The sequence below is a fragment of the Sphingobacterium composti genome (assembly GCF_009829075.1).
GTDB lineage: Bacteria > Bacteroidota > Bacteroidia > Sphingobacteriales > Sphingobacteriaceae > Sphingobacterium > Sphingobacterium composti.
This window is the reverse complement of the sequence record NZ_WUQZ01000001.1, coordinates 115,343-173,013: the sequence shown is the minus strand read 5'-3', so window position 1 is coordinate 173,013 and position 57,671 is coordinate 115,343. Positions and strand designations below refer to the sequence as shown.

Annotated in this window: 40 protein-coding genes (1 of these 40 cut by a window edge); 22 read left to right on the top strand and 18 right to left on the bottom strand. The window is 37.1% G+C overall.

The window, feature by feature from the left end; all coding sequences use genetic code 11:
* Positions 1-54: 54 nt before the first annotated feature.
* From GOQ17_RS00745 to GOQ17_RS00665, 17 genes are all read right to left on the bottom strand, one after another.
* A complete protein-coding gene (locus tag GOQ17_RS00745) occupies positions 55-2,835 on the bottom strand; it encodes a family 78 glycoside hydrolase catalytic domain (protein WP_159633348.1) in 2,781 nt (926 codons plus the stop codon).
* 129 nt (positions 2,836-2,964) lie between these two features.
* Positions 2,965-4,704, bottom strand: coding sequence for a hypothetical protein (locus GOQ17_RS00740; RefSeq protein WP_159633345.1), 1,740 nt, complete (start codon positions 4,702-4,704; stop codon positions 2,965-2,967).
* A gap of 236 nt (positions 4,705-4,940) precedes the next feature.
* Positions 4,941-6,755: a hypothetical protein gene (locus GOQ17_RS00735; RefSeq protein WP_201288476.1), complete on the bottom strand. Its 1,815-nt coding sequence runs from the start codon at positions 6,753-6,755 to the stop codon at positions 4,941-4,943.
* 5 nt (positions 6,756-6,760) lie between these two features.
* The gene (locus GOQ17_RS00730) at positions 6,761-8,164 is read right to left on the bottom strand and encodes a glycoside hydrolase family protein (protein WP_159633342.1); all 1,404 of its coding nucleotides are present in this window, start codon (positions 8,162-8,164) and stop codon (positions 6,761-6,763) included.
* A 110-nt stretch (positions 8,165-8,274) separates the two neighbouring features.
* On the bottom strand, positions 8,275-9,756 hold the full coding sequence (locus GOQ17_RS00725) for a hypothetical protein (protein ID WP_159633339.1): 1,482 nt from the start codon (positions 9,754-9,756) through the stop codon (positions 8,275-8,277).
* Positions 9,757-9,824: 68 nt separating this feature from the next.
* On the bottom strand, positions 9,825-12,104 hold the full coding sequence (locus GOQ17_RS00720) for a RagB/SusD family nutrient uptake outer membrane protein (RefSeq protein ID WP_159633336.1): 2,280 nt from the start codon (positions 12,102-12,104) through the stop codon (positions 9,825-9,827).
* A gap of 11 nt (positions 12,105-12,115) precedes the next feature.
* A complete protein-coding gene (locus tag GOQ17_RS00715) occupies positions 12,116-15,187 on the bottom strand; it encodes a SusC/RagA family TonB-linked outer membrane protein (protein ID WP_159633333.1) in 3,072 nt (1,023 codons plus the stop codon).
* A 22-nt stretch (positions 15,188-15,209) separates the two neighbouring features.
* Complete coding sequence (locus tag GOQ17_RS00710; protein ID WP_159633330.1) at positions 15,210-17,033, bottom strand: RagB/SusD family nutrient uptake outer membrane protein; 1,824 nt, start codon at positions 17,031-17,033, stop codon at positions 15,210-15,212.
* Between the two features lie 18 nt (positions 17,034-17,051).
* Entirely contained in the window at positions 17,052-20,192 is a 3,141-nt protein-coding gene (locus GOQ17_RS00705; RefSeq protein ID WP_159633327.1) for a SusC/RagA family TonB-linked outer membrane protein, read from the bottom strand.
* 419 nt (positions 20,193-20,611) lie between these two features.
* Positions 20,612-22,027, bottom strand: a complete 1,416-nt coding sequence (locus tag GOQ17_RS00700; protein ID WP_159633324.1) for a sialate O-acetylesterase — start codon at positions 22,025-22,027, stop codon at positions 20,612-20,614.
* A gap of 85 nt (positions 22,028-22,112) precedes the next feature.
* Positions 22,113-23,471 (bottom strand): FGGY-family carbohydrate kinase, encoded by a 1,359-nt coding sequence (locus tag GOQ17_RS00695; protein WP_159633321.1) that lies wholly within the window; start codon positions 23,469-23,471, stop codon positions 22,113-22,115.
* 17 nt (positions 23,472-23,488) lie between these two features.
* On the bottom strand, positions 23,489-24,763 hold the full coding sequence (locus tag GOQ17_RS00690; protein ID WP_159633301.1) for a sugar isomerase: 1,275 nt from the start codon (positions 24,761-24,763) through the stop codon (positions 23,489-23,491).
* Positions 24,764-24,834: 71 nt separating this feature from the next.
* Positions 24,835-26,949, bottom strand: coding sequence for a bifunctional aldolase/short-chain dehydrogenase (locus GOQ17_RS00685; RefSeq protein ID WP_159633298.1), 2,115 nt, complete (start codon positions 26,947-26,949; stop codon positions 24,835-24,837).
* A gap of 15 nt (positions 26,950-26,964) precedes the next feature.
* Positions 26,965-28,038 (bottom strand): L-rhamnose/proton symporter RhaT, encoded by a 1,074-nt coding sequence (gene rhaT / locus GOQ17_RS00680; RefSeq protein ID WP_159633295.1) that lies wholly within the window; start codon positions 28,036-28,038, stop codon positions 26,965-26,967.
* A 143-nt stretch (positions 28,039-28,181) separates the two neighbouring features.
* The gene (locus GOQ17_RS00675) at positions 28,182-29,327 is read right to left on the bottom strand and encodes an aldose epimerase family protein (RefSeq protein ID WP_159633293.1); all 1,146 of its coding nucleotides are present in this window, start codon (positions 29,325-29,327) and stop codon (positions 28,182-28,184) included.
* Positions 29,328-29,353: 26 nt separating this feature from the next.
* Positions 29,354-31,114 (bottom strand): M14 family metallopeptidase, encoded by a 1,761-nt coding sequence (locus GOQ17_RS00670; RefSeq protein ID WP_159633290.1) that lies wholly within the window; start codon positions 31,112-31,114, stop codon positions 29,354-29,356.
* A gap of 11 nt (positions 31,115-31,125) precedes the next feature.
* The gene (locus GOQ17_RS00665; protein WP_159633287.1) at positions 31,126-32,736 is read right to left on the bottom strand and encodes a M14 family metallopeptidase; all 1,611 of its coding nucleotides are present in this window, start codon (positions 32,734-32,736) and stop codon (positions 31,126-31,128) included.
* A gap of 279 nt (positions 32,737-33,015) precedes the next feature.
* On the opposite strand from GOQ17_RS00665, the gene atpD reads away from it, so the two are divergent.
* From atpD to GOQ17_RS00570, 19 genes are all read left to right on the top strand, one after another.
* Positions 33,016-34,518 (top strand): F0F1 ATP synthase subunit beta, encoded by a 1,503-nt coding sequence (gene atpD / locus GOQ17_RS00660; protein WP_159633284.1) that lies wholly within the window; start codon positions 33,016-33,018, stop codon positions 34,516-34,518.
* Positions 34,519-34,623: 105 nt separating this feature from the next.
* A complete protein-coding gene (gene atpC, locus GOQ17_RS00655; protein WP_159633281.1) occupies positions 34,624-34,872 on the top strand; it encodes an ATP synthase F1 subunit epsilon in 249 nt (82 codons plus the stop codon).
* 361 nt (positions 34,873-35,233) lie between these two features.
* The gene (locus GOQ17_RS00650) at positions 35,234-36,124 is read left to right on the top strand and encodes a branched-chain amino acid transaminase (RefSeq protein WP_159633278.1); all 891 of its coding nucleotides are present in this window, start codon (positions 35,234-35,236) and stop codon (positions 36,122-36,124) included.
* Positions 36,108-37,808: a dihydroxy-acid dehydratase gene (gene ilvD, locus GOQ17_RS00645; RefSeq protein ID WP_159633275.1), complete on the top strand. Its 1,701-nt coding sequence runs from the start codon at positions 36,108-36,110 to the stop codon at positions 37,806-37,808. The genes GOQ17_RS00650 and ilvD overlap by 17 nt, the downstream gene beginning before the upstream one ends.
* A 141-nt stretch (positions 37,809-37,949) precedes the next feature.
* Positions 37,950-39,692 carry a biosynthetic-type acetolactate synthase large subunit gene (ilvB, locus tag GOQ17_RS00640; protein ID WP_159633272.1) on the top strand — a complete coding sequence of 581 codons (1,743 nt, stop codon included), beginning with the start codon at positions 37,950-37,952 and terminating at the stop codon, positions 39,690-39,692.
* Between the two features lie 2 nt (positions 39,693-39,694).
* Positions 39,695-40,285 (top strand): acetolactate synthase small subunit, encoded by a 591-nt coding sequence (gene ilvN, locus GOQ17_RS00635; RefSeq protein WP_159633269.1) that lies wholly within the window; start codon positions 39,695-39,697, stop codon positions 40,283-40,285.
* 4 nt (positions 40,286-40,289) lie between these two features.
* Positions 40,290-40,763: a DinB family protein gene (locus GOQ17_RS00630; RefSeq protein ID WP_159633266.1), complete on the top strand. Its 474-nt coding sequence runs from the start codon at positions 40,290-40,292 to the stop codon at positions 40,761-40,763.
* A gap of 34 nt (positions 40,764-40,797) precedes the next feature.
* Positions 40,798-42,279, top strand: a complete 1,482-nt coding sequence (gene ilvC, locus GOQ17_RS00625; RefSeq protein ID WP_159633263.1) for a ketol-acid reductoisomerase — start codon at positions 40,798-40,800, stop codon at positions 42,277-42,279.
* Positions 42,280-42,375: 96 nt separating this feature from the next.
* On the top strand, positions 42,376-43,773 hold the full coding sequence (leuC, locus tag GOQ17_RS00620; RefSeq protein WP_159633260.1) for a 3-isopropylmalate dehydratase large subunit: 1,398 nt from the start codon (positions 42,376-42,378) through the stop codon (positions 43,771-43,773).
* A 19-nt stretch (positions 43,774-43,792) separates the two neighbouring features.
* Positions 43,793-44,074, top strand: coding sequence for an antibiotic biosynthesis monooxygenase family protein (locus tag GOQ17_RS00615; RefSeq protein WP_159633257.1), 282 nt, complete (start codon positions 43,793-43,795; stop codon positions 44,072-44,074).
* A 33-nt stretch (positions 44,075-44,107) separates the two neighbouring features.
* Positions 44,108-44,929, top strand: coding sequence for a class I SAM-dependent methyltransferase (locus tag GOQ17_RS00610; RefSeq protein ID WP_159633254.1), 822 nt, complete (start codon positions 44,108-44,110; stop codon positions 44,927-44,929).
* A 123-nt stretch (positions 44,930-45,052) separates the two neighbouring features.
* A complete protein-coding gene (gene leuD / locus GOQ17_RS00605; protein ID WP_159633251.1) occupies positions 45,053-45,658 on the top strand; it encodes a 3-isopropylmalate dehydratase small subunit in 606 nt (201 codons plus the stop codon).
* Positions 45,659-45,783: 125 nt separating this feature from the next.
* Positions 45,784-47,250 (top strand): ATP-binding cassette domain-containing protein, encoded by a 1,467-nt coding sequence (locus tag GOQ17_RS00600; protein ID WP_159633249.1) that lies wholly within the window; start codon positions 45,784-45,786, stop codon positions 47,248-47,250.
* Positions 47,251-47,253: 3 nt separating this feature from the next.
* Positions 47,254-48,327, top strand: a complete 1,074-nt coding sequence (gene leuB, locus GOQ17_RS00595) for a 3-isopropylmalate dehydrogenase (protein ID WP_159633246.1) — start codon at positions 47,254-47,256, stop codon at positions 48,325-48,327.
* Between the two features lie 38 nt (positions 48,328-48,365).
* Positions 48,366-49,520, top strand: coding sequence for a 2-isopropylmalate synthase (locus tag GOQ17_RS00590; protein WP_159633243.1), 1,155 nt, complete (start codon positions 48,366-48,368; stop codon positions 49,518-49,520).
* A 200-nt stretch (positions 49,521-49,720) separates the two neighbouring features.
* Positions 49,721-50,017, top strand: a complete 297-nt coding sequence (locus GOQ17_RS00585; RefSeq protein ID WP_159633240.1) for a GIY-YIG nuclease family protein — start codon at positions 49,721-49,723, stop codon at positions 50,015-50,017.
* A 108-nt stretch (positions 50,018-50,125) separates the two neighbouring features.
* Positions 50,126-51,379: a threonine ammonia-lyase IlvA gene (gene ilvA, locus GOQ17_RS00580; RefSeq protein ID WP_159633238.1), complete on the top strand. Its 1,254-nt coding sequence runs from the start codon at positions 50,126-50,128 to the stop codon at positions 51,377-51,379.
* A 138-nt stretch (positions 51,380-51,517) separates the two neighbouring features.
* A complete protein-coding gene (locus GOQ17_RS00575) occupies positions 51,518-51,694 on the top strand; it encodes a hypothetical protein (RefSeq protein ID WP_159633236.1) in 177 nt (58 codons plus the stop codon).
* Positions 51,695-51,706: 12 nt separating this feature from the next.
* On the top strand, positions 51,707-52,234 hold the full coding sequence (locus GOQ17_RS00570; RefSeq protein WP_159633234.1) for a DUF2911 domain-containing protein: 528 nt from the start codon (positions 51,707-51,709) through the stop codon (positions 52,232-52,234).
* A 57-nt stretch (positions 52,235-52,291) separates the two neighbouring features.
* Here GOQ17_RS00570 and GOQ17_RS00565 read toward each other — a convergent pair whose 3' ends face one another.
* Positions 52,292-54,697, bottom strand: a complete 2,406-nt coding sequence (locus tag GOQ17_RS00565) for an alpha/beta hydrolase family protein (RefSeq protein WP_159633232.1) — start codon at positions 54,695-54,697, stop codon at positions 52,292-52,294.
* 461 nt (positions 54,698-55,158) lie between these two features.
* Between GOQ17_RS00565 and GOQ17_RS00560 the strand changes: the two genes are divergently transcribed.
* The 3 genes in view from GOQ17_RS00560 to nrdE are tightly spaced (at most 25 nt apart) and all read left to right on the top strand, a layout consistent with a single transcriptional unit that may run on beyond the window.
* The gene (locus GOQ17_RS00560; RefSeq protein WP_159633230.1) at positions 55,159-55,395 is read left to right on the top strand and encodes a glutaredoxin family protein; all 237 of its coding nucleotides are present in this window, start codon (positions 55,159-55,161) and stop codon (positions 55,393-55,395) included.
* A gap of 25 nt (positions 55,396-55,420) precedes the next feature.
* On the top strand, positions 55,421-55,825 hold the full coding sequence (gene nrdI / locus GOQ17_RS00555) for a class Ib ribonucleoside-diphosphate reductase assembly flavoprotein NrdI (RefSeq protein ID WP_159633227.1): 405 nt from the start codon (positions 55,421-55,423) through the stop codon (positions 55,823-55,825).
* On the top strand, positions 55,785-57,671 hold the 5' portion of the coding sequence (nrdE, locus tag GOQ17_RS00550; RefSeq protein ID WP_159633224.1) for a class 1b ribonucleoside-diphosphate reductase subunit alpha. It continues 219 nt past the right edge of the window; the window shows 1,887 of its 2,106 coding nt (coding positions 1-1,887); its start codon is at positions 55,785-55,787; the stop codon falls past the right edge of the window. The genes nrdI and nrdE overlap by 41 nt, the downstream gene beginning before the upstream one ends.

Genomic DNA, 57,671 nt, shown 5'->3' with positions numbered 1-57,671 from the left:
TAATTTAAAAAATAATATTAGGCTTACTATCCTGCACTATCCTTTCATTGTAGATTACAAGAATTCATATCTACCCGGAATAAGTTTAAATATGACCTTTTTACCTTCCATACCCACTTTTGTTACTATGTCCTTTTTCTCTTTTACAATCTGTGCGTCTTGTACATCTAACTTTAATAAACAAATACTATTAATAGGTACATTAATAGTAAGCATAAATTGTTCTCCTGCTCTATGCCATTTTGACTCAATTTGCCCAACTGGTGAATTATAAATTCCTTCAGCCCATTTCAAGTCAGTCTCCAAACGAGTTGGAGGTTCGATAATAAATTGCTTAAAACCAGGTAAATCTCTTTTTATTCCTAAAACGCCATCAATGTACCATGCGCCTGGATACAAGTATGAGCTATGAAGTAAGGAGAGACCTGGTAAATCCTTTTCCCACATTTCCCAAATTGTTGTTGCACCATTTTCTTTCATATACCCCCAACTTGGATAGGTTGATTTTGATGTCATACTGTATATTAAATCATTTCTTCTGGTATCTCTTAACAATTTAAATAACAAAGCTCCACCAGTAATGCCAGCATGAATATGACCTTTTCTATTTGTCAAGATTTCCTTTTCAAGACTTTGCATTATCTTACCACGATCAGCGAGAGGAACAACTTCTGCCAATAAAGCAGAAGCCAAATTTGCCATAGAACCGTCTGAATAAATGTTTAATTGCTTATTATAAAATCTTTTGTTTATAGCTTCACTTGATCTGTCTGCTTTTTCTTCCCATAATTCTGCCTGAGCAACATCTCCTATTACTCGAGCTATTTTTGCAGCAGTTCTTAAATTGAATACACGATACGTATTATTTAGACACAAGGTTTCATCCTTATCATTATTCATGCCTTCAGCGGTAGCATTAGGCCAAAGCCAATCCCCTAGGAAATCCCATTGCCCACCAAAACGCTTCATTAAATCATTTTCGACATGAGAATTTAAAAATGACAACCAACCTTTTATTAGGGCATAGTTGTCGGCAAGAACTCTTGTGTCTCCATATTGTTGATACATAAACCAAGGTAATGTAACGACTATTCCACCCCAAGCAGGACCTCCTCCTCCCCAATATGTAGGTGCGGTATGTGGCAAAATTCCGTTGTTAAAAATACGTCCAGATGTAACTTCTTTACGTGCATAATTCGGATCATGCATATTGCCCACCATAGGCTCTGTACCTTGTACATCTCTCCAGTCTTGCATCCATTTAGTATAGAATGATCCTAAATCGAAATTGAGCATCCCTGTTTCGCTTGTAGCATGAGCATCTCCACCATATCCCATACGTTCCCGCTGCGGACAATCCACGATAAATCCCCCTAAAGATAAATTTCTAAATGTCCACTTAATACGATCGTATATCCAATTCTGAAGCGAATCAGAACTCACAAATGAAGCAACCTCATCATAATCAGAATGGATAAGCCATCCTTGAATATCCTCTAAAGAAGGTTTATACTTCAACCCTTTGATCGTAATCCAACGCCCTGAACTGTAGTTGAATCTGTTTTTAAAAACACCCCTACCTGATTTACCTAAGATAAAAGCACTCCGCAATCCAAAAGTCATATCCTCTTGTTCACGTTCAGAATAATAAAAATCAATACGATCGCCTTCATTTCCGCACAATTTAACCTCTGTCCAACCCGCGAAATTTACCCCCATATCTACGCGAAAACTTCCATCAGCGCGTTCTTCGATTGCAATAGGTTTTATGGCTTCATATATTTTGTTTCCTTTGGTATTTTGAGCTGATATTTTCAAGTCTTGATTGTAAACTGTCGCATCATTCCACTCCTTATCATCATAAGACAGTAAATTCCAATTTTCAATCGATTGCCGATCGTCCCATATTTCTCCCCCCATACGATGAAAATACCATATACCTAATAATTTGTTTGGTGAATCCTTAATCTTCCATGACTCATCAGTAATAACTGTCTGTCTAGGTTTTGTGTCTGCAGGATCTTGATAAAAATCAACTTGTGCAGCTACCATAGGTGTTAGTGGTCTTGAATTATCCAAAACATATGCAGGAAATATAGACCACGATGTTCCCAACCAAAGCGCAATGACATTCTTTCCTTGCATCAAATATGGAGCAATATCATAGACAACATAGCGCGCTCGTTTGGTATGATCGGAAACTGCAGGTGCCATCACCTCTTCACCAATTCGCTTACCATTCACATAGATTTCATGAAAACCTATCGAAGCCACATAAATATTTGCTTGTTTAGGAACAAAGTTCAAATCAAAAGTTTTACGCAGCCAAGGATCTGAAATATTACAATCTTCTTGCTTAGGATCAAACACTTCATTACCTCCGATCCATTTAGCGTTCCAAAGGTTATCCTCTAATAATCCTGTGGTCCAATAATTAGGTTTACCCCAATCCGAAATCTTATTCTTTTCATCCTTTATCGCAACAGTCCAATAATATGTTTTATCTGAAAAAAGAGGTGCTCCATTATATTCAATTTGACTCATTTGACTAGAAGATACCCATTGCGAGTCCCAAAGATCAGATTTTCCTGCTTTAAGTAATTTTGGAGAGGACGCGACTAATATTCTATATGCATTTTGAGCGCCTCCATAATAGTTTAATCTTTTAGATTCAAGAATCCAGCTGAATCGCGGTTTCTTTACATCCAAGCCGATTGGATTAGTTAGATATTCTATTTGAAGCTGAGTCGGTAGAATTGGTGAACTAGCAAAAGAAATGGAAAGAAGATTCCAGATAAAGAGCAAAAACCAAGATGAAAGTTTTATAATTTTCATAGTCTAGAAGATCTAGTTGTAAAATAAGTATACGATAATTGAATTATAAGCTATAAATAGCTGTGTATTGTATACGCAGATATTAGACAGCACTAAAACTTAGCCTTAATAAACATATTATCAACCAATTCAATTGGATTTAACAATATAATTTAATCTTCCATTTGGTGCGACATCGCCATTTTTATACCAATCCAAGATCTCATTTCCTGTAGCATTATCTGTCCATTTAAATTCAAAATGAAGATCATTAGATTTTAACCCTATGTCTTTTAACTTAAATTGAATCACCATTTTTGAACCTTCAGATTTACGATTTACTTTTACCATATTGATCCACTCATTATTAACATATTGTTGCAAATAATCGCTGTGATTGATTCGATATTGATAGCCATTCCATCCTGTCTTTTCTGTAAGATCGGTGTTGATCCAAAGTGTCATCCAGTCATCGTGAGTTTTAGCTGTTATTGGGTTCATCGTCTCCACATAGAAGTAAATGTTTGAAGCATCTCTTGCAACTTTCATACTTTTAATATCATTGCGACCAGTCGTATTTGTATAAGAAGTCTTGGGTCTTGACAAACCACTAGGGTGATCTCTATGTACGATATCTCCCACATAGTCTTTGTATTCTGGTAGAACGGACTTCCAATCATCAAAAAATTTAATGGATTTGGGGGCGCTAAGTACCTGTAGACTATCGATCCCTTTGTACTTTCTGATGTTACTAATCATTTGCATATAATAATGATCCTCTAACCCATCGGTATAAGTCGGCTCAATATCTCTGCTGTATTCTCCATTAGCCTGATCGACAAAATGTGCCTGATTAAGGTTACCAGAAGTGCGTTTCCATTTGCCAGCAATCCATTCGTTCCAACCTGTAATAAATACATATGGTAGATCATGTTGTAGGGCATCATCCCATTGTTCTTGTATGTTATAGCCATATTTAATATCCTTTTTAGGATCTCCAGGGCTTCCATTACGATAGCTTCTACCCCAATTTCCAGTAGCGCCGTAAAAAGCTGACCCACCCATGGAAGCATCCAAATTAGGATGTTGAGAGGCCGAAACATTGATAATCTCTGCCTTTCCGTCAGAAGTATAGTGAACTTTTGCTGGTCGTGTGAAAGAAATCCATGGCCAACCATTTTCGACCTGAGGCTCATTAGGCCATTGCGACTCCCGGATGGTGAAAAATGATTCGTAATCTTTGCCTACAGCTTCTTTTGAACGACCGATAATCAATGGTTTTCCATCTAGATAATGCCAAGACTCGGGATCTCTGAGTGAACCTCCTTCTTTGTATACATTGTCATAAATAATTTGCATAGCTGATCCCGATAATGTGTTGGTATAGAATACTACTTTAGGCGCGTGGCCACGTTGAGCTCTTACGTTTTTAATTGCTTTGAGTAGTGCTTCTGCCTGTTTGGGATAGGTCAAATGATTAGTCGCATCCAATACCAAGATGTCAACTCCAGCATCGGTGAGCAATTGCATGTTTTTTAAATGGACCCAATAATCCGTACCTGCATAATATCCCCAGACTGGCTCTCCCCAGAAATAATACTTTCCCTCTCTACCAGCTCCACCACCCCAGCCTTTATGATTAAAATCTTCGAATGTCGAAGGCGAAGTTTCCCATAATTTAGACAAATCGTAGACATCCTCCGAGGTCGGTGAAGCCGCATCACCTTGCCACAAAAAATAAAAAATAGCTACGGTCTTATTCAATTTTGGTTTGCCTACTTCAGTTTGCTGCGGTATTTTGCGGCCCAAACCATCTATACCTCCAATATTTTGTGAATATCCATAAAAATAAGACCCGCAAATAATTAATAATAGTATATACTTTTTCATAGTATCAAATGTATTAGCCAAATCAAAGGCATTTATAATTTTTTTCAAGTAGGAATTATGATTTAAAATTATCCCACTAGATTATTTTAAAATAACTAAAAGATATGCAATCAGTTGACTCATGTTTGCATATTCATTTTCAAATTTTATGAGTTGAGAACTGCTTTATAATTTTAATTTAAAAAATGAGGTGCTTCACATGTTTAATAACAACAGCTCTTTTTAATTTAAACAGATTAATTGGTCGTATAAATAAAATTAAATCGTCCTCCTGGTGCTACATCTCCATTCACATAGAAATCCATAATATTGCCATTTTCTTGCATATTATCACTCCACTTAAATTCAAAATCAAGTGTTTTATTTAACAAGTTTAATGCACTACGCGAAATAGCAATTTCTAGTTTATTATTACGCACCACGAAAGGAAATTCGGCAACTATTTCCCATTCCCAACGATTTCCTACGTTACGCTCAAGAATCGCTTTGCCATTTTTAGGATTGATCCTATTGATTACATAATCGTAACCATTCCACCCAGAAGATTTACTGCGATCCGTATCCAGAAATAGGAGCATCCAATTGCGGTCGGTCGATGGACTGATGGTATTATTCGTCTCGACATAAAAATATACATTAGCATCGTCACGAGCTACTTTAGCTCCTACGAGATCGTTGCGTCCCGTGGTATTTGTGTAATGCTGATCGTACCTACCTTCATGATTTCTATGAAAAGTATTGCCTTTGTAATGTTTATAGTAAGGCGACACATGTTCCCACGCTTTGTCATTTCCAAGATTTATAGTCATCGAAGCGGATACATGCTGCGAAGACTGCATTCCTTTGAATTTCCTTACATTATCAATCAACTGCATATAATACACATCACCTTTATCTCCCCAGCCTTTATTAGGCTCGATATCTCTACTACGATCCCAGTCAAACTGGTCAACAAAGGAAAATGGATCACCTGTCCAACCATGCTTTGGCAACCATTGTCCAGCAATAAACTCATTGAATCCTGTAACGAATACTAATTCTGGATCTAGTTCAAATGCACGATCCCATTGTTCTTGAAAATTCCACCCATATAAATATCCATCGATCCTAGGATCAAAGCCATTCCTGAAACTGAAACTTCGGCCTTGCGCTCCTGGTAGATTAAAAGCTGAACAATGACCATTTGTTTCAGGACTTGCATTTTGTGCTACTCCTACAGCCACCTGCTCATACTTTCCATTCGCATCCCTTACATAACCATTCTGAGGATAATTTTCTAACCATGCCCATTGATCATGGCGCGTAGGGCCATCTACATAATCGGGCTGTCCAGGACGAAAAGTAAAAAAATCTCGAATCTCTTTATCCACAGGATCATTGGTGAGATTATCTGGATATGCCATGATACCTGGTTTACCCTTCCAATAAAACCATAAGTCTTGGTGTTTTTTGACCTTGTAAAGGTGTTTGTACAACTCTCGTAGTGATACTAAGCTGTTATCCACCGGACCAAATGGTAGCATAAATGCAATTTTTGGCACATTCACACCATCCAATTTAGCTTGCGCCCACGTTTCCAATAAAGCTTCGTAAGATTCTCGCCATAAAAAAGATCCATTGGTACAATCAAAAAAAACGACATCTACTTTGGCATCTGCTAGCATTTCAGCATGTTTTCTCAATACCCATTTATCGGTGGTTTTATAATAGCCCAACAGGGGCTGTTCCCAGAAGAAAAAACCAGGTTTTTTAGATCCCCAAGCAGAATGGTTATAATCTTTCAACGCTTCGGGATGGTTTCTTAAGATTTCTGTAACATTCTTATTTTGGTAATTTTTATCATCATTTCCTTGGTGCCAAGTCCAATAAAACATAGCAACCAATTTGTCTTTGCGCAGAGGGTGTTTGGTAGGATCTTGTAATATAGTTCGTCCCAAGGCGTCAGTTGCTGCCCAACTATCAGGATTGACATCATTATGAATTTGTGACCTAGCAGATGGCAAAATAACCATGAATAACAATAATATCGCTAATAAGCTCCTCTTTATCATAATTATTATTTCTTTACATAAATAATGTGGTGCCAACTTGTTTTCCAATTACCCCAATCCTGACCATAAGCATAGGCTACATATTGAGGTTTATTAGGATCTTGATGGCCTAATGCGTCGCCACTCCAACCACAATTGTGTAAGTAAGGCGCTGAAAACTCTTTGATATCGGCTACTTTTTGAAAATGAAGACCATCAACTGATTCCCATAACATCAGTCGGCTATTCTCTTGAAATCGTGATGCGGTATGTATTAATTGAAACTTCTTTAAGTCGGGCCTATATTTTACATCGGCATGATCAGCACTTTTGATATTAGTTTGATTTACTGCTATACCTTGATATTGGAGTGTAGCAGGCCAATTTTCCAATTTGGCATCTGCTACAGCTACACGAGTCTCGTGCTTGTCTTTGTCTCGCCATGTGTAGTAAAAAAATAAGCTGTCATTTCTCACGACCATCGATGGTTCACCTGCTCCCCAAGCGTCTTTATCTCCAGTAAACGTGACAATAGGCTGCGGATGTGTACCCCAATCTTTACCATCCCATTTTTCCCATGGACCTACAACCGATAATGACCGAGCGATGTAAGCATGATTAAAAATCATGCGGATGTCTTCGGTAGAAGTATAACCTAAGTAATAATATTTACCGATTTTCACTACAGCAGGATCACAGATAGAAAATTGATCCCGTGTACCCTCTGTAGGTTTTAATACCATTTTCTCTGGAGTCCAAGTTTTCCCTTGATCATTACTTTTTTTGTATGCTACTTGGTCCCAATAGGTTTCCGCATTACTCTGATTAAACATTAAAAAAGATTCAAAAACTTGATCAATAGATTTACCATTTACATACGATTGGACTCCAGCATAAGTGCCTTCTCGAGCCCAGACTCCCGCCGTTCCTTCTGGTGCATCCAGTACCCACAGATAGTCTCCAGCTGAAAATTTCCTATCACTATTCAAAATAACATTCTGATTATCAATATAATGATGAAATCTTTTCGTTATAATTGGTGCTGAGGAAAGGCTAGTTGCGTAGTCCTTATTCCATTTGAAGATACTCAAGCTGATGCTACTTGCATCCGAATTCCAGTTTGGACACCTAACGGCTAAACCATAAAAATCTTGATCGCTGTGAAATTGTTGAGCAACAACGGAATTACCTCGAATTGGCACTGGAACTTCTGCATGCTCTTCATTAAAATGGAGCTGATCCATTCCATGAATGCCCCCAGGTGCAGCAAACCAAGCATGGATGGTACCATCATCATCAACCATGATAGATGGTCCGTAGCGATAACCTCCCCCATCGTATATATCCCAACCTTTTTCTAATTGAAAAAGGTTGGGATACTCTACTTCTATACCGTGATCTGTAGTAGCGTTTGAGGTCTTCTTAGCCATACACGCATAGGTTAATGAAATAGATAGGAACAGTCCAATAAGCATAGGCAATCTATACATGAGCTGATTTGTTTATTATCAGATATAAAATGAATTCCATTCTGTATATGTTATTTAATAAGTTTAATATTTTTTACAATGCCTTGACCTTGTTCCAGCAATTCAATTCTCAAACTTTTCATTGCACCTTTGTAATTGGGCATGTCAGAGAGATTAATTTTATATTTTTGATTTTTACCATTGATATTAATCTTATGTGTGGATTTTAAAATAGGTGAATTAGGAAATGTCGTCGATTTGTTCTTGCGCTCTTCATCGACATTTTTATCACCCTCAGACCAATTTAACCAATCAGTAAGATCCGATTTGGCCATAGGCTGTATCTCGACAACAATCTCCATCTCTGTAGATATTCCATTGAAACTTGCCTCAAATTCTAAATATGGATTTTCTTCTGCTTCCCAAAATGTGATAGGGCTAACTAACTTTGCTCCCTTTTGAAAAGAAATATTTAATCCACCTCGAATCGGAAAACCCGTGTCCTTACATTCTCCTTCATAATACCACATATCCCTAGTTTTGTTGAAATCCCATGATGGATGCTCTTTGGTATTAGAATGATCTTTGGCATAAGAGCGAATATCATTTATATTTCCCAAAACGAAAAATGTCTTATATCTCCAGGTGATGTTATGATCCAATATCTGTGTACCAATGGGTGCTATATGACCTGTCTGTCCATCCTTCTCTCCTCCAAAACCTTTGGTCATATCATTTGGATGAAAGCCTGCATTGAATCTCATGATATTTGGTTGGATAACTCCGATACCTAAACCGCTGTCATCTAGGAGTGCTACCCAATTTTCAGGTGTATAAAAGTTAACCCAAGGCCATCCTTTTCGATCATTTTTATCGATGATGATAGTGGTCGGTTGATCTTTGAAAGGCTTATCTCCAAGATAACTAACAACTTGATACCAGGCTCCATTAGTGTATATTGCAGGCATCTCTTGCGAGCAAGCTCGATATTGCGTCGTATCACTACGATTATTGACGATGGTAGCTTCCATCGTAATCACATTATTCTCAAGGGTATAAAGTGTTTGAAACTCGCACTCACAGGCTACACCTGTTTTGTGCGGCCATTGCATAGGTATACTGCGTACGAATATTGAATTTTCGCCTCTTCGCTCGAATGATATCAATTTGGACCTATGATTTCCAGCATCTCCAGATTGAATGGGGTTCCATCCCAAGCCTTGCCATTCGGTTGTAGGTGTCTCTCCATTAGGACCAATATAAGGCCAAGGTCCAGAATAATAGGACATTTGTATCTGACGGCCCCAATCGTAACTGTTGATCATATTGGCTCCACCATTTTTTTGATCAGAAAGAAAAGTAACAGCTCCACCTAGATTCAAATCTATTCCCAACTTAATACGATCATTTTGTAAATATTGCATAGAATCTTTGATGACATCTTTACCTGCCATCACAAGGACATTATCGCTTTTAAAACTATTGTTGGCACACCCAATAACAGCTAAAACGAAAACTGTTAATGATAAAATTTTAAAATTTAATATTCTCATATAAACAAGTTAAAAAATGGGCTTCAAGAGATTTTAGGTCTTCTAAACTTCCATAATCAATACAATTGCTACCAACCTGGATTTTGCCAGTTTGTTCCTGTGAAAGCTTCCATTTTTGTCGCTTCAGACAAACTCAATGGTTGCCATAAGTATTTATCTACGTTAGTACCACGATCTTGCAATTTAAAACGTTCATAAGTATAATTATTTCCGTTCTTAGTAATACGCATACCAGTTACAAATTTGTCTGTGTCCATCAAGATTTTCCAGCGTCTAACATCAAAGAAACGATGTTCTTCAAATGCTAATTCTACTTGGCGTTCATTACGATAGCGTTTTTCAAATTCCGCTTTAGATAATCCAGTTGGCAATGCGGGCATGTCTGCACGATTTCGGATAGCATTCACAGCTTCTCTTGCACTCATAGTTTGTCCACCAGATACTTTGGATGGTACTCTTACATCAGCTCCTACTGCATTGTAAGCTGCCTCTGCAAAGTTTAAATACAACTCTCCTAAACGAAAGATTTTCATTAAACCATCCTGATCTACTGTAACACTAGATTTGTAATTATTAAATTTCCTTAAATAATACCCTGTTCTAGTATACCTAGTCTCTGTTAAATCTGATGAAATTCTTGCATTTCCTCCCACAAAAGTTTCTACAGGAATTGGTGCTGGTGGATTATTAAAAGTTTCTATTTGGAAATTACGAATCGTGATATCATAACCCGGATCTCCGCCTGCATCAAAACGCAAGAAATGATTTGCTGGTGGTTGACCTCCATTATTATTTACTCCAAATCCAAATCGTGATATTGCATCCGATAAGTCAAATTCAAAACGCTTCCATTCTGTGGATCCTTCAATTCGAATATTCTCGGGAGATGAAACACCTCCTGCTGGACCTCCTGCTACACAGTAAAAAAACTGCGCATTCGTAATGGTTTTATTACTTTTATATTCAAAGGTAATCAGACGTTTTTCTCCAGATGGTATAGTTTTCCCCAATACAGATGTAAAAATCCACGGGTCAGAACCTGTAGTTGTTAAACTTGTTTCTCCATTACTTACAGATGAAGTTATATTATTTACCGTGCTTCTGAATGTTAGTGGAATTAAAGACTTATCTACATTTCCAGTTGATAATGAACGGGGTGAATTATTATAATAAATGGAAGCATAAAATCTAGGATCTCTTCCTACGTAAGGATTCATAGCGTCATATCCAGAAGCCGGGTTTATAATCGGTTGTAAATGCTGTGCGTCTGAATAGCCTGTGATAGGCATCTCTCCTGTAGCTTGCATGCCGTAAGCATCTACCAATTCTTGCGATGGACCAGAACCTGCCTTTTCAACACCAGCTATAAACGGAGTACCTGCCCATTTCCAAACATTCGTACGAGCAGCTGTAGATTCGAAAATAGTTTCCTTGTCTATTGCTCTACTTGGATCTGAGCGATTTATGAAATAATAAGCATACGAATTTTGAGCTATATCTGCTGAAGGGGCTATATCGAATAACTCAAAACCATGAGCTAAACATTGATCTAATGCTTCCTTAGTAATTTCGGTTGCCTTTTCCCACGTATATTTGCTGCCAGGAGAAGCAAATAATGGACTAGCCGCATATAAGGCTGCCTGTGATTTTACAGCATAGGCAAATGCACGAGTTACAGAACCGCGATCGCTATCATTGATATTCCATCGAAAACCAATATTGGCATCTGAGGTCTCTGGAATGGCTAACGCAGCATCACAATCTGCCAAAATAAAATCAATACATTCTTCTATTGATGCTCTTTTGTCTTTTGAAAAATCATGATTCACTTCATAGGGAGATGTAATTAATGGAACACCTCCGTATCGTTTTACAAGTTGAAGATAAAAATAGGCACGCAGCACCAAAACCTCTCCAATCCAACCGTTTTTTTCGACTTCCTTTATCTGAGCGGTGGCAATTTTAGGATCATTAATGCTACTCAAAAACGTATTACATTTTCGAATCCCCTGAAAATAATGATTCCAACCGTATACCCCATCAACAGGATTAGTCGTCGATGATGCCCTATTATTATACCAATCATTCACATCTCCGCTTACACCATCACTCGCGTCATGAGCCTCATCACTAAAAGATGCTAATGGCGTACGTGAGCCTTGGTACATAAAGCCTACCTGAGGAATATAGGATTTACAAATTTCATAATAACCCTTTGTTCTTGGATAAGTACTGAAAAGATCATTTAATGCTAATCTACCGTCAGAAGGCAAATCAAGATCAGCACATGATTCTAAAGTCACTAAACCCAAAGCAACAACACATATTTTAAATATACTTCTTTTCATGATCTCTAATTTTAGAAGTTTGCACTTAATCCAAGATTGAATACACGATAAGGCTGGAAAGTACTTCTACTTCCAATCTCTGGATCGATATATCTTGTCTTCATTTTATGAATAGTAAATAAATTCTGTGCATTAAAAGCCACTCGAATTTTTTGAGAATTGATTTTTTGCGATATATGTTCAGGTAAAGTATAGGCTAATTCCACATTTTTCAATCTCCAGAATGACCTATCATTCAAGAAAAAATCACTCGCCACATGATTCGTCGTCGGTGAAAGCGAAAGTGCGGGAAATGAAATTACTTCTCCAGCGGCATATCGATCAGCAGTCCACGAATTCAAATGAATATCATTAAAAATACCTCTACCTTGATTCTCATAGATACCCATACCACTCAGGAAATTTGAATAATTACTAACTCCATGAATTAGAAAAGAGAATTCAAAGCTTTTATAGTGAGCCCCTCCAATAATGGAATATTCTTGTTGTGGAGAATTCGGATTACCCATCGGCGCTAAATCTTTTACATCCACTACACCATCACCTGTCAAATCTTTATATATCAAATCACCTACACGTGGCTTACCAAATGCATATGAAACACCTGCGTTTGCTAATTCTGCAGCTGAATTAAACATTCCATTACCATTACTATAATCTACTTGATAGCCCCACAATTGTCCAATGTGGTATCCTTCAGTTCTACGACTATATGCATAATCGTCACCTAATGAAGCTTCATTAATAGAGATTACTTTGTTTCTAGCATCCATAAAGTTTCCTTGTACATAAAACGATAAATTCTGATTTAAATGTTTATTAAAGCCTAAGGAAACTTCATAGCCTCGATTTTCCATTTTACCGTTGTTTAACTTAGGATAATAACCCAATGGAATGCCTTGATAATCAGGGATCTGAGAAGCGCTATTAATTAACATATTATCAACTATATTGTCAAAATATTCCGCATCTACAGTAATCATATTAAACAAACCCAGGTTTACCCCTACATTTGCCTTTTTAATTTTTTCCGCTTGCAATAATGGATTCCCTCGCTCCAATTCAGAACCATTAGCTCGTATATTATCTAAATATAGAAAACGTGCACTCCCCAATTGATCATTTGCACTCACACCGTAAGAAACTCTGAATTTCAATAATGAAATTGCATCTATGCTTAAGAAATCCTCTTTAGAAGCAATCCATGCTGCAGAAACTGCTGGAGTCATGGTGTAACGATGGTCAGGATGAAATTGTTCGGAACCCGAATAACCAAGATCACCTTTTAAGAAATAGCGATCTTTAAAACCATACAAAGCAGAAACTCCAAAATTTTGTCTCAAATAGGGAAGTACATTATTTCCTCCGCCCGCAGATTCAATTTCTTGCTTTAAATAAAAGGTATGCGCAGAGGCATCAATACTATGCTCACCAAAGCGTCTACTGTAATCCAGTTTAGCCAATAAGTTTAAGTAATAAAAGAAGGTTGATCCTTTACCATAAACTAATGGTGTGTTTTCAAAACTTTTGTAAATAGTGAAATCATCTAATTTAGAAAAATCATCTCCTCTCAATACTCTTCTAAAGTTTTGACTGGTATTGGTTGTGTTTCGAACATATGTTTGGTAAGCCATCCCTCCTGTGGCGGACAAACCTTTCGTCAAAAAGTCCATATTCAGCTTCAATCCAGCTTGAGCAATAATATTCGTTTCAATGATTGTACTATACCCTGAACGATTTAAGCGACCATAAATTGGTGTATCAAATCCATCTACAGTTATCACCTGATTACTAATATTTTCCTTTCCTTCGATGATTGGAGATAATGGGCCGTATACTGTAGACGGAATATTAAACATGCTACTGTACAAATCCCATCCCATTTGACCACCAGCTAATTTCTCACGTTTCAAATTACCTGTTAATCGCATGTAACCTGATAAATAATCATTAAACTTCACATCCATATTGGTTCTAAAGTTTCCAATATGTACATGGGGCGTAGGATCATATTTACGATCAGGTTCGTCTGCAATTTTGAAAGGTTGCTGTTGGTTTACAAAGCTTAAATTCGAATAGTATCTAAATTTATCTGTTCCTCCTGCAGCATTGACGCCTATACGTTGCCTATTAACCATTTTGCGCATAAACATATCGTACCAATCATTATTTGGATAAGCCGGATCTTCTCCAGATTTAAACATGTCTATTTCCGTTTGCGAAAATTGGGAATAATCCCCTAAACCATCGTTTTTACCTGCCAAATTTCTCAATTCAGCATACTGCCCAGAATTAATAAATAAAGGTCTATTGGTCAATTGTTGAACAGTATTGTCCAAATAACCTTCCACTTTGAGCGGACTATTATTTCCTCGCTTAGTGCTTATTACAATCATACCTGACGCACCTTGAATACCATAGGCTGCAGTTGAGGAAGCATCCTTTAGTACCGTTATCGTTTCAATTTCCTTTGGAGAAATAAACTCCAAATAGTGGGTAGGTGCTATTACTCCATCTATAATAATTGTTGGTGAGTTTCCATTTACTGAAGAGATTCCTCTAATAGTCTTAGAATAATTCCCATAACCAAAGAAAGTTAGTTCTGCAATATTATTTTTCACAGTCAAACCTGGTAATCTACCTTGATATGTATCTGAAAGCACATTACTGGGTGTTCTGTTTAACACATCTCCAGACACTACAGACACGGATCCTGTTAAAGATTCTTTTGTGAATTTTTGATAACCAAAATCCAAATATCCTCCTGTATTATGCGCATCAAAAGCTAGTTGAATTTCCCTATTTGCAATGAGCTGACTTATTTCAACACGTTGATTTTGATAACCGGGGGCAGATACAACGACATACTTATTTTTAACGTCGAAAATATTATCAAATCCGCCCTCTTGATTGGTTACCAATGTTAAATCGCCTCCTTCAACAATAATAGTGGCACCTTTTATGGGTTGATTATAAATATTTACCACACGCCCACTGGAGCTTGTATTACTCTGCCCGTAAACTTGAACACAAATCATTGAACTTAAAATACCAAGTGCAATGAATCTTATATTTTTTTTCATACGTTTTCTATCTCATGAATTTTTACCATCCTGGATTTTGCCATGGCGTACCAGTTACCGCTTCCAATGTTGCCGCTTCTGCTAATGGTAATGGCAACAATAAATCTCTATTTTCCCATCCTCCACGTGGATTATTCGTTATATTTCTTCTACTATAAGTAAATGTTCCATTGCTATTCTTCTTAATATCCATCGCCGTAAAATATTTACTTGTTTCTGCCAAATCACCATCAGGATTTTGCCATCTACGTAAATCAAAATAGCGGTTTTCTTCCCAAGCCAACTCTACACGACGCTCATTTCTAATACGAAGAATTAATTCTTCTTTTGTTAATAATGGGGATAAATTGGGCATACCGGAGCGGTTTCTGACTTCATTAGCTGCCAGCCTAGCTTCTGCTAATCTTCCTGACTCTGCTGCTGCTTCGGCTAAATCCAATAAAGTTTCACCTAGACGGTAATATTTCCAGTTGGAATTATTGGCTGGAGCTTCGTTACTTGCTCCGGGACGCGTCATTTTAGCTTGATAATAACCTGTCCTTGAGCGCGAGCGATTCGTCACATCCCAACTTGGAGCATTGTCACCTCCTTGGTAAATTTCAGCTACATATGCAACATTATTCCAGTGAACAATAGACCCATTACGTATGACTGTTTGATCCAAACGCGGATCACGGTTAGCGTACGGATCATTAGGATTATATTGTGTATTCGCGGGATTATAATTTGGTTGCAAATGTTTCTCGTCCAGATAGGGTTTGGCTAGATTTAAAACTGGCTCTCCATTAATAGTTTCAAATGCGTCTACTAATTCTTGAGTTGGTGCAGTACCTGTTTTGTATACTCCAGGAAAGCGAGCTCCAGTTATATAACCTATATGCCATATAAAAACACTGCCGCTATTAGTTTGGAAAATAGTTTCTTTATCTCTAGGGGATGCTGAATAATCCGCATTTTGTGTCATTAATTGTCTTAATGCAGCCGCAGGACCTGTACCATAAACTGCTGGTTGTGTAGTTGTTTTGAACAACTCGTATCCATTTGCTTTTAGACGAGATACGGCATCAGCAGCAGTAGTATAAGCTTCATCCCAATGATTTTGACCTTCATTATGTAAAGGACTAGCTGCAAATAGCATTGCCTTTGTTTTTAAAGCTAACGCTAATGCTTTGGTAACCCGCATTGCATCATTTTCGTTATCGATACGCCAAGGTAAATTTGGATCAGCTAAGGCTTCATCACAATCTGCAATTATAAATTTAGCTACATCGTACACCGAATTACGAGTTAGTGTAGAGAAATCAGCATCGAATGGCATAGTTGCATCTAAAACTGGGACTTTACCAAACCATTTAACTAATTCCATATAAAAGAATGCTCTTAATACACGAGCTTCTGCTTTGAATCGACCTCTATTAGACTCAGAGTGTACTGCAGCTTTATCAATTACCTCAATAAATTGCGAACATAAACGGATTTGTTGCCAAAAGCGTGTCCAATAATTATTATTCAAACCACCATGGTCTTCAGTATTGTCTCGCATCCAATGGCGATCAGCATTATTGTTATCTGAATATATAAAGCCAGTTGCAAGCCCTTGGGCTTCGTCCGAAGTATATCCGTCATCACTCGCTGCTACTACTAAGGATTCAAAGAAATGATATGAATAACCTTTCTTAGGTATATTTACATAACATCTATTTAATAATCCCTCTACTCGATCCGGATCCGATAAAATATCTTCCATCTGCATGTTGCCATCAGGCGCCATATCTAACACATCTGAACAAGAGGTACTAAACAAAATCATGGCAATGACCGGAGCTATTATAAATTTAAATTTCATTTCAGTAAACTTTAAAAATTAGAATGCGACATTTAACCCAAAATTGAACATCTTAGTAATAGGGTAAGCTAATACTCCTGGTTGTTCTGGGTCTACTGTGTCAATAGGCATTTTATCAAATGTTAATAAATTGTTACCATTAATATAAACACGCACACGCTCTACACCAATAGGATCTAATAATGACTTTGGTAAATAATATCCCAATTCGATGTTTTTCAACCTTAGGAACGAACGGTTCATAATGAAAACAGAATTGGCTAAATGATTAACCCCTTCAGAAATTGATAAAGCTGGGTACAAAATTTCTTCCCCATTTTCATAACGTTCCTTTGTCCAAGCTTGTCTATGCCATCCACTATAGAATCCAACTAATCCCAATTCGGTAACTCCCCATCCATTGGTATGCCTATGCGTTTGTCCAACTCCAGAAATTAAAAAGGATACATCAAATTGTTTGTAGGTCACTGCTCCAGAAAGTCCATAAGAGACTCTGGGAATAGAAGGTTTTCCTATTGGCACCAAATCACGATCATTAATTACTCCATCTCCTGTAATATCTTTATATTTAAAATCGCCCAGTCTGGGTGTACCACCAATCTGATAATCAACCAAATTATCCAATTCTTCCTGGGTGTTGATATAGCCATTCCCATTTGAATAATCGATTTCATAACCAAAATTTTGACCAATACTGAATCCTGTAGACCTATATTGATATGCGTAATCTTCGCCATATCGCACCTCATCCGCAAAAACAACTGTATTATTATTATATGCAAAGTTTCCTTTTGCTAAAATGGAAAGATTTGGACTCAAGGACTTACGATAGGTTAATTCCGCTTCAAACCCCTTATTATCAACCTTACCAATATTCACTTTAGGAATATTACCCAGAGGCACCCCTTGTAGAACCGGAATGGTACGACGAGAAATTAAGATTTTATCCCGATTCTCTTGAAAGAAATCAACTGTTAATGATAGAGATTTGAACAACTCCAGATCGACACCTATATTAGATTTTTTTGCTATTTCCCACTGAATCGCTTCATTACCCAACGCTCCTTGTGACACTGATTGTCCTCTTCCAAGTGACGAAAAAATACCTCCTGTCATATTTAAAAAACTCTGATAAAGAAAGCGACTACCGCCTAATTTATCATTCCCCGTAAGTCCAAATGAACCTCTAATTTTCAAATTGGTAATCACTGGATTCTCTTTTAGGAAAGACTCATTACTAGCCACCCATCCTACAGAGAATGCAGGGAATGAACCAAAGCGATTAGCAGGAGCAAATTGTTCTGAACCATTATAACCATAATTAAATTCAGCTAAATAGCGATAATCATAATTATACGTCGTACGACCTACAAACCCTACAATATTATAAGGCAGTCCAGCACCATACTGATCCCAATTATCGCGCTGCATTAATGCCATTCCCGTTATGTTATGCTTACCGAATACTCGTGAATAATTCAAAGAGATTTGATAATTAGTATAATAACGTGTCTCCATGCTCTTAGATAGGGCGATTGCTGGATCTTCATTCGTTCTTAATGGAGCATAGGAATTACTTTGGGAAGGATCTCTAGCAACTCTAAAGCTATAAGAGTCTAATGCTTTAACACCTTGCAACACCGTTCTACCTTGACTATCAAAAGCTACTAAACCCTTCATGGACAAACCCTTAGTAATGAAATCCATTCCCCAATCCAAATTGAAAGAAGAGTTCAAATTGTTATTCATTTCTTGACGGTAGCCCCTCCTATTGATTTCTCCATAAGTATTGCGATCCTGCCCTGATTGCGCTATAACTTCTCCAGCCGGCACACCATACCCATCTACTGTCAAAGGTCCAACATCTGTAGGAGGTGTCGCCCAAGTGTAGGCAATCATATTGGCAACCATATTATCATTATTCCCTCCAAACAATGCTACTGTTTGTGGCGTATTCATACGTTCAAGATAGGTAGCTATATTTAAAGAGGCCTTTAAATTACTGGCAATTTTATAGTCTATGTTACCTCTAAAATTGTAACGATCCATTTTATAACTAGGATCATACCCAAGATTCTCTTCAGGCTCTGTTTTGAAATTACCCCCTTGTCCAATATAGCCTACGTTTAAGAAATATGTAAACTTATCACCTCCCCCATTGAAATTGGAGTTTAAACGTGTTTGTGGCGCCCAATTTTTAAAGTAATCATGAAACACATCGCGGTCAGGATAAAAAACACGGTCTTCACCACTTCTATACATCTCAATCATGTATGGAGTAAATGGTAAGTCACTTTCTAAAGCTGTAGGATTATCATTCATAAATGCTTGATTTCTCAATTCAGCAAATTCCCAGGAATGAAGTCTTTCCGCTTTAGCCAAAAACCCATGATAAGTACGATCTAAGGAAATATTTAATTCTGATTTTCCGGCTTGTCCTCTACGAGTAGTAATTAAGATTACACCATTAGCACCACGCACCCCAAATGCAGCCGTTGCTGAAGCATCTTTTAGTATACTTACTGACTCGACCTCATTAGGATCCATCTTACTGATGTTAGACCGAGGAACCCCATCGATTAAAATCAATGGAGAGGCATCGTTTAATGTCCCCACACCCCGCAAATATAGATTTACAAGGTCGTTACCTGGTTGTCCAGAAGTTTGTACGGTTGTTAAGCCTGGTAAACGGCCAGATAATGCGGAAGCCAAATTTGGAGCAGCACTCTGTTTCAAATCTTTGGTTTCAATGGTTGAGATTGCCGCTGTTACGGACACTTTCTTTTGCTGTCCATACCCCACGACCACGACTTCATCAATATCTTGATCACTTACAGAAAGTTCAACCTCAATTTTTTCGCCAGGCTTGACAAACAGACGTTGCTCTTCGTAGCCAATAATTCTAAAAATTAGCACACCGGATTTAGGAATACTAATTTCAAAATCACCATTACTATCAGAAGACGTCTTAATATTGCTCTCCGCAAACAATATTGTAACATCGGGAATAGCGGTTCCTGTTCCTGACTCTACTATTTTACCGCTCACTTTGCCAACTCCCTGCGCAAAGACCGGTGTACTACAAAATGCAAACAGCACGATAAGGCTGGTCAAAATTTGAAGAAAGATGTTGTTGTGTATAAAACGATGTTCTTTCATAATGTTTATAGGTATTAAATTGTATAATCTCTACTTCGTTAAAAGCAAATACTATACTCTTTCCTCTTCACTGTTTTAACTAGGTTTAAGATTTTATAATTGTTAAAGTTTATAACTAATGTATTTTGAGCTCTTAAACATTAGCTATTAAGTTATCTACATCCAAATTACTTAAGAAATTCCTTTTAACCATCCTGCCCTATCCTTCTCCAAACCTTCGTCTACTTAAGGCAAAAAAGACACTAAATAAGTGTCCCTTAGATTCTTTTAGATAAAAAATCTGAATTAAATCACCTACTTCGGTATTTTCTTAAATACAAAAATATATTACCCAAGTTTTCATTAGTTCAGCTATTCGATTAGCATAGTTGGCAAGTGCACTATTATTTTTCTTGATTACAAACTTGCTACATGGATTGCTATTGGACTTCCCAATTGTCTGTCCTAAAAGGAGCAATCGGAAGACCATTCTCATTAAACAAATTTGGCATAGATATTTCTGTGAATCCAAATCTTACCGCAACAGGATTGGATATGTCCTCACTATATACAATTAATTTATTCTTTATGACTTTACTTTTTGCTTTATGAAAAACACGATCTTCACTACATATATAAATATCATCTAATTGTTTCCCTTTAATGACGAGATTACCATTTAGGTGGTGAAAAGAAATCTCCATTTTATTTCCAACAACTTTGTAGCCATTATAAATAGGTGATTTGTAATCTACCATTGGTTTTCCATATAATTCAGCGAGAGCTATTTTAGATAATCGAACTGCGACTTCCTTCTTTTGACTAGGATGAATGTCTTTTATATTATCGACAAGATCTGTAGTTACTACCATGCCCGAATTAGGTAATTCAAGCGCTGTCTTATTTTGCTGTTCTCGTAACAAGGCTGCCTTAGGTATATTGTTGTTATATTCAAACGGAGCAATTTGGACAAAATAAAACGGCATTTTTTCTTCCCAAGCAGACCTCCAAGAACCAACCATAGCCTTCATCAACTTATCATATCCCCACCATGTACTCACATTGCTCTCTCCTTGATACCAAAAAAGTGCTTTCAAAGGAAAACCCACTAAAGGAGAAATCATACTATTCCACAAAACTCCATTATTGTGTGGTCTATAAGGATTTTCTATTTGTTGTTTAGAAAGTTCATAAAGTTCTTTGTCAACTTGAATAACTTGTTCAGGTGTCCATACCTCTGCAGAAGTTCCTCCCCAGCTTGCATTTATAATCCCAATTGGAACCCCAATCTCAAAATTGATTTCTTTAGCTAAAAAATAGCCTATAGCGGAAAAAGGTTTTAATGATTCTGGAGTCAATGTTGACCAATTGTTAGAAATATTTTCTTGAGGTGTTGAAGCTCCATTTCTATTTACCTGTAGAAGACGTATATTTGAATTATATGCATTGGGTAATTCATCCATAATCTCCTTTAATCCCTGATCTCCTCCCCATTCCATATTAGATTGTCCAGAACACAAAAAAACATCACCTAATAATACATTTGATATGGTCAACTTTTCGTCTCCAGATTGTATAGATATGGAATATGGTCCTCCCGCACCTATTGTTTTGATTTTACCACTCCACTTTCCATTGTAATCTGTTGTAATACCTATTGTATCCTGCATCCAAGAACCATGTATCTTAATATGAGAACCTGCTTTTGCCCAACCCCAAATTTTTGCATCTACCTCACGTTGCAAAACCATATGGTCTGAAAATATATTGGGAAGACGCAATTGACCATAGCAATGACTGATTGACACTAATGAACAAAAGGCAACAAATAGTAATTTTAGATTTATATTTTTCATCTTGTATATTATATAATAGGTTCTACACATTCAGCTTAGGTAGTGTATTAATATTCATTCTAGAGAAAGTATATCTAATATCTATCTACGCTTTATAATATCTCAATTCGATGATATTATTAGGAAATGGTAAAGTATTCCAATGTTCATGGATCAGCAATGCCGCACCAATTGCCGTAGCTTGTGCCATGGAAGCAGCATAAATTTCTATTGTAGGAAATCTTCGAGCTAATAAATTCATATAAATATGATTTTTACTAAAGCCACCATCTACAAATATTCTTTTAATATTTTGACCAGCTAAAACCAATTTTGTCGACTCAACTTGAGCATTTACAAGACAAAAAATCAGCGCATGATAAGCTTCTTCGTAGGTTTTAAACCTGTCTAAATCTAATTCAGCAAATGTATTTAGTGTGAAAACGTCTATACTTTGTCCCAGATCCAGTCCTTCGATAACACGCCAATTGATCTCAAAATGTTTGAATCGTGCTGTAGTCACATTAAAGTGATCAGCTATTCGTTTTGACTGCGTCTCGTGTTCATACCCCGCAAATAATCTAGAAGCCTTGACGGGAGTTCCGTTGTACGTCAGATAGAATAGGCAATCCTGATCTAATTCTGCCTTAGTTAAAGGTTCATCGTTGAATGGATTCATCGATATACACCAGGTACCCGTTGAAATCAACACAAATGGTTCATGAAAATTGACCAAATAAGGAATCAAAGCAGAAGAACTATCGTGCAGACCTGTTCCAACCTTGTACGTACTTCCAGGAAATGTACTTGAAAACACTTCCTTGCCGTTTACAATTGGTGCAAGCTTCTTATCTATTCCGCTATCTTTAACCCATTGATGGTAATTCTTCGTATTAAAATTCCACAATGCAGTGTGACATCCAATACTTGTCATATCCGAATACAATTGTCCCGACACCAAAAAACTTAGATACTGAGGCAAATGCAATGCGTACTTCATCGTATTGAAAACCTCAGGTTGCTCTTTCATTAAGCGATAGATTTGCTTGCCCGAATTAAGACTTCCCAATGATGGAGAAGCGGTATCCAACACAAATTTATTTTCGCCTCCATAGGATTGATGCAAGTCGTCCTGTAGATTAACTGGATAATCTTTTAAATAATTATACAGCGGTGTCAGCGGTCTACCATTTTGATCCAAATAGACAAAACTCGCTCCATAGGAAGTAAAATTAATCGCCTTAATATCAAATTCAGCTCTACGAAAAACTTCGTGTAATGAATCAAATACAGATAATCGTAAACTTTCTAAATTTTCACAGGGGAAGCCATCCTCATCGACGGTTTCCATAAATCTTGCCGAACGTTCAAAAACGATTTGATAATGTTCGTCAAATAAAAATAACTTTTTGTTGGTTTTACCAACGTCAAATATTGCAATAACAGGTATACACTCCTTTCCCATCCTTCCTTATCTAATTATTACAATCCTGTCGCTACAGTGGATTCGCCACGTTCATCTATTAATTGTTGTCTCACATTAATGTCGTTGAACAATTTAATTGGATTTAATGCAGCACCTTCACGCAATCTTGCCTCTGCCACAAGAGCACGCAAGTCAGTACGAAAAGCATCTTGTAATATTTCTTGTCCAACTACTACATTATTCTCTTGTTGTGCTTTTTTCAGCGCTTGACGATCCACGAACAATGCTTGTGCGTAGGCGATTTTAATTGCTTCTACAGATTGTAATAAATCAGCTAATGGATCTTTCAAATTGTGCGAAGCATCAATCATCCAACCCAGACCTGTTGCATGGTCAATTCCTCTAGCATCCATACCTTCTACTAATTCATTGAAGATCAAAAATAATTGATAAGGCTTGATCGCTCCAGCAGTTAAATCATCATCTGCATATTTACTATCATTGAAATGGAAGCCTGCTAATTTGTTTTCCATTAATAACAAAGACACGATTTGTTCGATATTTGCATTTGGTAAATGGTGCCCTAAATCCACTAATGTGTACGCTTGATCTCCCAATTTACTCGCTAATAATAATGATTGTCCCCAATCTGCAATAGTTGTTGAATAAAAATTAGGCTCAAAAGCTTTGTATTCAATAAACATTTTCCAATCCGAGGGAAGATGCTTGTAGATTTCTCTTAAACTTTCTAACGTATTTTGGAATGCCTCACGGAAATTCAATTGACCTGGAAACGAAGATCCATCTGCCAACCATACTGTCAACGCTTTAGAACCTAAAGCAATACCATGCTTAATCACCTCAATATTATGCGTTACCGCTTGCTTACGTACATTTGGATCTACATGTTGCAATGATCCAAATTTGTAACTGTATGCTTGATTCGGTTGGTCCTGAAAAGTATTTGAATTCACCGCATCAAATGCCAATCCATAGGATGATGCTAAAGCTTTAATCTTCTCGGCGTCTTGAGGAATATCCCAAGGAATATGAAGTGAAATCGCTCCACTCGACTTGTTCAATGCATGCAATAAGCCTACATCTTCGATTTTTTGCTCCAAATTTCCCGGTTCACCTTTGCCACTAAAGCGACCAAAACGCGTACCACCTGTACCTAAAGCCCAACTCGGAATAGCAATATTAAATTTTTGTACTTTCGCTACGATTTCCTCAAAGTTCGAAATACTATCCTTTAAGAAATCTACTTGTTTAGTATGTTTAGCTAATAATTCTTGGTTATGTTGATCTATGATAGATTGCTCGATTTTCATAAGTATATAGGTTTAGATAGTTAGAAAAATAGAAATTATTTTTCTAACTATCGTACTTGATTTAATAATTGTTATCGGACAAATGCCATGGCTACTCCGCCATCTACATTCAATACATTTCCTGTAGATTTGCTTAGTTCACCGCCTACAAATGCAAAACAAGCATTAGCTATATCATCTGGCAAAATTATTTCGTTTAACAAAGTTCGTTTTGCATAGTAAGCAGGTAATTCTTCTACCGTAACACCGTAAGCTTTAGCTCGACCTTCGGCCCAGCCTCCAGCCCAAATATTACTATCTGAAATAACCGCATCTGGGTTTACTACATTTACTCTAATTTTGAAAGCGCCAAGTTCCGCTGCATTCAATCTACTAAGGTGCAATTGCGCTGCTTTAGCAGAACCATACCCCGCATTATTCGGACCACTAACCAACGCATTTTTACTCACAATATTCACGATGTCACCACCAATATTTTGTGCTTTCATTACTTTAGAAGTAGCCTGAGTAACGATAAACTGACCTTTTACCAATACATCATATAATAAATCCCAATCCTTTTGCGTATGATCTTCAATAGATTTTGAAATGGATAGTCCGGCATTATTCACCACAATGTCCACACCGCCAAATGCTAAAGCAGCCACTTTAAGTGCTTCTTCTATTTGCTCTTGATTCGTTACATCTAGGACAGCAGTCGTAACATTGTCCGCACCAAATAAGTCTACAAATTCTGCTTTTGCATCTGCTAATCTCTCTTGATTCAAATCGCTTAAAACGACTACAGCTCCCTCTTCTGCAAAACGCTTTGCAATAGCTTTACCTATACCGCCTGCACTTCCAGTTACCAAAGCGATTTTACCAGACAATGCTTTTGGCTTTGGCATACGTTGTAGCTTCGCCTCTTCCAATAACCAATATTCAATATTGAAAGCCTCTTGTCTCGGTAGTGAAGTATATTCACTCACCGCTTCCGCTCCTTTCATTACATTGATAGCATTTGTATAAAATTCCGAAGCCACACGTGCGGTTTGCTTATCTTTTGCAAAAGCAAACATTCCGACTCCTGGATAGATTATGATTACTGGATTTCTGTCGCGAATAGCAGGGCTATTCGGGTGTTTACAAGTTTCATAATAATCCGTGTACATCGCTCTGTACGCTTCAAATAATGGAAGCAATTTTGATTTTATCGCTTCTATATCCGATAAGTCTTCGTTTTTATCCAAATTCAGAATCAAAGGTTGAATCTTAGTGCGTAAGAAATGATCTGGACAGCTTGTTCCCAAAGGAGCTAATTTTTCCAAATCATTGGAATTGATAAATTCCAACACCCTAGCATCGTCAGAGAAGTGGCCAACCATAGGACGCTCACTTGAACAAAACCCTCTTAATATGGGTGCAATAGCAGCAGCCTGTGCCAATCTATCTTCTTGTACTAGACTATCTACTTTTTGACCACCAAATACAGGTCTTGACTTACCGTAATTCTCTTCCAAATAAGTTGCGCAAGTTTCGATGACATCCAATGAATTCAAATAACATTCATACGCCGTATCTCCCCATGTAAAAAGTCCATGCGAACCAAGCATAATTCCACGGATACCAGGGTTTTCGGCTAAGCATTCGCGCAATTGCAAACCTAAATCGAAACCAGGCTTTTGCCATTCTACCCAGCCAATTGTTCCTTTGAACAAATCTTTTGTGATTTGTTTTCCATCTTTTGCTGCCGCAATAGCAATCGCAGCATCTGGGTGCAAGTGATCGATATGTTTGAATGGAAGAAAACCATGCAATGGCGTATCAATAGAGGGTGCCTTCGATGATAAATCGAATATACAACGGTTGAAAAGCTCGACCATTTCGTCCTCATGCTCGATACCGCGATACACTTTCTCAAGATTACGAAGTCGTTCTACATACAATGCAGCCAAACCTGACTTCTTTAATGTGCCGATATCACCACCAGAACCTTTAATCCACATTACTTCCACTTCTTCACCTGTCAATGGATCCTTATCCATTACTTTACATGATGTATTTCCGCCTCCGTAATTCGTTATCCTAAGATCCGACCCCAAGATATTAGATCGGTATAATAATAACGCTACTTCATCTCCTTCTAAGGATTTAGCTTTTTCCTCATCCCAAAGGTAATTCACATGTTGATATGTTTTTGTTTGCATAAATCTTTGTAATATTTATTCTAAAGTTTTCGCGAATCCTACCACACAAATAGATAGGATGATAATGACAATTCCAGATATAATGGCCGTATAGGTTGGTTTACTCACACCTTTCCATTCTTTTAGGAACACACCCCAGGCATTTGAAATCAATATGATAAATGCCATGTGTAAAATCCATGAACTTGCACCATTCCCAAGGCGGCTCTCACCCATGCCGTAAAAGAAAAATTGCAAATACCATGTCGTGCCTGCTAAAGCGCACAACAAGAAATTTTTCTTTAAAGGAGCTGTTGCTTTCGAGTAGTCTGTAAGGGTCTTATTTTTTAATAATAAATACGCACACCAAATAAAATTCGTCGTAAATCCTCCCCAAAGTATGACGATATAGGTAACATTATTCTGATAAAGGAATTCTCCTTGTCCTGGATTAACTGATTTCCAAAGTGCATTAGCGACATCAGCCATCGGCTTTCCTGCTTCTATAGCAAAATTGAAACATGCACTTAAAGCTCCTGAAATTAAAGCCACAATAATCCCAATACCAAAGTTGTAATCTGTTTTATCGGTGCCACCAGCATTTGATAATCCTTTTTCTTTCAAAACTCCAGCTTTTCCACACAGGTAAATCCCCACAATACAAAGAACTAAGCCCGCCATAACGCACAATCCCGACGCGGTCGTAAAAAAGAAATCTATGCTATGCTTGCCATCTGCTGGATTAAAATAGTAGTAAATCGCAGGCATCAGTGCACCTAACACCATGCTCAATCCTAGTATAATACTGCTTCCCAACGAAACACCTAAGTATCGAACACCTAAACCATATGTCAGTCCACCTATCCCCCACAATACACCAAAAAGAAATGTATAACCTAGCACACTTGAATTTGCGTCTCCTATTATTTCAAAAAAATTAGGAATAGTAAGCCAAGCTGCCAATGGAGGAACGATTATCCAGGAAAATAATCCACCCAAGATCCACATCGCTTCCCAGGACCAGTCTCGTACTTTTTTATATGGTACATAGAAGCTTCCTGACGCGAAGCCTCCTATAAAATGAAAAAATACTCCTGCAATTGCATTCATGATTTGTTGTAGAGTTTATATGGTTTATGTAGAATCTAAGTTACCTCATAATATGCACCTAACTGTTATGTACTGTCATGCAGAATGAAAAAAAAGAGACTTACAAATTGCAAGTCTCTTTTATATGATGTTAGTTATACTAACTACCTAACCGAAAATCTGTATTCAGTTTTTGTGGAATATTTCTGTCCAGGAGATAGAACTGTCGATGGAAAACTCGGCTGATTAGGAGAGTCTGGGAAATGCTGTGTTTCCAAACACAATGCAGAACGATATGGATATGATTTACCGCCTTTTCCTCTAGGTTCATCAGAGGACATGAAGTTTCCACTATAGAATTGTAAACCTGGCTCTGTAGTAATGACTTTCATTTCGATTCCAGTTTTAGGTGCATACAATGTAGCGACATCAGTAAAGCCTTCTTTTTTATTTAAAACAAAATTGTGGTCATAACCTTTACCAAAAGTTAGCTGTTGATTTTTTTGGTCGATATCTTTGCCTATTGATTTTGCAACAGTAAAATCAAATGGCGTACCTTTCACATCTGAATTAATCCCCGTTGGAATCAACCCTTTATTAACTTCTGTTAATTTATCTGCATCGATCCAAAGTTCATGATCCAAAATTGTTGAATCGCCAGCACCATTTAGGTTGAAATAAGCATGGTTTGTCAGATTCAATACCGTTTCTTTGTCCGTTTCGCCTTCGTAGTGAATTTCTAGCCCACCATCATTATTCAGCTTGTACGTGACACTCATTTTTACATTACCCGGAAATCCAGCTTCGCCATCAGGTGAAAGGTATTCTAAAGTAATGGCATCATCAGAAATTGATTTCACATCCCATACTTTATTGAAAACACCATTTTTACCACCATGTAATGTGTTTTTTTCGTTATTAATTTCCAATTGATAGGTATTATCCCCCAATTTAAAAGTACCATTCGCAATTCTATTTCCATATCTTCCAACAACAGCTCCATAAAAATTATTGGTATTCGCTATATATTCTTCTGCTTTGTCATAACCAAGAATTACATCAACAGGCTTATTGGACTTATCATTCACTACCACAGAAACAAGTCTAGCTCCAAAATTTGTTAGGCTCACTTCCAACTTGTCATTTTTAATCACATAAAGAAGTACATCTTTATTATCATGGTTCGCATAGAATACACTTGTATCTATTGCTTCATTAGATTGATCTTTTTGATTGTTATTTTTTGCTCCTTGACAGGAAAAAATAACAAATAAACCTGCTACTGTTAGTACTTTAAAAATTGATCTCATAATTTATATAATTTGTTTTATAGATGTTAACTTCCTATTTGCTTTTCAATGACCCCACCTTTTTCGCTATCAACCGTAATCTTCGCTTTATTAGGATTTCCTTTGACAATCCATTTGACCTTTACTTCGGACATTCCATCAATAGCAGGAACTTCTATGCGTTCAGGTTTGAATTTTTGATCTTCTGTTACATTAAAATCATTATTGATAATGCGCAAGCCTGCAATTACTTCAACGCCACTTATGCTGATATAATTTGGTCTATTGATTTTGTTACGTACATCATGATCAGAATGGGTCGGGATAATACGACTATTCCATACAGAAGCTTTTACCTCGTAAAGGTTATTACCCAAAGATTTTACTTCTATATCATTAAATTCCAATTTGGGTGTATGAAAAGCGTGATAAATCGTAAATGCCGCATTACGATGGGCATCTTCTAGTAATAAAAATCCTGGATGATTGCGGGTATAATTTTTTTTGGCGCCACCAATCTCAATTTTCCCAAATTGTGGGTGATCGAATTCTTTCCAGGGAACATACGCATCCCCAAACAACAGTAATTTGTCAAACTCATAATATTCTGAATTTTGACGATTAGAAACCTCATCCTTGTTATTAAACAATTTAAATGTGGTCATCAACTCATTTGAAAATGTATATATCCCTCTTCCTAATGCAAAAAAGTCTATTTCCCCACCAAATACCGTATATAAATCTTTGTGAATGACAATATAATTATAACCTGGCAACATTTTTTCACCTGTTTTCCCCAAAGCATCATATACTTGGACATCCTTGCGCGAATAAAAACGTTCATCTTCGGCAGCACCTGGACCTCTCAAGATCATTCCGCCGTAATTGTGATACGATTGCGCTCCCGCAATATTAGTGTGTTTGAAAAAGAAATTCTTCACAGCCATCGTTTCTGGCAATGTGCCTGGATAATATAAAGCTCCCCCTTGCACATAGTTAGGTTGCCAATTCCATCCCCAATCTCTATTCGGATCATAAGTACCTGTAATATCTTCATTTACCAATCCATCACCATCATTATCTATACCTTCAAAACCCAACATTTCATATTCGCCCATTTCATCCGCTTTTGCTACTATCATTCGGTTAGGATTGTCAGGATCTATTTTATAACGTCCAGTTTTAGACTTACGACGCATCATTACAATGTGTCCGTCTCCATCCAAATCATCGTACAAATCTTCGGCAATCAAACCGTCTCCATCATTATCAAAAGGACGTCGACCAGTACGAGATGAATGCATTGTATTCGGTTCATATATAAAATAGTCTCTAGAATCAGGGTTAATAGTTGGTGCTATATAAAATACTTTATCACGAAGTAATTCTTTGATAAATGGAACTTGATGATAATTTTCGGCAAGATACCAGGCCGTATACATCGCTATTTCTGAACCCTGCAATTCATTGGCGTGAATATTACCATCAATCCAAAGTCCTGGCTTACGATCCGTTATACCTTCTTTTAATGCAGAAATGGTTAATACAAATATATCACGACCTTCATACGATTTACCAATAGATTCGTATTTCACCAAATCAGGATAAGCCTTTTGCAAATCTTTACAGAATTGTTCGATTTGCTTATTGTCATGATAGCGATTCCAATTCATTGGAACTTTTGGATTCGCAGGAGATCCTACAGCGCGTAATCCTGGAACATCTATTTCTGCTGATTTATTTTGTGCTGAAGCATGATAACCAACAATGCTCAAACAAAAAGATAGAATAATATATTTAAATTTCATTGGACTATACGTTATAGTTTTACTTCAATTAATTCTTCTCCAGAAGTTGGGCATCCGGCTTGTATTTTTACCGTACCCTTTCCTTTTATTAACCATGAAAAAGTTTGAGAATCTCCAGCAGGAAGAGACGGGTAAAGTTGTAATCTTTTGCCACTTAAGAATTGTTGACCATTTTGTAAATCACAAACAGTCTTAAACCTAGACACAAAACGAATACGATCTCCTATTTCTGGATAGGTAGGCATATTACCTACATTCATCACAGACAATTCAACTCTGAAAACATCATTTCCTAAAGAAGTTACCTTTGGAGCAGCGAATGTTAACTTAGCCATATTCTCCAAAAGCCTCACAACGAAACTGGTATGCGCCTTCACCGCTGATACTAAAAACTCTATAGGAGGATTATTTCGATAAATATCAACAACTCCTCCGACTTCAACTTCTTGATTCGGGAAATCAGGATGATTTATTTTGCTCCACGGAAGTATTGCGCCTTGTATATTATTTTGTTTAACCCACCCATAAAAAGTTTCATCCACATCATTCGATGCTTTTGGCACATTACTAGTCGAGTCTGTTACAACTGGCCACCAAACTGGTGTCGAAAAACTAAACTTCCCTAAATGGTAATAAGCCGTATTAGAAAAATTTCCAGGATGATTACCAAATTTTGTTGCATTGCCCAATGATTTAATTTCTTCCTTATATATAGATGAAATGTATTTTGAAACCTCTACATCATTAGCACTCCAAGATTTCACAATACGTTCATTCGCTTGTCTAGCATCGAACTTTTCAGGCTCAGACAAATTATTAGCTAAACCTATATGTAGCACGCTTGCAATTTGCGGATTCGCAAATATAAAATCCACTAAAGCCCGTGTTTCTGGCTCGGATGCTGCGTAATCTCCACTCTCAGGTAAAAACGCCTGATAATTGAACGTGAAATTGCGATCAATATTGACACCTCCTTCTCCATCTTCACCATATCGACCATCAAAGTCTTGATCTGCACCTTCCGAAAATAAATTATATTTTCCTTTCTCCGCTTTGGATTTATCTACAGCTGCGAGAACATTTGAATATTCATTATGAACTACAAAATTCCCGATTGGCGATTCCACACGCATTTGCGCAATCACACCGTCGCCATTCAAATCTTTAGCAGGATCTTCATCCAAACGTCCATCACGATCATTATCGACTTTCCTACTATTACCCGAAAGCCATTGATTGGTCAAAGAGTTTCTTTTATAAGCATCTGGATTTACTAATGGTACAATCCAAATAGACTTATCCTTTAATAATACTTGAAGAGAATCTTTTGGCAATGACGTAAGATTTTTTGTTAACTGCAATGCACCTATTGTTCCCGCTGGGTGTTTTCCATCTATACCTGCAACAATTAAAAGGGTTGGACGCGGTTTTTCATCCAACTGCAGCTTGATAACAGAAATATTTTCATTACCAAGACTTTTTCCTATTACAGCTTGTGATGCTAGATCTTTTGTTTGGAATGTATGAATTGATGACTGTATCTCATTATAGGACGGGTATTTTAACTGTGCAAATGCCAGCACAGGACTAATAAGTAATAAACCCAAAAAGGTGCTTCTCATAGTATTTGGTTAGTTATAAACTAAATTACGACTTCTAAATTAGTCGATTACAATAAATATTCATTCGCAAATTAGTAACTTGTTTGATATAATCAAGCTTTATATCCTTATTAAATCTGGACACGAACTTTTAGGATTTATGCATGTATTCATAAATTTAAAATTATTCTTAACAATCGCTTTGCTTTTAATAAGATATACATTATTTTTGCATTCCAAAATACAGTCTGATTAAACAGACTGTGGATAAATAGATTAATAAATTTTAGTCCCTATAATATGCCCAATATTGGTAAAATAGCGCAGATTATCGGCCCAGTGGTTGACGTCAACTTTGCCGACAATGAAAATCTTCCTAAGATTTACGATGCATTGTACATTGAAAAAGAAAATGGACAACGTGTCGTTTTAGAAGTTCAACAACACTTAGGTGAGGAACGTGTTCGTACGATTGCGATGGATGCTACAGAAGGTTTAGTACGTGGTATGAAAGTAGTTGACACTGGTGCTCCTATCAAAATGCCTGTTGGTGAAGAAATCAAAGGTCGTGTATTCAACGTAGTTGGAGACCCTATTGATGGTATTCGCGAATTGGACAAAACTAATGGACGTCCTATCCACAATACTCCTCCGAAATTCGAAGATTTGTCAACTGAAACTGAAATCCTTTTCACAGGTATCAAAGTTATTGACTTATTAGAGCCTTATGCTAAAGGTGGTAAAATCGGTTTGTTCGGTGGTGCTGGTGTAGGTAAAACAGTATTAATTCAAGAACTTATCAACAATATCGCTAAAGGTCACGGTGGTCTTTCAGTATTTGCTGGTGTAGGTGAACGTACACGTGAAGGTAATGACTTATTACGTGAGATGTTGGAATCAGGCATTATCAAATACGGTGAGCACTTCATGGAAGGTATGGAAAAAGGCGAATGGCCTTTGGATACTGTTGACCAAGAGTTGATGAAAGAATCAAAATGTACTTTCGTGTTCGGTCAGATGAATGAGCCTCCAGGTGCACGTGCACGTGTTGCGTTATCAGGTTTGACAGTAGCGGAATACTTCCGTGATGGTGAAGGTGACGGTCAAGGTAAAGACGTATTATTCTTCATCGATAATATCTTCCGTTTTACACAAGCGGGTTCTGAGGTATCAGCTTTATTAGGTCGTATGCCATCTGCGGTAGGTTACCAACCTACATTAGCTACAGAGATGGGTTTGATGCAAGAGCGTATTACTTCAACTAAAAACGGTTCAATCACCTCAGTACAAGCGGTATACGTACCTGCCGATGACTTAACTGACCCTGCTCCAGCGACGACTTTCGCTCACTTGGATGCAACTACAGTATTGTCACGTAAAATTGCTGAGTTAGGTATCTATCCTGCGGTAGATCCATTAGATTCTACTTCACGTATTTTATCTCCTGCAGTATTAGGAAACGAACATTACGATACAGCGCAACGCGTGAAAGAAATCTTACAACGTTACAAAGAGCTTCAAGATATCATCGCTATCTTAGGTATGGACGAGTTATCTGAAGAAGATAAATTAACAGTACACCGCGCACGTCGTGTACAACGTTTCTTATCTCAACCATTCCACGTAGCGGAGCAATTTACAGGTTTGAAAGGTGTATTAGTAGACATCAAAGATACAATCAAAGGTTTCAACATGATTATCGATGGTGAAGTAGATGAATACCCAGAAGCAGCTTTCAACTTAGTAGGTTCTATCGAAGAAGCTATCGAAAAAGGTAAGAAATTATTAGCAGAAGCAGTTTAATTAGATATTAGAAATTAGATATGAGATAATAGATTTTTTATCTCATATCTATTTGAAGAATTCGTTCTCAAATCTCATATCTCGCATCTTATATCTAACAAAAGAATGAAATTACAAGTAATAACTCCAGACAAAATAGCTTACGAAGGTGAAGTAACAGCAGTTACAGTACCTGGTTCTGCTGGTTCCTTTCAAATTTTGAAAGACCACGCTGCTATTGTCTCTACGTTAGAAGATGGCAAAGTCATTATTAAAAATAATAATGGCGAAGAAGTCATTATTATTAAAGGTGGTGTAGTTGAAGTAAAGGACAACAATATCATCGTTTTGGCAGAAGGAATTTTGCAAGGATAACGATAAAAGATAATGATAAAATAGCCCTTAAGACTTCAAGTTTTAAGGGCTATTTTTTTATACTTTTATAATGAAAATCATCATTTCAAGAAGAATTTTAGCTAATTTCTAAAATCTCGATAAAACAATAAAATGAACCAATTTTAATTTGGGTTCATCTATTGAAAAATTATATTTTGTACAAACCTAAATAAATAGAACATATTTAACAATTAAGCCGAAATTCGAAATAAAAAACTTTTTTAAAATAATAAGCTTGCCTATTGTAAAGAATTTTATTTCGTCTTAACTTGACGAAGCATCTAATTCCAATAAGTGTGCAATTATCTGGGGAGGGTAAGGACACTTTATAATTAACATTATGCAATACTATAATCAAAACACGAAGATATTTCTTAATGGTCAATTTGTACACGCAAATACTGCGGGTATAGATCTATTTGGTCAGTCGTTGCATTATGGATATGGTGCTTTTGAAGGTTTGAGGGCTTATAGTACCCATAATGGTACGCGTATCTTCAAGGCAGAAGCGCATTTTGAAAGATTCCGCAAATCCTGTGAAGCAATAGGTTTACCATATAAGTGGGATAATAGAACGTTGATTGAAAAGAGTTACAAGTTGTTGGAAATTAACAACCTTCGTTCTGCTTATATAAGACCATTGGTATTCTCTGGTTCTAATATGCATTTGACTTCTTCCGAAGACTCAAATATCATGTTGGCTGCTTGGGAATGGGGTCCCTATTTGGGCCAAAACTTATTACGTGTCAACATATCAAGTTACGAGCGTCCCAATCCAAAATCTTTTCATATTGATGCAAAGATTTCAGGTCAGTATATCAATTCCATTTTAGCCTCTACCGAAGCTATACGTAATGGATATGATGAAGCATTACTTTTAGACCAAGATGGTTTTGTAGCGCAGGCTTCGAGTGAAAATTTATTTATTGAAAAAGACTATAAGATATATACACCACCTTTAGACAATGTATTCCCAGGAATCACTAGACAAACGGTAATTGGGATTTGTAAAGAGTTGGGGTTTGATATCATAGAAAAGAAACTAACAATCCAAGATATATACACAGCTGACAGTGCCTTTTTAAGCGGCACTGCGGCTGAAATCATTGGAGTGAAACAAGTGGACCACATTATTTATAAAGAAGAATGGGAACATAGCATTGGTGCTACTATCCAACGAAAATATAAAAACTTAGTATTAGAGCAAGAGAATTATGAAGTCATCATCTGATAACGAAAAGGGATTAAATAAGTACAGCCGCATATTCACACAAGACGAGACACAACCAGCTGCCAAAGCTATGCTTTATGGTATTGGTTTGACCGATGCGGATATGGACAAAGCACAAGTTGGAATTGCCAGCATGGGTTATGATGGGAATACATGTAACATGCACTTAAATGACTTAGCTCAAGTCGTAAAAAAAGGTGTATGGAACAATGATTTAGTGGGGCTTACGTTTGGCACAATTGGTGTCAGCGACGGGATGAGTAACGGTACGGATGGTATGCGTTATTCATTAGTTTCTCGTGATGTCATCGCGGACAGCATTGAAACTATTTGCGGAGGTCAATATTATGACGGATTAATCGCTATTCCAGGTTGTGACAAAAACATGCCAGGTGCTATTATGGCAATGGCTCGATTAGACCGTCCTGCAATTATGGTGTATGGTGGAACTATTGCTCCTGGTCATTATAAAGGTGAAGAATTAAATATCGTTTCAGCATTCGAAGCATTAGGACAAAAGATTTGTGGTAACATGTCGGAAGAAGACTTCCAAGGTGTCATCAAACATACGTGTCCAGGTGCGGGTGCTTGTGGTGGTATGTATACGGCTAACACTATGGCTTCAGCTATTGAAGCTTTGGGAATGAGTTTACCGTATTCTTCATCCAATCCTGCTATTTCGGCTGAGAAACAAGCTGAATGTTTAGATGCAGGTAAATACATTCGTATATTATTAGAAAAAGATATTAAGCCTTCGGATATAATGACACGCAAAGCATTCGAAAATGCTATTCGTTCAATCATCATTTTAGGAGGAAGTACTAATGCCGTATTGCACTTTATTGCAATAGGTAAAGCTATTGGTGTAGAAATTACACAAGATGATTTTCAACGTATGTCGGATGAAACGCCAGTATTGGCAGATTTCAAACCATCAGGAAAATACTTGATGCAAGATTTGCAACAATATGGTGGTACTCCAGCGGTATTGCGTTATTTATTAGACAACGGTTTATTACATGGCGATTGTATCACCGTGACTGGTAAAACTGTGGCAGAAAACTTGGCTGATGTAAAATCTATTATTGATTACAACCAACCTATCATCAAACCATTGACTGAGCCTATAAAAGCAACAGGTCACTTGCAAATTCTTTATGGAAACTTAGCAGAAAAAGGTTCTGTAGCAAAGATTTCAGGTAAGGAAGGTGAGAAATTTGTTGGTCCTGCGCGTGTATTCGATGGTGAGCATGATTTAGTGGCAGGTATTGCTTCTGGGCGCATTCAAAAAGGTGATGTTGTAGTAATTAAAAATGAAGGTCCTATCGGTGCTCCTGGTATGCCTGAGATGTTGAAACCTACGTCACTAATCATCGGCGCAGGTTTAGGTAAATCAGTAGCCCTAATTACTGATGGCCGTTTCTCGGGTGGTACACACGGATTCGTAGTGGGACACATCACGCCAGAAGCTTACAAAGGTGGATTAATTGGCTTAGTTGAAGACGACGATATCATCGAAATCGACGCAGTCAACAACACAATCACATTGAAAGTAGAGGACAGCATAATTGCTGAACGTCGTGCAAAATGGACTCAACCAGCTCTGAAAGTGACGAAAGGTGTATTGTACAAATATGCGAAAACAGTAGCTGATGCTTCACAAGGTTGTGTGACGGATTTATAAGCAGTATTTAGTAAAGAGTATTTAGTAGTTAGATATAAGACCGCCAAATATTCTTTACTAGTTTTATATAAAAAAATAATTAGGATTATTAGACCAATCAGTCTAAATACTCAATACTAATATCTTAATACTAACAACAAAATGAGTACACTGGAGAAAACAGAAACAAAGAAACCACAAACCATTCCGGCAAACACTGAAATTTCAGGTTCGAAAGCGGTTTTGGAAGCTTTGATTCATGAAGGAGTAGACACGGTATTCGGTTACCCAGGAGGTGCGATTATGCCTATTTATGATGCATTATACGATTATAATGACAAAATAAAGCATATTCTAGTCCGCCACGAGCAAGGCGGTATACACGCTGCGCAAGGATTCGCACGTACTTCAGGAAATGTAGGTGTGGCATTTGCAACATCAGGACCTGGTGCAACTAACTTGGTAACGGGTCTAGCAGATGCTATGATAGATAGCAATCCTATTGTCTGTATCACAGGTCAAGTGTTTGCTTCATTGCTTGGTACAGATGCATTCCAAGAGACTGACGTAATCAATATTACAAGTCCAGTTACAAAGTGGAACTATCAAGTTACTGACGCGACAGAAATTCCTTCGGTATTAGCTAAGGCATTTTATATCGCACGTACAGGTCGACCAGGTCCAGTGTTAATTGATATTACAAAAAATGCAATGCTTCAATTATTCCAATATGAAGGTTATGAAGTTTGCAACCATATTCGCAGTTATCGCCCAAAACCGATTGTTCGTAAAGAATACGTTGAAGCTGCTGCTGAAATTATCAATACCGCTAAAAAACCTTTTGTAATTTTTGGGCAAGGTGTAATATTGGGTAAAGCAGAGCAAGAATTTAAAGAATTCATTGAAAAAGGTGGTTTCCCAGCTGCTACAACTGTAATGGGCTTGAGTGCTCTTGAAACTGATCATCCACAACACGTAGGGATGTTGGGCATGCATGGTAACTATGCACCTAACGTAATGACAAACGAATGTGATGTTTTAATTGCGGTAGGTATGCGTTTTGATGACCGTGTAACAGGTCGTTTGGATAAATATGCAAAACAAGCAAAAGTTATTCATTTAGACATTGATCCCGCTGAGATAGATAAGAACGTAAAAACTACAGTTCCTGTCTGGGGAGATTGTAAAGAAACTTTACCATTATTGACAGCTTTGCTTTCGGGAAATGATCATTCCGCTTGGTTACAACAATTTAGAGATTTAGAAAAAGAGGAAATCAAAGAAGTTATTTATGATGAATTGAACCCAACGACAGATATCATGACGATGGGTGAAGTTGTTCGCGTTTTGAATGAATTATCTGGTGGTGAAGCGATTATTGTTACTGATGTAGGTCAGCATCAAATGGTAGCTTGTCGCTATGCGAAATTTAATAAATCAAAGTCCAATGTGACTTCAGGAGGTCTTGGTACGATGGGATTTGGTTTACCAGCTGCAATTGGCGCTTGGTACGGCGCACCTGAACGTGATGTAGTCGCAATAATAGGTGATGGTGGCTTCCAAATGACCTTACAAGAGCTTGGTACTATCATGCAATTTGGTGCTAAGGTTAAAATCTTGATTTTAAATAACGAATTCTTAGGAATGGTACGTCAGTGGCAACAATTATTCCACGATAGACGCTACTCATTCGTGAACATCACGAGTCCAGATTTTGTGGCATTAGCTAAGTCATATTACATCGATGGTAACAAAATTTCGGAGCGTAAGGATTTAGAAACTGCATTGAAAACGATGTTGAATCATGATGGAGCTTATTTATTGGAAGTAATGGTCGGCAAAGAGAACAATGTATTCCCGATGGTTGCACAAGGTACTTCAGTATCAGAAATTAGATTGAAATAAAAATGGAAAAGCAAGAATTTACCATTACACTATATACAGAAAACGCTATCGGTATGATAGGTCGTATTTCTAATATTTTTTCAAGACGTAAAATCAACATAGAAAGTTTGAACACCTCCCCTTCTGAGGTTGACGGAATTCACCGTTTCACGATTTTGATTACCGAATCAGAAGATGTGGTTCGTAAACTTTGTCGTCAAATCGAAAAACAAGTCGAAGTATTGAAAGCATATTTCAATACCAACGACGAATTAATTTGGCAAGAACAAGCTCTTTACAAAGTACCGACAGAAGTCGTAAACGAGAAAGTTTACGTAGAGCGTTTATTACGTGAATACGGTGCTAATGTAGTAGTGATTCGTCCTGACTACATCGTTTTTGAGACTGCTGGTCACCGCGAAGAAATTGACCGATTGACTGCAGAATTGACTAAATACGGCTTAATTGAATTCGTTCGAGGTGCACGTATTGCCATTATAAAAGCAAGTGCTGGATTCCACGAAAAATTAAAACAATTCGAAAAAGAAGAGCCTGCACCAGAAATCGTCGAAAACGAATTCTTAGACCAACAGGACAAAGTATTCACGATGTAATCATATGAAAGAAGTATTCAAGTTTATTTTAGATGCGCGTAAAGCTTTCATTAAGGATATTGAAAGTCTTTCATTAGAGGAGTTAAACGAAATTCCGGCAGGATTTAACAATAATATCATTTGGAATTTTGGGCATATTGTGGTTACTACACCAGTATTATGTTATGTACGTACAGGTATTTTGGCTGATGCTTCGAGTGTGAAATATATTTCTGCATACGCTAAAGGCACAAAGCCGACTTACTTTGTCACACAAGATGAGGTAGATGACTTAAAGGCCTTAGCTATTTCAACGATTGAAACACTTGAAAAGGACTACAATGAAGGCAAACTAAACAATGTTGTTCCTTTTGAAACAAGCACATATGGTGCAGTTCTGGAAAGTATTGAAGATGTTATCATTACCACGGCTGGTCACGACAATACACATTTGGGTTATGTGACTGCACAAAAAAGAATAATCAACAACAATAAATAAAACTTAAGAAAAGACAAATTAAAATAGTACGACAATGGCAAATTATTTTAACACATTACCTCTTAGAGAGCAATTAAACCAATTAGGTGTAGCTGAATTTATGGATTCATCAGAATTCGCTGATGGCGTAAATGCTTTAAAGGGTAAAAAAATCGTAATCGTAGGTGCTGGTGCACAAGGTTTGAACCAAGGTTTAAATTTAAGGGACAGCGGTTTGGACGTTTCTTACGCATTACGTAAAGAAGCTATTGAGCAAAAAAGAGATTCATGGAAAAATGCAACTGATAACAACTTCACAGTAGGTACTTATGATGAGTTAATCCCTACAGCTGATTTAGTTATCAACTTGACTCCAGATAAACAACATACAGCAGTAATCAATGCCGTAATGCCATTGATGAAACAAGGAGCTACATTATCTTATTCGCACGGTTTCAACATCGTAGAAGAAGGTATGCAAATTCGTAAAGATATCACTGTAATCATGGTTGCACCTAAATGTCCAGGTTCTGAAGTACGTGCTGAGTACTTAAGAGGTTTTGGTGTTCCTACATTGATCGCTGTTCACCCAGAAAATGACCCTCAAGGTAAAGGATGGGCTGAAGCAAAAGCATATTGTGTAGGTACAGGTGGTCACCGTGCAGGTGTATTGAAATCATCTTTTGTAGCAGAGGTTAAATCTGACTTAATGGGTGAGCAAACTATCCTTTGTGGTTTGTTGCAAACTGGTTCTATCCTTTCTTTCGACAAAATGGTTGAAAAAGGTATCGACGCTGGTTACGCTTCTAAATTAGTACAATACGGTGTTGAAGTAATCACAGAAGCCTTAAAACACGGTGGTGTATCAGGTATGCTTGACCGTTTGAGCAACCCAGCAAAAATCAAAGCTTTTGAATTGTCAGAAGAATTGAAAGATATCATGCGTCCATTGTTCCAAAAACACCAAGACGATATCATGTCGGGCGAGTTTTCTAGAACTATGATGGAAGACTGGGCAAATGGTGATGCAAACTTATTGAAATGGAGAGCGGAAACAGGTGAAACTGCTTTCGAAAAAACTCCTGCTGGTGATGTTAAAATCTCAGAACAAGAGTATTTTGACAACTACTTATTGATGGTTGCTTTTGTTAGAGCTGGTGTTGAATTGGCTTTCGAAACAATGGTTGAAGCAGGTATCAAACCTGAATCTGCATACTACGAATCATTGCATGAGACTCCACTTATCGCAAACACAATTGCCCGTCGTAAATTATTCGAAATGAACCGCGTTATTTCGGATACTGCTGAGTACGGATGTTACTTATTCGACCAAGCTTGTAAACCGTTATTAGCTGATTTCATGAAAACAGTTGATACAGATATCGTTGGTAAAAACTTCAATGAAGGTAAAGATGGTTCTGTAGATAACGTGAAATTGGTTCAGGTAAATGAAATTTTACGCAATCATCCAGTAGAGGTCGTTGGACGTAAATTACGTAAAGCGATGACTGCAATGAAGACGATTAAAACAGTTTAATAAATCATACATTAATAGGTGACGAAAGTTACGAGGCTATGTGATCGCACATAACTCTGTAACTTTCGTAACTTTGTTAATATATAAGATAGAGAAATGGGAAAAACATTAGTAGAAAAGATTTGGGATGCTCACGTCGTCAAGCGTGCAGAAGGTTTTCCAGATATATTGTATATCGACACGCATTTGATTCATGAAGTGACTTCTCCTCAAGCATTCGATGGATTGCGCAAAAGAGGTCTTCCTGTATTCCGTCCTAACCAAACTGTTGCGACAGCCGATCACAACGTTCCTACTTTAGACCAGCACCTTCCTATTAAAGAAGAATTATCGCGCTACCAAGTGGATATGTTGACTAAAAACACGTCAGAATTTGGCATCGAGTTATATGGTTTAGGTCATCCTTATCAAGGTATAGTACACGTTATCGGCCCAGAATTGGGTATCACATTACCAGGTAAAACGATGGTTTGTGGTGATAGCCACACATCGACACATGGTGCTTTTGGTGCTATTGCTTTTGGTATCGGTACTTCTCAAGTAGAACAAGTTTTCGCTACACAATGTCTATTGCAGTCAAAACCAAAAACGATGAAAATCGAAGTGAATGGTGAATTGCAAAAAGGGGTCGGCGCAAAAGATATTATCCTTTACGTGATCTCTAATACTACCGCAGCAGGTGGTACTGGTTATTTCGTAGAGTTTGCTGGTTCGGCAATCCGCTCATTGAGCATGGAAGGTCGTATGACAGTATGTAACATGAGTATCGAAATGGGCGCTCGTGGAGGACTTATTGCTCCTGACGAAACGACTTTCGAATACATCAAAGGCAGAGAATTTGCACCTAAAGGTGAAAAATGGGATGAAGCATTAGCGTACTGGAAAACTTTGTACACGGATGAAGATGCGGAGTTTGATGCGGTATTAACTTTTGATGCGGCAGATATTCAGCCTATGATTACTTATGGTACGAATCCAGGAATGGGTATCGGTGTAAAACAATCAATTCCTACTACAGCAGCACAACCAGAAAGCGAACAACCTTCTTACCAAAAGGCATTAGACTATATGGGTTTTACTGATGGTGAACAAGTATTGGGTAAACCTGTAGATTATGTTTTTATCGGTTCATGTACCAACTCACGCATCGAAGATTTACGTCAAGTAGCGGCATTTGTTTCTGGTAAACAAAAAGCTGAAGGTGTAGAAGTTTGGATTGTACCAGGCTCAAAACAAGTAGAAGCACAAGCGAAAGCTGAAGGTATCGACAAAGTATTCGAAGCAGCAGGTTTCCAATTACGTGAACCAGGATGTTCGGCTTGTTTGGGAATGAACGAGGATAAAATCCCAGCAGGTAAATACTGTGTATCCACATCAAACCGCAATTTCGAAGGTCGTCAAGGTCCTAACGCACGTACAATGTTGGTAAGCCCTTTAACTGCAGCGGCGGCAGCTATCACTGGTAAAGTTGTAGACGTAAGAGAATTAATTTAATAGCATAGATTCAAAGCATATGATATTAGAAGTAGCTATTCTGAATGTTAAAAGTGATCTTACTGATGAATTCGAGAAATCTTTTTCAAAAGCACAGAAAATCATTAGCAATATGAAAGGCTACATATCACATAAATTAAAAAAGTGTTTAGAAACACCAAATAAATATATTTTATTGGTCAACTGGGAAACTTTAGAAGATCATACAATTGGATTCCGTGAGTCCAAGGAATATCAAGAATGGAAAGAGTTACTGCACCATTTTTACGATCCTTTCCCAACAGTTGAACATTACATTTAATTCTTTTGAATTTTAACTTTTTACTTTAACAAAATGTGTCAAATTTGTCAGGCAGTAACTGTTACCGAAAACAAGGTTATTGATAGAACAGGTCAAAATGCTTCTTCTATCTTCAACCAACGTACTTTGGAACAGGATTACAGAACACTTAAATCAGCGCTGAAGCCTGGTTTGAGAGTTTTGGATATTGGCTGTGGTACAGGTTCGATTACCAAAGATATAGCGCAGTTGGTTGGTCCGACAGGTTATGTCGTAGGGGTCGATAATACCGAGTCATTTATTGCTGAAGGCAAAAAGCTTTTTGCTGATGTCGAGAATCTAGAATTTATCCATATGGATTTTTTAGATTTCGAGACTGAAGAAAAATTTGACCTTATTGTATCTGCGCGTACGTTTCAATGGATTTCGACATTGGATAAAGCCATTGATAAAATAAAATCCTTGTTGAAACCAAATGGTCAGATTTCGATTTTGGATTACAATCACGAAGCCATCAATTGGACACCAAGGATTCCAGCGAGCATGCAGAATTTTTACAACATGTTTTTGATGTGGCGTAAAGATGCAGGCATGAATAACCGCATCGGGTTTGACTTGATTGATATCTTTGAAGAACATGGGTTTGACGAAATCGAGATCTTCAACGCTGATGAACATTATGAACGAATGTTTCCAACTCATCTCGAAAAATTAAAAATTTGGTCCAACGTAGCGAGTTCTAAACAAATGGTTAATGAGGGCTATATATCCGATTCTGACCGTTTACAAGCAATTGCAGACTACAACAATTGGGTGGAAAAAGAAGCGACAAGTATGACCCTAAAATTGAGAGAAGTAAGAGCCCGTGTGAATTAAAAAGTAAAAATTAAAATTTAAAAATATAGTTTATTACATTTTAAAAACACAGGAATAATAATTCATTTAAACTCAAATTAAATAGGTTTTTGACCTTTTAATTTTGACTTTTTACTCTGAAAGATGAAAAAATTTGAAAAATTAACTTCAACAGTAGTACCACTACCGATTGAAAATATCGATACCGACCAAATCATCCCGGCGCGTTTCTTAAAAGCGACGACTCGTGAAGGTTTTGGGGAAAACTTATTCCGCGATTGGCGTTTTGACAACAATAATCAACCAAAAGCTGATTTTGTGTTGAATGACCCTAAATTCTCAGGTCAAATCTTAGTTGCTGGTAAAAACTTCGGTTGTGGTTCATCACGTGAACACGCAGCTTGGGCTATTGACGACTACGGATTTAAAGTCGTGGTAAGCTCATTCTTTGCTGATATTTTCAAAGGTAATGCCTTGAATAATGGCGTATTGCCTATCACAGTAACTGAAGAATGTTTAGAAAAAATCTTCGCGCAAGTTTTTGCTGACAATAATGCACAATTAGTGGTCGATTTGGAAGCACAAACATTGACAATCGCAGCGACTGGCGAATCATTCGAATTCGAAATCAATCCCTACAAAAAATCATGTTTGATTAATGGATATGACGATATCGACTTCATTTTGAGCCACAAAGCTGAAATTGAAAATTTCGAGCAAACAAGACCTTTTTCTTTTTATAGAGATTAAAAATTATAACGTCATTTCGAAGGGAACGAGTGAAGAGAGAAATCTGCACTTAATTGATAATTATTAATCTACAATTGTCAATTGTTTAGATTCCTCCTATCGTCGGAATGACAAAGAAAAATAAAATGACAGAACCAGTCGTCCATATTGATAATTTAACGATTCAATACCCGAATAATGTGGTATTGGATTCCCTTTCTTGGTCTATCCAGCAAGGGGAAAATTATGTTATTGGGGGTACGTCTGGTTCTGGCAAAACTACCTTAGCAAAATCAATCGCAGGATTCATTCCTTCAGATAATGCTATTAAATTAAATTTTGATTTATCGAAATCACTTCCTGCTAAAGTTCTTTATATTTCCAATTGGTATCAATTTACCAATTTGGAAGGCGATCGCAATTTTTACTACCAACAACGCTACAACCATCATCAAGGTCACGACACCTTAACGGTTAAAGCAGAGTTGGAACACTACGCTAAGAAAGAAAATCTAGACTTTTCGGATATTCAACAACGAATTCAGGATTTTGGATTTGAAGATGTACAATCTTCTCAATTGATTGAATTGTCCAGCGGCGAACACAAGAAATTGCAATTGGTTCGTGGCTTGTGGGCAAAACCGCAACTTTTGATTATTGATGAGCCTTATACAGGACTAGACAAAAATTCAAGAGCAGTCTTGAACAAATGGTTGGATGAATTAGTAGTAGAAGGTGTTCAACTTATTTTGATTACCAACGATTCCTTTTTGCCAAAGTCTATCAATTGTTATGCACATATTGTGAAGGGCAAAATAGAAATTGCGGATTCTCCCGATGACTTTGCTAAAGACAAAAAACGTCAGAAAAAAGAATTACCTGCTTTTTTACGTGAAATTCCAGAAACGAACTACGAAACGGTAGCAGAAATGAATAACATAAACATTCGTTATGGCGAAAAAGTAGTATTGAGAGATGTTTCATGGAAAGTAAATGTTGGAGAGAAATGGCTTTTACAAGGATCAAATGGTTCGGGTAAATCTACATTATTAAGCCTAATTAATGGCGACCATCCTCAAGCTTACGGTCACGACCTATCCTTGTTTGGAAATAAAAGAGGTTCTGGCGAAAGTATTTGGGATATAAAACAAAAAATAGGGATTATATCTCCCGAAATGCATTGGTATTTTGACCAAAACGCTACCGTTTGGCATACCATTGCTTCTGGATTTTACGACAGTATCGGTTGGTTTATTGACGTAAAATTTAATGAGAAAAAACAAATAGAAGAATTGTTGGAGTTTTTTGATTTGACAGAACACAAAAATCAAAATCTGCACACGCTTCCGCTAGGAAAACAAAGACAAGCATTATTGGCAAGGACTATCATTAAAAATCCGGCTTTATTAGTATTGGATGAACCTTGTCAAGGTTTGGATAATGACCAAGCCAAATATTTTAACGATGTAGTGGACGAATTGGTACAATATGGCAAAACATTAATTTATGTTGGGCATTATGAGTCCCAATTACCGTCCTGCATCGAACATAGAATTGTATTAGAGAAGGGCGAAGTAAAAGCCATAGAAAATATATTAGAAACTGTAGGTTAAGAAATGAAGAAAAATATTCTAATCATTCCAGGTGATGGAATTGGACAAGAAGTAACGACTTGGGGAAAGCAAGTTTTAGAAGCTATTGCGGAAAAATATAATCATGACTTCGTATTTGATGAAGCTATCATGGGACATACTGCTATTGAAGCTACTGGAAATCCCCTTCCTGACGAAACATTAGAAAAAGCTAAAGCTTCAGACGCAATTTTATTTGGTGCTATTGGTCATGCCAAATACGATAATGACCCTTCTGCAAAAGTTCGTCCTGAGCAAGGTTTATTGAAAATTCGTAAAGAATTAGGTTTATACGCAAACTTACGTCCTATTCTATTATTTGATGAATTATTAGATGCTTCAAGTTTAAAACCGGAAGTGTTACGTGGAACAGATATTTTATTTTTCCGCGAATTGACAGGTGACGTATATTTCGGTGAAAAAAAACGTAACGAAGACAACACTTTTGCTTCAGATTTGATGAACTACCACCGTTACGAGGTGGAACGTATTGCACGCAAAGCTTACGAAGCCGCACGTACACGTGGTAAAAAATTATGTTCAGTAGATAAAGCCAATGTATTGGAAACTTCACGTCTTTGGAGAGAGGTAGTTCAAGAATTAGCAAAAGAATATTCGGATGTGGAAACAGAACACATGTTTATCGACAATGCTGCTATGCAATTAGTAAAAAATCCGAAAAAATTTGATGTGGTATTAACAGCAAACTTATTTGGTGATATCTTGACGGATGAAGCTTCACAAATTGCAGGGTCAATGGGGATGTTGGCTTCCGCGTCAATCGGTGACAGCACAGGATTCTTCGAACCAATCCACGGTTCGGCTCACGATATCGCAGGACAAAACAAAGCTAACCCGTTAGCTTCTATCCTATCAGCAGCATTATTATTAGATATTGCATTTGGTCTTCAAGAAGAAGCAAAAGCGGTTACTAATGCAGTTGCAGATACATTGAAAGCAGGCTGGAGAACTGGTGATATTGCAAATGCAGAAACACCTGCAGATAAAATTTTGGGTACAAACGAAATGGGTTCCAAAGTTTTAGCGTATATTAAATAAGAAAATAACCAAGGTATAAACATATAGAGGAAAAGATTATGTTACACGACCCGAATCACTTATATATTTTTGACACGACATTACGTGATGGTGAGCAAGTGCCAGGATGTCAATTGACCACTCCTGAAAAAATCGAAATTGCAAAAGATTTAGAACGTTTAGGCGTAGATATTATCGAGGCAGGTTTTCCTGTTTCCAGCCCTGGTGATTTTCAATCTGTAGTTGAATTATCAAAAGCCGTAAATGATGTTATCATTTGTGCTTTGACACGTGCTAATGAAAATGACATCAAAGTTGCTGCTGAAGCTCTGAAATTTGCAAAAAGACCTCGTATTCATACTGGTATAGGTGTATCTGACGTTCATATTCAATACAAATTCAATAGTACACACGATGCAATTTTAGAACGCGGTATTGCAGCGGTAAAATATGCTAAACAATTCGTTGAAGATATAGAGTTTTATGCAGAAGATGCTGGTCGTTCTAATCCAGAGTATTTAGCACGTATGATTGAAGGAGTTATTGCGGCAGGTGCTACCGTAGTTAATATTCCTGACACAAATGGATACTGCTTGCCACATCAATATGGCAATCTTATTAAATACTTAAAAGAGAATGTAAGTAATATTGACCAAGCCATTATATCGGCACACTGTCACAATGATTTGGGATTAGCAACGGCTAATTCTATCGCTGCTGTACAAAATGGTGCTCGTCAAGTTGAATGTACGATAAATGGTATTGGCGAACGTGCTGGTAACACTTCTTTAGAAGAAGTGGCCATGATTTTGAAAGTGCATAATAAGGAATTTGGCAATTTGACTTCAAATATCGACAGCAAAATGTTCACTTATTTATCACGTAAAGTAAGTGAAATGATGAATATGCCTGTCCAGCCCAATAAAGCTATAGTAGGTCGAAATGCTTTCGCGCACTCATCTGGTATTCACCAAGATGGTTTCTTAAAACACCGTGAAACTTACGAAATTATGCGTCCTGAAGATGTTGGTTTGGCTGAAGCAGATATCATCTTGACAGCTCGTTCAGGTCGCCATGCCTTGAAACACCACTTAGAACGTCTTGGTCATCACTTGGATAAAGACACTTTAGCTTCTACATACGAACGCTTCTTGACATTAGCAGATGCTAAAAAAGAAATAACTGATGAAGATTTATTGACGTTAGTCAAATAATAATTATACCGTCATTGCGGGGAAAACAATAAATTACTTTGTGTTATAACTCCTCGCAATGACGTAATTAAAACATCGTCATTGCGAGCCTGCGAAGCAATCTCAAAAATTAAACAGCTATTGAAATTGTAACTGCTTAATTTATTCTCACAATGACAAACTCAAAACGAAATACGCAACATACTTTAATCAGATAAATTATGGAAAGAGGTGGTGTTGTATATTTCATGACAAATAAGACAAACGCAATTCTATATGTTGGGGTTACTTCTAACCTGAGAGAGCGAGTCTTTCAACATAAGAAAAAATTTTATCCCAACAGCTTTACAGCAAAATATAACTGTACTAAAATTGTTTTTTACTTATTTTTTCCTTCTATCGAAGAAGCAATTAATGAAGAAAAACGTATTAAAGCAGGTAGTAGACAACAAAAAATCAATCTAATAGAAAAAATGAATCTATTATGGGAAGATTTATATGAGACATTAGATGACTAATAGATTGCTTCGTTCCTCGCAATGACGGGATTAGTAACTTTTTTTTGCGAAGAACAGAATAACCTTAAAACAACAAAAAGAAAATCACCTAAACAAAACTGAACAACAATGAGTTTAGATATAGCTACTTTACCAATAGATTCTTTACAAGCCAAAGAAAGAATAAAATCAGTAGTGACACGTACACCACTGCAATACAACATACACTTATCAGAAAAATATGGTGCTGATATCTATTTGAAGAGAGAAGATTTACAAGTAGTACGTTCATACAAATTACGTGGTGCATTCAACAAAATATCTTCATTATCAGCAGAACAGCGAGCAGCAGGTGTAGTATGTGCGAGTGCTGGAAATCATGCACAAGGTGTAGCATTATCGTGCAAAAGATTAGACATCAGAGGTGTAATCTTCATGCCTGGCCCTACACCACGTCAGAAAATTACTCAAACAGAAATGTGGGGTAATGGTAATATTGAGATTATTTTAACTGGTGATACTTTTGATGATTGTCAAAAAGCGGCTTTGGATTATTGCGCAGAGAATAACATGACCTTCATTCCTCCATTTGATGATGTACAGATTATCGAAGGACAAGGAACTGTAGCTGTAGAAATATTGGAAGACTTGCCCGAAGTTGATGCTATCATCTTACCTATTGGAGGTGGTGGTTTATCTTCGGGTGTAAGCTATCATATGCGAAAATATTCCCCCACTACTAAATTATATGGCGTTGAACCTGAAGGAGCACCTTCGATGCAAGCAGCTTTAGAAAATGGTGGTCCAATCGAATTGCAGCAAATAAATAAGTTTGTTGATGGTGCTGCGGTAAAAAAAATTGGTCAATTGACTTATGATATTAGTTCGCAATTGTTGGACTCTGTTAAATCTATTCCAGAAGGAAAAATTTGTACCACAATTCTAGAATTGTACAACAAAGATGCTATCGTTGCTGAGCCGGCTGGTGCTTTAGCAATTGCAGCTTTAGAGTTTCACAAAGAAGAAATCAAAGGCAAAAAAGTAGTTTGCGTGGTATCAGGAGGCAATAATGATATTGACCGCATGAGCGAAATCAAAGAGATGTCTCTTCTTTATGAAGGATTCAAGCATTACTTTATTGTTCGCTTTCCTCAAAGACCCGGTGCGCTAAGACTGTTAGTGACTGAGGTGCTAGGCCCAAAAGACGATATTACCCGTTTTGAATACATAAAGAAAACAGAGCGTGAACGCGGTCCTGCTTTAATTGGTATTGAACTTAATAATCCCAAAGACTACATTCCTTTTATCGAAAGATTAAAAGCTTATAAATTTGACTTTATCGAAGTCAACAAAGACCAAACGTTGTTTGAATATTTGGTGTAAAACTATATTTCAAAAGTTTAAAGCTCGGGAAATCCTGAGCTTTTTTGTTAAATACTGTCTCCAATAATCTAGGAATGAACAATTTGACTTTTCAGACGTTATACATAGGTATAAGATTTTAAACTAAACTATTTAGCTATGAAAAACAAAATTACGACAGCACAAGACAGAAGTAGAAATGTAGAAATGGGAAATTCAACTTCTGATAAACAATTTGTCGAAACAAAAACCCTGAAAAGACATCAAGGATTACCAAATCTGGGTGCTAGAAAAAATGGATCACAAAAAAACAATCCATCAACGGATAACGAATAAATTAAAAATATTATGAGATTAAAATTAAGCATATTGGCAGTTATCATTGCCTTTATTTCGACGAGTTTTGCATTTGCACAACAAGACAAATCCAAACGTCCAAGTCCCCCAGATTCTGTGCATATAACTACAAAGGATGGCGTACATGTTGCAATTAATTATAGCAAACCATCACTGAAAGGACGTCAGCTGGGCGTAGATCTTGCCAAAATAGGAGAGGTCTGGAGGACTGGGGCTAACGAAATTACCACGATTTCCTTTGATAAAGATGTATTAATCGAAGGCCAAGCATTACCAAAAGGTAAATATGGTTTGTGGACTATTCCAGGAGAAACAGAAACTACTGTTATTTTTAGTAAAAAATGGAAAGGTTGGGGCGTAGGATATAGCGACAAGGAGGATCAACTTCGTGTCAAAGTAATCCCAACATTGGGAAACCCATCTGTAGAGCAATTTACAATTTCGGTTGATCCTGCTGGGAAGATAAATTTAGCATGGGGAGAAATTATTATTCCTATTAAAGTAAAAATGGCAAAATAGCCTATTGCAGTAATTAAATATGAAGAATGGTGGGGAGTTTCCCCGCCATTCTTCATATTATTTATTTGTTTTCAAATATTTCTCTAAGAACTGATCTTGTTCCCAAAGTAAATGGAAAATATTTTCTTTTGCTGCGTAGCCATGTGATTCTCTAGGAAGAATAACCATACGAACTGGCGCACCAAGATTTTTCAATGCCTGAAAATAACGCTCTGTTTGCATCGTAAAAGTACCTGGATTATTATCCGCTGCACCATGAGTCAACAACATTGGCGTTTTCATTCTATTTGCACTCATAAAAGGCGACATGGTCATGTACAATTGTGGGTCATCCCAAAAGTTACGTTGCTCCGATTGAAAACCGAAAGGAGTCAATGTACGGTTGTATGCCCCAGAACGCGCTATACCTGCAGCGAATAAATTCGAATTGGATAACAGATGAGCTGTCATAAATGCACCGTAAGAGTGCCCTCCAATCGCAACTTTTTTACGATCTATATAACCTAAAGCATCCACCGCATTTATAGCTGCCTCAGCATTATCAACCAACTGCGAGATAAACGTATCGTTAGGCTCTGCCTTACCTTCTCCCACAATAGGGAATGCCGCATTATCCAATACCGCATAGCCTTTGGTCACCCAATAAATAAATGAACCATAGCTTGGAAATGTAAACTCTTTTGGGTTCGCTGTACTTTGTCCAGCAGTTGCCTTATCTTTATACTCACGTGGATAAGCCCAAATCAATAAAGGTAATTTTTCCTTTTTCGTGAAATCATATCCAGCTGGCATATACAACGTTCCAGACAAATCTACGCCATCATTTCGCTTATAGTTTAATACTTCCTTATGAACAGATTCTAAACTTTTGAATGGATTCTCGATAGCTGTTACAGCTCTCATTTTACCCGATTTGATATTTTTTGTATAATAGTTTGGGTATTGTTTTGCTGACTGCAAAGAAATCAAGATATCGCCTTTGGTAATGTCTACTACATCTGCTATACGTTCTTGTAAATCAGATGATGGAGCTGTATAAACACGTTTTTTCTTAAGCGTTTTTAAATCTAATTCATCAATAAAAGGGAACTCTCCTTCCTTGGTATGACCTGCACCAACCCAATAAGTTTTATCCTTATTAATAAACATCGTACTCGTACCGAATTCTGATCTTTCACGGTGCACATTTCCCGGATGTGAATACACATCTTGGCTATTTCGGTCTATTAATAGCCTAGTATCGCCTGTAGTTGGGTGCAATACAAAGGTTTTGGTATTACGCGTATCATACCAATTAGAAGACAGCAATGCATACGTATCATTACCCCAAATAATTCCTGCAAAGCGGTCTTTCACTTTTGTCAATGATTTTGGCTCACTATTAAATGGATATTCCCAAGTAAATAACTCGTCCCTAAATTCCACCTGCTTGTTCGCATCTCCCTCATCTAATGCTTGTACAAAAAATAATGTATTTGGCTTGTCTGCTCGCCATGTTAACATGCGCTTTCCAGGTCGTGTAGATGAGAAGCCTTTAGGCATAATCTCCATCAATGGTGTTTCATTTACTTTCTGAATCAATGAACCATATATAGTATACACATTTGCTTCCTGCGGAAATGAATTGTAGGCCACGACATATGAAAAAGGCTTTTTAAGTTTCGACACTAATACATATTGTCCATCTGGAGATACGGTAGCTTGTGTATACAAGTCTGCTGACAAAAATTTAGTTTGCTTACCTTGTAGATCAATCCAATACAATTCTGAAGTGGCTAAAGAAACAAAATCATGCTCGTCTTGTGGATTCTTCAATAAATCTTGGTACGTTCTCAATTGTGAAACTTTACCTTCACTCGTAGAAACAACTGGACCTGTTGGCAAATCTTTACTATGATCTATTAACGCAGGTCTGTTAGCAGGTGATTTGCTAATTAGTAATCCCTTAGAATCACGTAACCACTGGTATGGATCATTTAACACAGCATTCAAATCGTAATCGGTTAATTGTTTGGCACTTTTGCTAGCAATATCCAATACCCAAAGCGATACCCCTGAATCGTTAGTATGTGTGAAAGCAACAAATTTACTATCCAATGAAAAATACACATTTGATATCAATGCGTTAGCGGGTAAACCAGCTATATCAAACTCTTTACCGTCTTGTGCCGAACGCAAACGAAGATTATTGAAATAATTTTCCGTACTAGAAATTCTAGTTTTGGCATTGATACGCAAACCAGCCAATCTAATTTCCTCTTGTCCCAGTTCTTCCAAAGTCTTGTAAGTAGGTCGGTAACTTAACAGAACCCAAGATTTGTCTGGACTTAAGCTTACAGCAGGTGGACGCTGAAAATCTGCTAACGCAAGTATCTCTGCAGATGGTTTTTGAAATGTAATGTTCTCCTGTGCATACCCAGATACACCTAAAAGAAACAGTAAAAAGAATGAAAACTTCTTCATAGTTGAGTAAAATGTTACGCTAAAAGTACTTATTTATATGTAAATATGGGCTTTACACTTCGTAAAAGAATTGTGATAGGATATGGTGGATCAAGAGTCTAAAAATATAGCGATTAATATTCATATTTATCTATCATAATTTGATTTTTGACAATAATATTTTAATCTTTTTCATGTGCTAAATATAGTTCATAAAATCAATTTTTAAAGTTATCCACACCCTTCAAAAGTTGATTTACAGCTTTTTACAAATAAAACCATCCAACTAACGCACTTTTACAATAGTATATGTGTAGAATGTGGAAAAGTATAACTACCTCTCGGAAATAAAATATATGATATTTGTTAAAGGATCTCAGAAACTCATCTGCGGTCGCAGCGTTTATTTACATAACTTCAGTGGATTTTGTTCGAAACTACGGTTTTTGGACCTAATTTACTATCAAACTTAACATACAAACATGGCAAGAATCATTAAATTCGAAAAAAACGATTGTGCACCATGCGCACAAGTGTCGGCATACTTAGACAACAAAGGTATTTCGTATGAAACGATCAATCCATTTGATGAACCAGAATTGGCTGTTAAGTTCAAAGTTCGTACTGTACCTACGGTAATTGTATTGGATGGTGAAGAAGTAAAACACCGTATCATCGGATTCAAACCAGAGGAATTAGAAGTGGCAGTATCACAATAAATATTTATCATAAAACTACCTATTTATGATACTGTATTACGACACAAAAACAGGAAATGTACAGCGCTTTATTGATAAAGTGGTACAGATCACAGGATGGAGAGCGATTCGTATTCAGAAGGATATGCTAATCGAGGAAGAAGGTCATTTGATTACTTTTACGACCAATTTCGGACAAATTCCTGCAATCACAGAAGACTTTGCTGCAAAAAACAATGCAAAGTTGTTTTCTGTGACATCAAGTGGGAACCGCAATTGGGGTAGAAATTTTGGTGTAGCTGGTGATAAAGTTGCTGCATTATTTGAAATTCCGCTAGCTTTTAAATTCGAGCTTTCGGGAACAATGGAAGACATTAATCAATTTATAGACATAATTAAGAATCAATACTATGATAGCAAACGAGGTAGCAAAAAACTGGATATTGCTTAATAATGAAATCATGATCAAACATGATGACGAGTACAGCTTGCATAAAGACAAAGAAGCTGTGCGCGCCTATTTCTTAGAGTATGTAAACAAGAATACGGTATTCTTTTACACACTTAAAGAAAAGATTGATTATTTGGTTGAACACAATTATTATATCAATTTCTACGAGTGGTTCACATTTGAACAAATGGAAGAAGTATACAACTTTGTATATGCTAAGAAATTCCGTTTTCAGTCGTTCATGGCGGCATTCAAATTTTTCCAAAGCTACGCGCTTCGTGATGATTCAGGAGAAAAATTCTTAGAACGCTATGAAGACCGTGTCGTGGCGGTATCATTATTTTTAGCACGTGAGGAAGGCGTTCAAAAAGCTATCGAATACGCCGAAATCATGATCAATCAAGAATATCAGCCTGCTACCCCGACATTCTTGAATGCTGGTAAAAAACGTTCTGGTGAATTAGTTTCTTGTTTCTTGGATGAAATCGGAGACAACTTGAATGGTATTGGTTATGCTGTAGATTCTGCGATGAAATTATCCTCTATTGGTGGTGGTGTTTCATTCAATATATCAAAAATACGTGCACGTGGAGAAGCTATTAAAGGCGTAGACGGTCGTGCAGGTGGGGTGCTTCCGATTATGAAAATCATGGAAGATACATTCTCGTATGCTAATCAATTGGGACAACGTCCTGGAGCTGGTGCGGTGTATTTAAACATTTTTCACTCGGACATCGAGGAATTCTTAGACTGTAAGAAAATCAATGTCGATGAGAAAGTGCGTATCAAATCATTGTCTATTGGTATCATCGTTCCGGATAAATTCATGGAATTGGCAGAGAAAGATGAGCCATGCTATTTGATCTATCCTCATACTGTAGTACAAGAGTATGGTCAATATTTGGACGAAATGGATATGGATCAATGGTATGATGAATTGATTACGAATCCAAACGTAAAGAAAAAGAAAATCAATGCGCGTCACTTATTAGTGAAAATCGCACAAACACAAAAAGAGTCTGGATATCCATATATTTTCTTCAAAGAGAACACAAATCGTGCTCATGCGTTGAATGGTATAGGCCGTGTGAAATTCTCTAATCTTTGTACTGAAATCATGCAAGTATCTGAAGTGTCAGATATTGAAATATATGGCAAAGAAGATACAATCCGTTACGGTATCTCGTGTAACTTAGGTTCGTTGAATATCGCAACTGTCATGGATAATAAACGTGTCAAAGAAGCTGTAAAAACTGCTATGCGCGCATTAACTGTTGTAACTGACGTGACTGATATCGCAATGGTTCCTTCTATTGCTAAAGCGAATAGAGAATTGCACTCTGTTGGTTTAGGCGCGATGAACTTACACGGTTACTTAGCAAAAAGCTTTGTGATGTACGAATCGCGTGAAGCGTTAGACTTTGCTAATACATTCTTCATGATGATGAACTACTACTCTTTAGAAGCATCTATGGAGATTGCTAAAGAACGTGGACGCACATTCGTGGGTTTTGAAAAGTCAGACTATGCGTCAGGTGCTTATTTTGACAAATACTTAGAAAGAGATTATTTGCCTAAAACGGATAAAGTAAAAGAATTGTTTGAAGGCGTACATATTCCTACCATCGAAGATTGGAACAATTTGAAAGCCCAAGTACAAGAACATGGTATCTACCACGCTTACCGTTTGGCTATCGCTCCTAACCAGTCTACATCATACATTATGAATGCAACAGCATCTGTAATGCCAATTGTAGATATCATCGAAGTACGTGAATATGGAGATAGTACAACTTACTACCCTATGCCATACTTGACGAATGATAATTATTTCTACTTCAAGTCA

Coding starts and splice junctions, on each gene's coding strand:
- GOQ17_RS00745 (WP_159633348.1), bottom strand. CDS start 2,835: ATGAAAATTATAAAACTTTCATCTTGGTTTTTGCTCTTTATCTGGAAT.
- GOQ17_RS00740 (WP_159633345.1), bottom strand. CDS start 4,704: ATGAAAAAGTATATACTATTATTAATTATTTGCGGGTCTTATTTTTAT.
- GOQ17_RS00735 (WP_201288476.1), bottom strand. CDS start 6,755: ATGATAAAGAGGAGCTTATTAGCGATATTATTGTTATTCATGGTTATT.
- GOQ17_RS00730 (WP_159633342.1), bottom strand. CDS start 8,164: ATGGCTAAGAAGACCTCAAACGCTACTACAGATCACGGTATAGAAGTA.
- GOQ17_RS00725 (WP_159633339.1), bottom strand. CDS start 9,756: ATGAGAATATTAAATTTTAAAATTTTATCATTAACAGTTTTCGTTTTA.
- GOQ17_RS00720 (WP_159633336.1), bottom strand. CDS start 12,104: ATGAAAAGAAGTATATTTAAAATATGTGTTGTTGCTTTGGGTTTAGTG.
- GOQ17_RS00715 (WP_159633333.1), bottom strand. CDS start 15,187: ATGAAAAAAAATATAAGATTCATTGCACTTGGTATTTTAAGTTCAATG.
- GOQ17_RS00710 (WP_159633330.1), bottom strand. CDS start 17,033: ATGAAATTTAAATTTATAATAGCTCCGGTCATTGCCATGATTTTGTTT.
- GOQ17_RS00705 (WP_159633327.1), bottom strand. CDS start 20,192: ATGAAAGAACATCGTTTTATACACAACAACATCTTTCTTCAAATTTTG.
- GOQ17_RS00700 (WP_159633324.1), bottom strand. CDS start 22,027: ATGAAAAATATAAATCTAAAATTACTATTTGTTGCCTTTTGTTCATTA.
- GOQ17_RS00695 (WP_159633321.1), bottom strand. CDS start 23,471: ATGGGAAAGGAGTGTATACCTGTTATTGCAATATTTGACGTTGGTAAA.
- GOQ17_RS00690 (WP_159633301.1), bottom strand. CDS start 24,763: ATGAAAATCGAGCAATCTATCATAGATCAACATAACCAAGAATTATTA.
- GOQ17_RS00685 (WP_159633298.1), bottom strand. CDS start 26,949: ATGCAAACAAAAACATATCAACATGTGAATTACCTTTGGGATGAGGAA.
- rhaT (WP_159633295.1), bottom strand. CDS start 28,038: ATGAATGCAATTGCAGGAGTATTTTTTCATTTTATAGGAGGCTTCGCG.
- GOQ17_RS00675 (WP_159633293.1), bottom strand. CDS start 29,327: ATGAGATCAATTTTTAAAGTACTAACAGTAGCAGGTTTATTTGTTATT.
- GOQ17_RS00670 (WP_159633290.1), bottom strand. CDS start 31,114: ATGAAATTTAAATATATTATTCTATCTTTTTGTTTGAGCATTGTTGGT.
- GOQ17_RS00665 (WP_159633287.1), bottom strand. CDS start 32,736: ATGAGAAGCACCTTTTTGGGTTTATTACTTATTAGTCCTGTGCTGGCA.
- atpD (WP_159633284.1), top strand. CDS start 33,016: ATGCCCAATATTGGTAAAATAGCGCAGATTATCGGCCCAGTGGTTGAC.
- atpC (WP_159633281.1), top strand. CDS start 34,624: ATGAAATTACAAGTAATAACTCCAGACAAAATAGCTTACGAAGGTGAA.
- GOQ17_RS00650 (WP_159633278.1), top strand. CDS start 35,234: ATGCAATACTATAATCAAAACACGAAGATATTTCTTAATGGTCAATTT.
- ilvD (WP_159633275.1), top strand. CDS start 36,108: ATGAAGTCATCATCTGATAACGAAAAGGGATTAAATAAGTACAGCCGC.
- ilvB (WP_159633272.1), top strand. CDS start 37,950: ATGAGTACACTGGAGAAAACAGAAACAAAGAAACCACAAACCATTCCG.
- ilvN (WP_159633269.1), top strand. CDS start 39,695: ATGGAAAAGCAAGAATTTACCATTACACTATATACAGAAAACGCTATC.
- GOQ17_RS00630 (WP_159633266.1), top strand. CDS start 40,290: ATGAAAGAAGTATTCAAGTTTATTTTAGATGCGCGTAAAGCTTTCATT.
- ilvC (WP_159633263.1), top strand. CDS start 40,798: ATGGCAAATTATTTTAACACATTACCTCTTAGAGAGCAATTAAACCAA.
- leuC (WP_159633260.1), top strand. CDS start 42,376: ATGGGAAAAACATTAGTAGAAAAGATTTGGGATGCTCACGTCGTCAAG.
- GOQ17_RS00615 (WP_159633257.1), top strand. CDS start 43,793: ATGATATTAGAAGTAGCTATTCTGAATGTTAAAAGTGATCTTACTGAT.
- GOQ17_RS00610 (WP_159633254.1), top strand. CDS start 44,108: ATGTGTCAAATTTGTCAGGCAGTAACTGTTACCGAAAACAAGGTTATT.
- leuD (WP_159633251.1), top strand. CDS start 45,053: ATGAAAAAATTTGAAAAATTAACTTCAACAGTAGTACCACTACCGATT.
- GOQ17_RS00600 (WP_159633249.1), top strand. CDS start 45,784: ATGACAGAACCAGTCGTCCATATTGATAATTTAACGATTCAATACCCG.
- leuB (WP_159633246.1), top strand. CDS start 47,254: ATGAAGAAAAATATTCTAATCATTCCAGGTGATGGAATTGGACAAGAA.
- GOQ17_RS00590 (WP_159633243.1), top strand. CDS start 48,366: ATGTTACACGACCCGAATCACTTATATATTTTTGACACGACATTACGT.
- GOQ17_RS00585 (WP_159633240.1), top strand. CDS start 49,721: ATGGAAAGAGGTGGTGTTGTATATTTCATGACAAATAAGACAAACGCA.
- ilvA (WP_159633238.1), top strand. CDS start 50,126: ATGAGTTTAGATATAGCTACTTTACCAATAGATTCTTTACAAGCCAAA.
- GOQ17_RS00575 (WP_159633236.1), top strand. CDS start 51,518: ATGAAAAACAAAATTACGACAGCACAAGACAGAAGTAGAAATGTAGAA.
- GOQ17_RS00570 (WP_159633234.1), top strand. CDS start 51,707: ATGAGATTAAAATTAAGCATATTGGCAGTTATCATTGCCTTTATTTCG.
- GOQ17_RS00565 (WP_159633232.1), bottom strand. CDS start 54,697: ATGAAGAAGTTTTCATTCTTTTTACTGTTTCTTTTAGGTGTATCTGGG.
- GOQ17_RS00560 (WP_159633230.1), top strand. CDS start 55,159: ATGGCAAGAATCATTAAATTCGAAAAAAACGATTGTGCACCATGCGCA.
- nrdI (WP_159633227.1), top strand. CDS start 55,421: ATGATACTGTATTACGACACAAAAACAGGAAATGTACAGCGCTTTATT.